The sequence below is a fragment of the Frankia sp. CcI49 genome (assembly GCF_001983215.1).
GTDB classification, from domain to species: domain Bacteria; phylum Actinomycetota; class Actinomycetes; order Frankiales; family Frankiaceae; genus Parafrankia; species Parafrankia irregularis.
Window position 1 is genome coordinate 113,054 of record NZ_MOWP01000032.1, and the last position, 57,671, is coordinate 170,724.

Below are 57,671 nucleotides of genomic sequence, written 5' to 3' on the forward strand. Positions count from 1 at the left end.
GCAACTGATCACCAATCCCGTCGCGGGTCGGACCAGTTCAGACGGGCCGGCAGGCGGACCGTGCCAACGCTCGCGAGACCGGGAGCCGGGCAGACGGTCCGGCACAGTGAACGGCCGCCCCCGCCCGTCCACCATGACCTCGAACGAGAGCACCGGCATCGCGTCGGGCCGGAAGCCGGCCGCCGCCATGGCGCCAGACCTCATCGGGATATCAGATCTTGATCCGTGGGGCGCGACCGCCAAATTCGAGGAGGCCGACTTCCGCCCCGTCGAGGTAAGCGACCAGCCGTGCCACGTCACCGCGACCGGTGGGGAGCCTCGGGAGGGATCCGCACGGCGCCGATGTCGGCCAGGGCAGGGCGGCGTGAGAAGTCCGGGCAACGACTCACCCTTGGCCATCAAGATCACGGGTGGGCGATCACTTAGTCAGGTCAGCAGCGCACTGATTGACCAATGCCAGACACTACGCTCGGTAATGGACACACATGGGCGCGCTTGGGGATCGAACCAAACGATCAATGCCCCGACCTGGACATCTTCCATTCGATCAACCATCGGATCTCATAGAAAATACCTATTTACCCAGGTCAGGGCATTGTTACGCATCGTGGTGGACCTGACGCACCACAATAAGAACCGCCTGATCTTGGTACATGGTCCGGAGATCGCGATCCGACCGGTCTCCACGAGGCTCCTGGCCAGGGATGATGCCCAGTGAGCACCCGGCCAGCAACTTCGCCCGCCACATCGAACACACGTTCCGTAGACCTGGCGGGTCCGAACGGCACCGCCCGCTTGGTGACTGTGATCGCGGGAACCGTGGTCGGGCTGACCTTCCTCTTCGGGCTCGGCAACGTCGCCACACTCGGTATCCGCCTGGGCGTCCCGACCTACGTCGCGATCCTCGTGGCACCCGCCGTCGACCTCTCCGTCGTCGGACTCCTCATCGGCACACGCCACCTCACCCTGCACGGCGGCCCCACCGACGTCATCCGCACGGCACGACGCCTACTGATCTTCGCCAGCGCCGTGACCCTCGCTCTGAACATCGCCGAACCCCTCATCTCCGGCCGCTACGGCAGGGCAGCCTTCGATGCTGTGGGCCCACTCCTCCTTATCGGGTGGGCGGAGGTCGGCCCCGGCCTCCTTCAAGCCATCCAGAGCACTTCCCGGTTCCCGGCGTTTCACCCAGGGAGCAGGGTAGAAGGGTCCGACCAGCCGCAGATGGCGGCGGCCCCGGACCGAAGCACCACCCAAGGCCGGCGGAAGGCGACAGACGCTGCATCGCGTCAGACAAAACGGGAGGCCCGCCAGCAGGATCTTCTCCACAGAGCCCGCGCTGAGGACGTCCTCCACTGGCAACACCACCAGCGCCCCATTTCTGCAGAGACGCTACGCAAGCGACTTCACATAGGCGCAGAAACCGCCCGCGGCCTTGTCGCTGAACTTCGTAGTAACACCCGGGTCGCGCTCGATAGCCAAGGCGAGGCCGCGCCCACATAGAGGCTGCCCGCGGCGGCAGTCCCGAAGGAGACCTCGGTTTACGGTCAACCAATCGGCGGCGATGAGATTCGCCTCGAAAAGGGCGGTGCATGTCGGATTCGCTCCACGTAGCACGACACGAGTCAGCTCGACACCAGCCAGTCGGGTATTGGCGAGATTCGCCTGGGCCGGTCAAACGTCGCAATCTCCAGAGAACCGGCGCCCCTGTGGGGGCGAGCCGGGGCCACATCATTACAGAGCCAGCGTTGCAGCTGACCGTGTGCGTCAAGAGGACGTTCGCTGAATGCTGAGGCGCCACGGGCGTCCGGGCGCGGCGGTTTCGTCGGCGATCAGTGTGGAGCCGGATCTACCGATCCGGGCGGCGAACGCATAACGCGTCGACAGCGGAGGCAGCCTCGTGCCGGTCAGCCGGCAAGGCCCGAGGCGATGGAACCGTCCGGGTTGAGACCCAACCGCCATAGCCGTTCCGCCTCGGACCTGCGTCCTTGCTTGTCAAGCAGCTTGATGAGCTGGCCGTGGGCGTACAGATCGCCGGCGTTGACGAGGCCTCGCACGATCTGTTCGGCTTCCGTGAGCCTTCCGTGCTCAGTAAGCAGGTTGGCCAGCCGGAACTCGGCAATGTCGTCGCCGGTGTCGGCGAGGACCCGCAGGAGGTGTTCGGCTTCCGGCAATTGGCCGCGCTCGGCGAGGATGCTGGCCAGCTGACGGGCCGCTGCTCCGTCGCCGGTGTCGGCGCGGGCCCGAAGGCCATCGACGTCCCCAAGCTCGGCAAGATAGTGCGCCAGCTGCTCGGCAGCATCCCGGTCACCCGCGTCGGCAGGGCCCCGCAGCTTGTTCACCATATTCTGCGCTAACGCCTTGCCCGCCCAGTAGATCAGCGTGTCGGTGTCGGCCATCTCTCCTTCGGCCCGCAATTCGTCCTGCCAGAAGGCGGCTTCTACGTCGCCGGGGTGGGCGCGGAACCGCAGACCGTCAACGTTTTCACGTTCGGCCAGCAGACGGGCCAGCGCGCCTTTTGCTGACCAGCTTGCTGACCAGGCGTTGGCGCCGGCGAGCGCCCGGAGCCCGTCCACGTCCCCGCGCCAGGTAAGCAGCCTGATCAGGTTGTTCACGGCAGGTCTGTACAGGTCGATCAGCAGCAGCAAGTCCAGATCGGACTGGTCTCCAGGATCAGCGGCTAGCTGGAGTAGGGGCTCCGCGGCTCGCCGGAAGAAGAGGACCGCATGTCGGTAGAGGAATCGCCTCTCGGCGCTCGCCGCGAACCTGGCCGCGTCGTTCGGCGTGGCGTGCGCAGCCAGGGCATCCCAGAGGGTGGCGGCGGCCGGAAGGGTCCGACGCAAGCCGCGGGCGTGTTGTTCGAGGTAGTCGACGAGCCGGTAACAGGGCTGTGCTGGAACCGGCTGCCCGGAGCGAGGGCGGATCGGGGTCAGTGGGCCCCGGGCACCATGGCAGGGCACGGCGGTGTAGCCGAGGGCCTGGTCGAACCAGTCGTTGTCAAGGGCATCCCTCTGCTGGTCGGTGAGGTAGCCGGGTGCGGCGTTCTCGAGCAGGGCGCGGGGCAGGTCCGGGCCATGGCCGAGGCGGCGGGCGTCCATCGCTGCCTCGATCACCGCCCGCGCTGCCGGTGGGGCGGTGTCGTAACGGGCAAGCAGCTCGGGTGCGCTGGCAAGATACTGGGTGATCTGGCCGTCAGCCGCGTGGACTTGCGCGTCGGCCAACCGCGGGTCGCTGCCGGCCGTAGCCTGCAAGGCAGCGATTTCCTGCGCGGTGAACCTGGTCGGCACGGTGAGATGCTTGCCGGCAAGAAAATTTCGGGCCTGAGCATGCGGGTCCGCCTGGCCCGGCCGTGGAGGATGAGTCAAGGCCGCCCAGTATTCGGGCCAGATCGTGCCCAGGACCAGTACCGGGCCGCGGTCCGGATCGCCCAGCAGCTCGCGGAGCCCGGCGGCGACCTGCTCGCCAAGCTCTTCCGGGCCGGCACGCAAGTAGTGCTGGGTCTCGTCCAGCCAGACCACAGTGCGCGCTCCGATGAGCGTCAACCTGTCTCTGGCCATCTCGGGGCTGATCGGGTGCCACAGCCGCCATCCCTCGGGCAGAGTTTGCACGGCCTCCCAGCAGGCCCTCGTCTTGCCCGTTGACGACTCGCCCACCAGCACCGCTATGACGCTGGCCCCACCGGCCGCGCGGGCAACGAGCTTCCGAAGTTCTGCATCGTGCTTCCGGACAATGTAAGCGGGCAGCGGAGGCAGACCCGCGGCGGCCGCCCCGGCGTCGATCGCTGGGTGCACCCCCAGCGCGAAGGGGTCGGCCAGTCCGCGGACCGGCCAGCCACGGCCCTCCCCGCCGGGCCGACGTCGTGCGGGATCATCGGTGGCGCCGGTCGCCGCGAAGACCTCGTTTGCCGGGTAGGCTGCGGCAGCCTCGGCCAGTAGTCGCCGTCGGCCGTCGGGCACGGCGCCGGAGCCCAGCAGCCGGGACACCTCGCCCCAGAAAATCCGGGCTGTTTCCCAGCCCGGATGGTCCGCCCGGTCGAGCCCGGCGGATTCGAGCAGGTGCCGTGCCGCCACCGGCTCAAAAAACGCCCCGGCCAGCGCGTCAATCTCGTCGTCGGACAGGCCTTCGGCCACCGATCACCCCCGGCACGAGCCCACGTGAACGGCCCGGTCCGCCACGCTCCGGGCATCCTCCCAGTTTCGCGGACTGGACGTGGAGACCCGTCACGGGGTGTAAGGCCCGCATTCGCGACAACATGCCGAAATCGAGCAGGCCGCCACGGACCTGAGGACTCGGACGGCCCTACGTCGGCAACCTGGCCGCAGAGTATGCCTGCCAAGCCCCGAAGCCGCACGGCTTCATCAAGATCGCCCAGTACAATCCAGCGAAGATTCCTACGTGCATCGGCATTGGACTCGAGCCCGCCGGCTAAAGATCGACCGCGCCTTCGTGACCAGCGGCCTGCGGGTTGGGGATGCTTGGAGTACCTCGGAGGCGCCGGCGTGACGGTGGCCGCCCGATTCCCCCTGTCGATCGGGTGAGTTCAGGAACTCCTGTGCGCAGCGGTGCGTACTGTTCGGCGTACGTCGTTGCTCAGGATTGCTTCGACCTCGGGGTGTGGGTTGTTCCGCAGCGCCTGCGCCAACGAAAGCCGGACGGAGCCGTTCTTGTCTTTTGCGAATCTAGCGCCGACCGCTGGGTCGCGGTGGTCGCTTCGTGCCCACTTGATCGCGGCGATCGCCCGAATGCCGGCCGATGGGTGGCCTGTGCCAGGTCCTGGTCCGATGTGGAACTGTTCGAACGGGATCTGGGCGAGGGCTTTGCCGATGGTGTCGGCCGAGCTGTCATCGACGCCAGCAAGCAAAGTGTCCGCCAGCTGCTGAACTGTCTCGTAGTCAGCGTCGCTTGTCGCGAGTGCCGCGGCGGCCCACAGGGCAGCAGGGGCGATCAGCGAGCTGTCGCCGAGTTTGATCCGTATCCGCGCTAGTAGGTCGTCCTTGCCGTGCGGGTTCCAGTCGGAGGTGCTGGGGTCGTACCGGCCGGCTGCTAGCGCTGCGACGGTGTGGAACGCCGAGGTTCGCGCCTCGTCCGGGAGGCTGCGGGCGATGGTCATCACTGCCTGCAGTGCGGTTTCCCGGTCTGTCGCGGACTGCTGTGGGTCGCGGGCCAGGGTGAGCATCGCCGCGGCGAATGCCTCCGTCTCGGCCTCGCCAAGTGTCGTGACGAGGAGGGCTACCCCTTGAGGATCCAGTTCGGTGCCGCCAGCTACGCCTCCCGAGTGAACCGCCTTGTGATACATCGTCCAGGCCAGGTCGGCGGCAGGGGTTGTGTCGGCATCAGCGACTACCAGGGCAAGCGCTGCCTGAACGTTGCCGGCGCGCGCTTGGTCTGACAGATGTCGTTCCACGTCGCGGACTCGGCTTCGCAGGAGCGGTCCGCCGTGGCTCAGGAACCTGTGGCCCAGCTGGGCATTGAGGACGAGGCCCGCGCAGAGTTGCTCGAATGCCTCGTCGCCAGTTTCTCCGCTCCGGCGGGCCAGCGTGAGGAGCAGGTCGACCTGGTCCTCGTCGGTGCGGCGGTAGGCCCCTGGCTCTCTTGGGATAAGTACCTTCGTGTGATCAAGGATCTGGTGCGTCTGAGTCTCGTCTGCCAACCCCGCGAGGTTGGCGGTGGCCCGGAAGGCCGCAAGGTACCGGTCCCGTGCGAGTACTGACGTCTTGGGGAGGAGCGGGTCCTTGAGCTCTGTCAATGCCAGTGCGAGCCATTCCTTCCCGTTGTCGTCGGTGATCCTGTCGGCGAGCCGGGCGACGAGGTTGTAAGCTTCCTCTGCCTCCCAGGGCGCGCCATCGAGCAGGATGGTGGGCAGCACGATCGCGGCTTCTTTGAACCTGCTCCTGATCTTTTTGAGTTCCTTACGCGAGTTGCTCTTCAAATAGTGCTCGGAGGCCAGAAGCGGATCGCCGGCTTCCTCGAACAGTCGCCCAAAGTTCTCGTGGGCAGTAAGCTCGCCGTTCCAGTCGCCGATCACAGTCGAGTGCCAGAGCAACTGGTGAAGGGCCTCGAAAGCATCGTGCCATTTGCCGCTGACCATTCGGTCGAGAACCCGCTCGCGCATCGGGAATGGCCGTCGCAGCACCGACCGATCGCCCCGCACTCGTGCCGCCTGGGCGACGCGGTGGTACTCGTTCGGGTCACCATTGCTCCCGAAGGATCGGCCATAGAGCGCGAGCACGGTGCGGGCGGCATACAGCCAGTCAGCCGCGTCACTGTTGAGCTTCTTCTTCGCGGCCAGACTGGCCGCTTCCTCCCAGCGCTCGACGGCGTGGTCTGGCTGCTCCGACAGGGCCAAGTAGCGGGCATGCCTTGCCAGCACCCAGGCCCGAATCGGCTTCGCGTACTCGCGTTTGGCCTTTCTCGCCAATTTCGGCCATTCTCCCGAAGCATCAGCGAGGCACATCAGTAGGCGAACGACGGCCTCCGCCGTGTTTCCGGAATCTGGCGCATCCTCGGCGAGTCGCCGAAGGCGGCCGGCGCGAGCCCGGACGATGTCCAGCCGTCGCCAGGCCACGGCGCGTTCGGCGAGCAGAAGCGCGGCCTCGAACTCGCCTTGATCACCGGAGTGCAGATCGTCGAAGGCCATCGCCACAGCATCGAGAGTCGTATCGCGCTCGCGGCCGAACTCAACTGCCTTAGCCAGCGCGATCGCGGATCTTCTTATCGGCTCGTCAAGTTGACTCTCGATCTTTGCTAGGTCTGCCGCCTCCGACATGGTGCCCCACTGGTCACACCGTTGGAGGAGCCGCCAACCGAGCGCGATCCTCACCACGGCCGCGTCGTTGGAGCGGCCTGCAGCTTGCAGCGTCGATGCCTGGCGGCTTCGGAATCCGTCCGCGTGTAGGTGAAATGAGGAAAGATCCAGTTGCGCGGCAATCGAGGCGAATAGTTCTGCGGCCCGCTCGGGATCACTCGCCATCAGCTTCGTCGCCTCGGCCACCTTTTCAGTAAGTCCGTGCGCGACAAGCGTGTCCTTCAGTATCGCGTCCGCGACGAAGTTTCTTCCGCCGAGAGGAATCGCTTCGTGCCTGCTTTCGCCCGAGAGATAGGTGTCAGCGAGTCGTCCAACGGTCGGATCTCCGGGAAACTCATCGCGCATCTTTGCGATGAGTTTCCGATGTGGATCGACGATAATTCCGAACTCAAGTTTGGCGAGCATCTGGTTCCACCAGATTATGGAGGTCGCCGACTCCCAGGATGGGCGGCGCCCGGCAGGCACATCAAGCGCGTCGAGAAACCAATTCGCGCCGACGGGCTCGCCGTACCGCTCAGCACACAGATTTAGGATCGCGTCGCGGTCTTTCTTGGAAATCACGGCGCCGGCCGGTGGGCCGATTCGGTCGCGCTGTTCCGGTACCTGACTCCCATCGCTCATCCGGCGCCCCGTGCCCGGGGAGGTAGCAGTAGAGGGCTGCGGAGGCCGTACGAGGTGATGGTAAACGTGTCGCGGACTCGGGCAGCGGCTACAAAGAGGAGGGAGCAGGATTTGCGGAGTTCGTGGATGTAGCGGGTGGGGTCGTCGGTGGCGTGGCGGTGGATTGCGGCTCTGGGGATGATGCCGTCGCTGACGGCGATGATGGCGAGGTTCTGGCAATCGAGGGCCTTGAAACGGCGCTCGGTACCGACGTAGATCTCACCGCCCCTTTGAGGGCCGTCCTTGGTGAGCTCGGCGCAGGTGTGGCCGTGGGCGGTCAGGTGGTCGATGGCGTGGGCGACGAGGTCGGCGACGCATACCGCGATGCCGCCGGTCGGGTCGGTGGGGGTTCCGTCCGTCGACGTGGACAGGTCAGTGCGCCAGCCCTTCGGGGCTGCGCCGCGCCGGATCACGCCCGCAGGACCGTGATCGTGCGGCCGGTGGGGGTGAGCGCGGTGCCGAACTGGGTGTGTTCGCCGTGGTCGGGAACGTCTGGCAATCGTGACACCGCTGGGACCATGTAATCGAGCTGGCGCAGGCACGGCCCGGCCGTCTGGAAGCGGCGAACCATCGATCGTCACACTCCTCGGCCAGACGACACCGATCACGACGCCTCAACCCTACGCATTTATCACCTATCACCACGGCCAACAGGCGATCTCATCCGGTTGCGCTGCGGGGGTGTCGAGGCTGTGCGCGCGAGCGCCAGATCTCTCCTGTCCCGCGCGTTAGGTCGGCGAACGAGGCCCACGGGCACGAATCGGCTGGCCTCGGCGAGGCAGCTCTACGCATCCGCGATCATCGCCGCCGCAGCCGCTTGCTCCGGCGCTCACGATCTTTTTTCCGAGGGGTCACGTCACCCACCGCCATCACTCGGGGTACCCATTCCGCCGGACCCCAGGCCCGCGTGTCGGGCCGGAACCACCGTTCGCGCAACAGGCTCGCACCCGAGACCGCAATTTCGCTATTCCTGGCTACCTAGAGTGATATCGCTGGCTTCGTGATAGCCGAGGTCGATCAGTCGGATTCGTAGCCGGTGGAAGCCATCGTCGATCGGAAGGAGGGCGGAGGCCCGGAGGACCTCGATCGCTTTCTGCGCGGCGTGGTGACGTTCCCAGGGCTCGCCGCTGTCGAGGAGCCGTAGCAGGATCTCGCGGGTCGTCGGGCTTGGCCCGACAGTCGCCGCACGGTCGGCCACGGAGATCGCGTTGTCGATACGTCCGTTGGTGGTCGCGAGCGTGCGAGCGGTGAGGTGGGCCCATTGGTCGTCGTCAACGTTGGTCACAAAGGCCCACCGTCCGAGGCCGGGGAGCGCCTGCTCGGGAATGGTGGTCAGGCCAGGGTCGAGGAGCCGGGTCCAGAATCGGACTGCACGGACGAGAAATGGCGAGTCCGATTCCGCATTCTGCACATTGAACGCGACGTCTTCCGCTGCGGAGGCCAAGACGGCCGGCACCTTCCGTAGTTGGTGAATGACTTCGTCCTGGTCGTAGCCGTCCATTTCATTTAGGGTTGCCACCACGATCTGCCTGACGGCGTTATTGATGCCTCTTAGAGCGGCGTCGAAGAGCTCTGCATTGAACCTCCGGTACAGCCAAGGCGTGGGGCGCGCCCACCGGATGGTGAGGTCGAACGTCTCACGGGCTAGATCCCCGTCGCGGAACAGCGCGGAAGCGCTTGCTTCTAGCCACGATCCGGCGATGTTCTCGAGGAGAGGGCGGTGTGCGGCGAGAACAGCCCGGAACTCCAGCCCGATAGCGCCGGGTACCCGAATGACGGCGCCGAGTTCACATTCGAACTCGGGTCGGACCGCGCCCCGGTGGCGAAATTCCCACGCGGCCAGGGGCAGCATGGCCATTAGAGCATGCCCCCAGGGGCGGTTCATCGCGCTGGCAAGTGGGTCGTACCCTTCGAGCAACAGCTCGCCGCTTGAGTCCGGTGTGTCCCGCAGGAGGACTGTCGTCCATTTCCACAGATCGTCTAGATTAGCGGAAATTTCTGCGTCTGCATTGGCCAGAGCCGCTGCGAGATCGAGGATCGCTTCGTGGACCCCGACCAGGTTCGAAGCGCTGTGAGATGGCCTCTCGTCGATCGGGATTCGGCCGTCGAGGAGTGTTCGCGCGTAGCCAGCCGCCCCGAGCACTATGGAAGCCTGCGGAATAATATCGGCCGCCGTGTCCACCAGCGCGCGAAAATAATGCTCTATGTAAATTGGCTCGCGAAGTCTCGTCACGACCGCCACGGGATCGACGCACCAATTCGCCGGATCTCCCTTAACGGCGACCTGGAGGGCTCGAGCCAGCTCGAGGGGGCCAGGAGAGAAAAAGCGGTCGTTAGCGTCTGGCTGCCAGGCAGCGACGAGTTCCGCGACCTCAAGCGTCGGCAAAGCCGCCAACTGATCGGGTGTGTAGGGAGATCGTCCGAAAGTCCACGCTGCCCCTGCAGTCCGGGCACGGCTAAAATCGGCCGTGTTTAGCTTTCCGTGGCGGCGGGTCACGTAGCCGATGGGCTCCTGCCAGCCCGCCAGTACGTGGTCGGGAAGAATGGCCGCCCAGCGCCAAGCGCGGAACCAGTCCTCGGGGATCGTATCCTCACCGTCGGCTGGAGACGTGGAGGGGGTACCGAGCACGCTGATCCAACTGGCGAGGTCGTCTGGGTCCGGATTACGTGACTGGATGTCTGCCACCAGCGCGAGGTCGTCGCCGGTGGCCGTCGGCGACTTCAGCCGACGGGCGATGTGGGCGATCTTCTTCGCCACGCCGACATCGTCCGCTCCCGCTAGGACCTGGCAGTGGATGCGTTCGCCGAGCTCTCCCGTCATATTCCCCAGCCACCCCTGCTGCACCGAGGTCTGCACATCGAAGCTGCGAGCCTTCGACAGAACCCGCACCAGGTGGTGCGCCAGCAGCACAAGAGGTTCGGGATGGTCCCCGGGATAGGCGGTCAGCGACTCGATACCGATCACGACGTACTTGGACTCAGGATCACGGCTGCGGCGTCGAGTCTTCCCCGCCAGCATCCGCGCCCGCGCCTCCACGTTCCCCGCCGTGATCCCAGCCTGCAGGTGGTCGAGCAGCGTCGTGGCGTAATAGTTGTCGCCGTCCCGGAATCGTTCGATGTCGTTCAGCACGCTGTCGGCCACACGCTCGACGATCCGGTCGGCAGGATCAGCCTTTCCCGCGACATCCACGCTGAGCGCGCGTACACCCGCCAGGTCGCCGTGCTGCCGGACCACCGTTACCACCACGTCGTGCCCGGCGGACCCGAGTTGAACGGCTACCCGCAACACCTCGAACCGCGCACCCGCCCGTTCGTCGACTGGCAGCCTCGTCGTGTCTGTGAGCACGTGACCCAAGAACTCGGCTACCTTCTGCGGCCACGTCCGGCCCAGTCCTTCGAGAAGCGCTGCGACTGGCCACGGCGTCGGACGGGACTGCAACGGTGCCCCGTCGGCAAGACGGAGGGGCTCAAGCCATGCGGGATCAGCAAGCTCGCTGAAAAACAGCCGGAGATGGTGGTCGTTAGTGGCCAGGCGTTCCAACGCCGCGATCTGGTCTTGTCCTCGCCACGGCTCCGCGGCCAGTGAGCGGATCGCGTTGACCACCTCGTCGGGTGGGGTGAACACGCGGATGAACCAGGCGACCGTCCGGGCGAGCAGAACTTCGGCTTCGGCGAGCGCCACCTGTGTGTGTACGGCGCCATTCGCCTTTTTGCGTAGCTCGCCGTACTCCTGCAAAGGATCACCGCGACGAGACGCCGGGCTGACACCGGCCCGGTCGCGCAGGTAGCTCAGTAGTTTCCGGGTGTGGTAGGAGGCACGAGACTCGTCGGCTTCAGCCCTGGCCAGTACCTCCTCCAGCGCTTCACGCGCCGCGGTCGTGTCCGCGTCGGGTTGAGCCGTCTCTACTTTGAACCGTCGCCACGCATCCATGACCGCCGGGAGTCCGCCATCAGCAGCGTCCTCGCGGTCCTCCACTACCGCGTTCAGTGCCTCTCGAACGTTGTATGCCGCACTCTCGGCCAATCGGAGACTGCCGTCGTCGGCCATCGCTTGCCCGATCAGTATCTCGGCCGTGCGCAGACAACGGACGATCTTCTCGGCAGGCTCACCCAGCTCCGAGCGAAGACGTTCAGCAACATTCCCCGGGAGTCCCGGAACAGGTTCGTCATCGGGCGTGCCGCTCACGTCTCGACAGTACGCGCCGACCGGGAGTCCGCCTCTGGGGGCTCTCGTCTGTGCGTAGCCACCGGCATGACCACGCCCGGCGAAATGGCACACGGATGGTGACTCCGTGTAAGTTGGGCTGGGTTATGTCGTGAGGCCTTGTAGCCCCGGCAGCGCGACGCGGATCGCATCGAGTGCCTGACCTGGCCCTTGGGTAAACGATCGGATCCACGGCCGTTGGAAGCCTATTCGTCATGGTCTCTGTGTTCAGGCCGAGCACCATGCAGCTTTTCACAGCCACCGCGACCGGCCGGCCTGGTACGCGCCGGCTTCCGCCGATCCCGGCCGACAAGGCTCGAGACTATCGATGTCGCCCAGGTGTGAACCGGCTCACCGCTTCTTGGCCCTTGGCTGTCGGAGCGGTAGGCAGGAGGGCGGGCACGGGCCAACGGTCACGAAGGGCGCGAGCGCGGGCGGCGAGCACGCCCAGGCGGCTGTCACGTGCCGCGTCGCTGTCTGTCGACCGTAGCGCCTCTGTCATGCGACCGGCCAGGGTGAGGATTCGTCGGATTGGCCGGTGGGCGGTGTGTGGGAGCACCGCGGCCGTCGCTTCCAGACCTGCGGTGGTCATGACGAGATGCTCGGCGAGGACGTGGTGACCGACGCCGGCTTCCGAGTGGAGGGCCCCGCGCATCTCGTCGAACGCCACGACGAGGTCGTTGACGGCGAACCAGGCCGCCGCCCTGGCAGCATCCTGCGGTGTCCCGGAGGCGCACCGGGCGGCGGCGAGCAGGGGCAGGAAGGTACTGGGCGTCTGACCGACGCTCAGGTCGTTCGTGGATTTCCGAGCCGTCCACGCCGCGTCGAGTACCGACCGGTCGACGTCGAAGACGGGTGCTTGACGGCCGTCCCTGACGGTGACCGTGACGCGCACCGCGTCGGCCAKGTACTGGGACGCCCTAAGTATCGCCTCGCAGCAGTCGGCGACCTGGTCGGCTGGCAGCACGGCGAGGTCCACCACGAACTCGCCGTGCTCGTAGCGGTAGCCCATCACGTGCAGGCCGAACCCGCCAAAAGCAGCCACAGCACGGTGCTCGTCGAGGATGCGGGTTCTGGTCTCGGGACCCGGCGAGTCCAGCAGACCGCCGAGTTCGGGTGAGGCCGCTCGTGCGCATGCCCACCCGGACTCGGCACCGCTCATGAACGAGTATGCCTGGTCGGTCGCCGCCCTCAACTCCTCACGGGTCACCGTACTGTCGCCGATCGTGAGTCGCTGGTTGGCGTCATCCCACGCGTAGTCCTCGTGCGCGGCCGCGTTCCGGGCGATGCTCAGGATCGGTGCCGCGGCGCTGGCCAGAAGAGGATGGCCGTCGCTGACCTCAGCCAGGAGCAGGTCATTGTAGCCGCTGGACCCGGGCTCGATCACGCTCATCCCGGGACCGAGCCCGGTCTGTTCGATCATCCGAGCCCCTGCAGGGTGATACCGGAGCCGAGAGCACTGATGTCCGGCTTCGCCTCAACCAGGTCGACCGAGACTCCCCCTTCGGCCAGCAGGATCGCCGCAGTTGTACCGGCTAGGCCGGCGCCCACGACAAGCACGGATTGGACGGCTGGCATACACACCGAGAGACGGTGGTTGTGGTGACGCTCCACCACTCTCGACACCAGCCGACCATAAAGGAACAGCTTTTTTGCTATGCAGCATATTTGCGATACTTATGCCCGCGAGTCGTCACGGGCAGGCCGCCACACCCTCGGCCCGTGCCGCAGAGGGAGGGGCGCGCCAGATCGAAGCCAGACGAGCCTCTGCCAGCGGAAAGTCAGCGACGCTCACTGGACTTCGCGGCCGCCGCCGAGCATGAGTGTCGCGCCGGTCAGATACCGCATATCGTCACCTACCAGCGAGACGACAGCTCGCCCGATGTCGGCCTCAGGATCCCCAAACCGGCCCAGAGGAATCTCCCGCATCACGGCCGCGAAGCGTTCCGGGTGGGCTTCGCGGAACTCTTCCGACGCCGGTGTCGTGGCAGTCGGGCAGATCACGTTCACCCGGATTCCGTAGCGTCCCCACTCACGCGCCGCGACGCGCGAGAGACCCCGGATCGCTTCTTTGGCCATCGCGTAGGAACCGAAGGCGACATCACCGTTGATCGCCGTCGACGAGCCGAAGTTGACGATACTTCCACCACGCGCCTTCATATGCGGAAGGCATGCCTGCATGCAGTGGAGGGTTCCCAGCGCCCCACTGCGCCAGGCCGTGTCGACATCGGCGTCCGTCGTGCGCTCCAGGCGCGCCTGGACCGAGGTCTGGGCATTGTTCACCAGGATGTCCACCGAGCCGAACTCCGCGACCGCCGCTGCCACCATGCGCTCGGAGTCGGCCCGCACACCGACATCGCCAGGCACCGCGAACGCACGGGCCCCCATTTCCGCGAGCTCTTCCACCACCATGTTCAGCGGTTCTGGGCGCCGGCCTGACACGACCACGGCCGCACCCTCGCGCGCCATCGACCGCGCGACGGCCCTCCCGATCCCCTGACCGGCGCCGGTCACCAGCGCGACCCGCCCAGCCAACCGCCCAGTGCTCATCATCAGACCTCCGAGATCGCCGATTCGTCACTCTCGCGGTACGCGGCGGTTCCCGACCTCTGGAAGGCTTTCGCCCCAGGCCATCCAGAGGTCCGGGTGACGGCTCTCCCCCGCCCGCCGCATCAGGCCCTCCTGTTGCGGATTCGGAATCGGACCGAGGTTCATCCGGCCCTTGCGGTCAGGGCTGAGCTGCCAGGCGGCGCCGTCCATCACGACGGAGATCCCGTCATGCCAGTAGCCCCCCGCCGCCCGGGCCACGCCGACGTCCATCGTCGTCGCCGTGCGGACGTTCCCGGCGTCGTCCGCCACCAGCCCGACATGGAAATCGTCGCCGCCGAAGAGGAAATGCCCGATCTCGGTGCGCCCGTCATTCCAGCGAGTGGCCCAGCTGTACCAGGTGAGGTAGCCGACGTCGTGCAGCGGATCCTTCTCGACGTACAGTCGCCCGCCCGGGAGCATGTAGGCTTCTTCGACGAACAGAAAGCCGCTGACCTCGCGGCCCAGAACCATGCCGGAGACCAACCAGGTCTGGGTCGGATAGTAAAGCGCCGCCGCCCGGCCTGGCAGGTACCAGTGCAGCGGGCTGCACACCAGCTCCCCCGACAGGTCGAGAACTCCGTCCTCGACGTAGGAGATGGCCCTGCCGATCTCCGCGCGCATCCCGGCTCGCTCCCCCGCGGCGGCGCTGAGTACCGCGCTTCCGCCAGCGAGGTCACGTGTGACATCGCGGCTGCTCGCGGCTCCCTTGGCCTCGCGGCGGACGCGCAGCTCGTCAGCGCCGTCGAAGGTCGCGAGCACAACCAGTCGATCACCCAGCGAGATCTCCGTGTCGCCCGGCTGCGTTGATCCCGCGGTCGACCCGGCTGGCGTGTTCTGTGTCGGCGGGACGCGGCGCATGAACGAGCAGAGCTCACCGTCGCTGTCGCGGACGGTGCCCCAGAGGTAGGTCCCCTCCTTGGTCAGGCCGAAAGGCTTCCGATCAGTCACCAGGTCCGCCGCCTCGAAGGCCCGCTTTCCGGCGAGTGCGCGGCCGGCGAAGTCCAGCGTTGTCGATGCCATCGGGTTGCCTCTCAGTTCGCCGAGGGCGGGCCGGCGGGCAGCGTGCCGTAAAGCTTCGGCAGCGCGTCGACGAGTTCTTCGGCACGCACCGCGCCCCCGCTGGCAGCACGGTACTCGGCGCTCGGAGTCCAGCCCTGCAACCGCTGGACCCGGTCGCCGTCGATGCGGAAGATCTGACCAGTCAGCCACCCAGCCTCGTCGGAGGCAAGGTAGACGACGACACCGGACGCGTTCGCCGGATCCCGGGGGTCAAACCCGTCACCCGTGCCCGCCTGGCCGAGCGGGATCGCCGCGGTCATCCGGGTCGCCGCCAGGGGCGAGATCGCGTTGACCGTGACGCCGTAGCGACGCAACTCCATCGCCGCGATCGTGGTGAGGGACACGATGCCGGCCTTGGCAGCACCGTAGTTCGCCTGGCCGGGAGTACCGAACAGGCCGGTACCGGAGGTGGTGTTGATGATCCTTCCGGTGACCTTCTCGCCCCGTTTGGCCGCCGCGCGCCAGTGGGCCGCGGCGTGCCGGGTCAGCGCGAAGGTTCCCTTGAGATGTACCGCGATGACTGCGTCGAAGTCCTGTTCGCTCATCGCGGCGATCGTCCTGTCCCGGATGATGCCGGCGTTGTTCACGACGACGTCCAGCCGCCCGAACTGTTCGACCGTCCGCTCGACGAGTTGCTCGGTCGCGGTGAAATCGGACACCGAGCAGTGATCGGCGATCGCGGTGCCACCGGCCTTGACGATCTCGGCGGCCACCTCCTCCGCAGGGGAGTCCCCGGTCGCCTCCCCGTGAAGTCCGGAGCCGAGATCGTTGACGACGACGGTCGCGCCGGCGCCGGCCAACGCCAGGCAGTGCGCCCGGCCGAGCCCGCGGCCACCTCCGGTGACGATCGCCACCTTGCCATCCAGTAGTCCCACGCGCCACCTCTCAGATACAGCTAAATTAATATGCTTGAAGGACGATATCCTGGCCCGAGGTACCCGCGCATCCCGATCCGGACGACGCGTCGCGAGACGAACTGGAACAGCGACGAAGGGAAACGATGAAGATCGACGCTTCTCTCCCCAAGGACATCGACGTCACCCAGATCGACGCGCGCGCGATCGAGGCCGCCGGTTACGACGGCCTCTGGGTCGAGGAGACCCGGCACGATCCGTTCCTGCAGGTGCTGGAGGCTTTGCAGGCGACCGAGAGCGTCACGGTGGGCACCTCCATCGCGGTCGCCTTCGCCCGCACCCCGATGACGATGGCCGGCGTCGCCTACGACCTGGCTCGGCACGCCCGTGGCCGGTTCGTGCTCGGGCTCGGCTCCCAGGTGCGCCCGCACGTGGAGAAGCGGTTCTCCATGCCCTGGTCGAGCCCGGCGGCGAGGATGCGGGAGTTCATCCTCGCGCTCCGGGCGATCTGGACCGCCTGGCAGGAGGAGAGCAGGCTCGACTTCCACGGCAACTTCTACGCCCACACGCTCATGACACCCTTCTTCTCGCCGCCGCCTCACCCGGCCGGGCCGCCGCCCGTCTACCTGGCGGGCGTCGGGGTGCGGATGACGGAGGTGGCCGGGGAGGTCGCCGACGGCTTCTTCGTTCACCCGCTCACCACCCGCCGGTACCTCGACGAGGTGACACTGCCCGCCCTGGCCCGGGGCCGGGCCCGGGCGGGCCTGACAATGGACGGCTTCGCGGTCGTCGGCCCATCGTTCGTGGCCGTCGGCCGGGACGAGCGGGAGCTCGAGGCCGCGGTCACCGCGACGAGGAGGCAGATCGCCTTCTACGCGTCAACCCCGGTCTACCGGCCCGTGCTGGAGCTGCACGGGTGGGGTGGTCTCCAGTCCGAGCTGACCCGACTATCGAAGGAGGGACGCTGGGAGGAGATGGGCGGCCTTGTCGACGACGACATGCTCAACACCGTCGCGCTCGTCGGCGAGCCGGCGAAGGTGGGAGCGGAACTCGTCGCCAAGCTCGGCGACGTCCAGACCAGGACCACCTTCTACCCGGCCTACGACGCCGATCCGGCCCTGATCTCCGAGCTCCTCGCGCACACACGCGAACGCTGACCGGGGTCCTGCGCCTTCACCGTCCGCTGCGCCTCCCCGCGGGATCACCGGTCACCGAAACGGGCATCTCCCGGTGACCGGTGGCGCTCAGCGGCCGTGACCCCGCACGGGGATCAGTCGCGGCCGCGGATCAGCCGGACGGGGTTGTAGGTCAGGACGATCTCGTCACGCTGGTTGCGCACCGTGTTACGAGTGGTCACCACACCCCGGTTGCCACGGCTTGCCGGTCGTGACTGCGTCACCTCGACCACGACGGTGATCGTGTCCCCGACGTAGACCGGGGCGCTGATCGACAGGTCCGACTGCATGAACGCCATGCCGGTGCCGTGCAGGACGTTCGTCTGCAGGACCAAGCCCTCGGCGTAAGAGAAGACCATCATGCCCGGGACGAGGCGGCCGGTGTAGCCCGCGGTAGCGGCGTGCTCCGCGTCCATGAACAGCGGCTCGATGACGCCGACCAGCTGACGGAACATCACCAGGTCCGTCTCGCTGATGGTGCGCGCCGGCGTGCGGAACACCGAGCCGACCACCATCTCCTCGTAGGTCTGCCCAACGACGAGGGGCGGGATCGGCGCGACTGTCACGTTCTCCATGTCTGCTCCATCTCAGGTTGGGTAACTGGCGATCGTCGACGCCCCACCGCGCACGGTGGGCGCCGGACAGGCCGGAGGACGCCTCCGGCGGGCGGCCAGGCACGGCTCGAGCCGACCCGCCACCACCCCGCCCGGCAGGCGGAGCAGGCGAGGCACCAGCCGCTCATGCTGTCCCCGCGCGCGGACGACGAGCTATGATGGGCCATCATCTAAATTTATACGCTATATAGAAGGTCGACGGGGCCACCCCTCACCGTCCCGCACGGTGGGCGAGCAGGTGGATCAAGACGCGGGGCCACCCCGCCCGCAACCTGCGGCCCGCACGGCCTGATCGCCTGGACGAAGCCATCAAGGCGCTTCATTCCAGGCGTGCCAGGCCCGGCGAACAACGAAACAGACAACGAAACAGACAACGAAACGGCATCCAGTGGCGCGGATCGAGTCGCGTGGTGCGCCACCAGTAACGAAGGGATCTGCCCTGATGGGTGCGTTGGACGGACGGGTCGCGATCATCACCGGAGCCGGCAGGGGGATAGGCCGGGAGCATGCCCTGCTGTTCGCCAGCGAGGGTGCCGAGGTCGTGGTCAACGACCTCGGCGGGGCATCCGACGGCGCGGGGGCCGACGCCACACCCGCCCAGCAGGTGGTGGACGAGATCCGAGCCGCCGGCGGGACCGCGATCGCCAACGGCGACGACGTGACGGACAGCGAGGGCGCACAGCACCTCGTGCAGGCGGCGCTGGACGCTTTCGGCGAGCTGCACGTCCTGGTCAACAACGCGGGCATCCTGCGGGATCGGACGCTGGTCAACATGTCCGACGAGGAGTGGGACAGTGTGACCCGGGTGCATCTGCGGGGGCATTTCATGCCACTACGAGCCGCCGGCCGCTATTGGCGGGAGGCGCACAAGGCCGGTCGGTCCCTACGGCCGTCGGTCATCAACACCGCCTCCACCTCGGGGCTGTTCGGCAATGTCGGCCAGGGGAACTACGGCGCAGCCAAATCCGGCATCGCCTCCCTCACCACCATCGCCCAGCTTGAGATGGAGCGGTTCGGCGTGCGTCTCAACGCCATCTGCCCCGCGGCGCGGACCCGTCTCACCGAGAACCTTCTGGCAGACACCACGACGGCCGAGTTCGACGTCGAGGACCCGGCGAACATCTCGCCGTTCGTCGCCTATCTTGCCACCGAGGACTGCCCACTCGCAGGCAGGACGTTCTACGTACACGGCGGCTCGGTCTCCCTGTTTCACCCCTGGGCGATCGTCGACACCATCGAAGCCGGTCGCCGGTGGACGATCGAGGAGCTGGCCAAGGAGGCCCCCCGGCTCGGCGAGGTTCCCTTCAAGCTCGGCATCCCGTGGGAGTGAACCACCCCGTCCGGCTCGCCGGAGATACCAGCGCGCGTTTCGCGCCGCCGTTCCGCCCGGCGAACTCCCCCACTCCAGCACGCCTCGCGCCCACAAAGGAAAATGAATGTCGACCACCAGACCGTACACGGCCAGCGATCGGCTGATCATCGAGCGCCGGGATGACATCGCGGTGCTGACTTTGAACCGGCCCACACACCTCAATTCGTTCGACCCTGCGCTGCACGATGACTTCCCCCGGATCATCGCCGAGATCGACGATGATCCGGGCGTCCGCGCCCTCGTGCTCACCGGGGCCGGAAAGGCCTTCTGCGCCGGCGGTAACACCGATGATTTCATCCGCCACGCAAACGACTTCCAGTCACGGCGCCGCGCCATGCGCGATGCTCGGCGTCTCGTCGATGCGATGCTGGGGATCAGCGTGCCGGTCATCGCCGCCGTGAACGGTCCGGCCGTGGGTCTCGGGTGCACGCTCGCGACCCTGTGCGACATGGTCTTCATCGCCGACCACACGTATCTCGCGGACCCGCACGTGACAGTAGGACTCGTCGCCGGCGACGGGAGTGCGATCACCTGGCCTCTGTTCACGAGCCTTCTTCGGGCCAAGGAATATCTGCTCACCGGGGAGCGGATTCACGCGGCCAGGGCGGTCGAGTTCGGGCTGGCCAACCACGCGGTCCCGTCCGGAGATCTTCTGGACCGGGCGATCGACTTCGCCCGGAAGATAGCCGCCCTGCCACCGCAGGCGGTCCAGGACACGAAGAACGTCCTGAACCAGCACCTGCGCGCGGCGGCCGTCACCAGCCTGGGAATGGGTCTGGCCGCCGAGAGCCAGTCCCACGACACCACGGAGTACAGGGCCATCGCGGACAGGTTCTCACGGGGCTGAGGGCTCCGCGGGCGTACAGGGACCGGCCGCGTCGCGTGGCCCCAGGTGGTCCGCGTCCCCGAGAAGCCTCCTACTCAGATACGAATAGCGTTCCACGAGATCGTCCACGGCGATCTCCCCATCCTCCCGGTACCATTCCACGACCGAGCCGCAGGCAGCCTCGATGACACGACGCGCGTCATCGGGATAAGGAGTCGTAAATATGCCCGAGGCGACCCCTCGCCTCACGACCTCGGCGAACATCGAACTTGCCCGCTTCACCGTCAGGCGTCGGCCGATGGTGAGGAAATCCTCCCCTACGAGGGGAATCTGCTGCCTGAGAAGCAGGACACGATCCCGGTGCGAGATGTGGAACTCTATGGTCGAGCGGATGAGCGCGGCCAACTGGGCCTCCGGGCCGCGCGACCGGGCCACTGCATCCTCACAGACAGCGAAGTACCACTCGGTCGTCTCCCCCAGAATATCGTTCAGTAATCCTGACATATCAGGATAATGTTCACGGAGACTACCCTCAGAGATACCTGCGGCAGCAGCGATCTCCGACATATGAATATTTGCGAAACCTTTCCGCAGGAACATCGCGCAGCCTAAGTCTCGCGCGAGCCTTAGGCCCGGCGAGCGAGGGTCCAGGCCGATCCCTTCCATGTGGAATGAGGCTACTCCGGCCCATCATCTCGCTCAATTCGATCGGTGTAGCGCGTCCCGGCCCTCGTGTCAGCCCAGCAGGTCCAGGAGATCCCGCGCGCCGGGCCCGGTGCGGAAATGGTCACCCTGCTCTTCGAGATGCTGACGCCAGAGATACTGCGCGCCCTCCGGATCCCGTCCTTCGAGATAGTCGATCAGCTTGGCGTGGGCCCGCTGCCCCTTCAGCGCTGCCCGCCGCTGCGCGGGAAGCGACGCCTCCGCCGCCACATAGGTCTTGTTGGCCAGGTCCACAACGTGGCGGAGCATGCCCGCCAGCACCGTCATGGTCTGGTTCCCCGTCAGTTCGACGACCCCTAGGTGGAACTTGGCCTGCGCTTCGACCAGTGCCATCGGGTCGTTCTTGACCTCCTCGGCAGCCTCGTGCAGATCTCGCAATCTGGCGATGTCCGCATCGGTACGCTTCCGCGCCAGCAACGCGGCGCACGGGGGCTCGATGAGCGCGCTCGCCGTGTAGACGTCACCGACGGTAGTACCGTGGTATTCCAGCACCAGGCCGGCGTAGCGGGCGGCGATGGCGTTGTCGGGAGCATGTACGCGCGCACCGCCGTGGGAGCCACGACGGATGCTGATCAGGGATTCCGCCTCGAGGACCCGGAAGGCCTCCCGCAGCGTCGGCCGCGAGACCCCGAACTGTGTCATCAGAGCGGACTCGGGGGGAAGCGACTCACCCTCCTGGAGCTCACCCTTGATGATCTGGCGTCGGAGACGGGCTGCGATCAGGTCCGCGGTCTTGGGAACGCGCACCTGATGGCTCACGAGGCCGTCGTCCACGTTCGGAGGCGCCGAACCGTTCCGGACCGTCACACGAACCTCCATCAACAAAATAGTATAGCTATCATACTTAATGATCTGGTTTGGCGGACGATCGCATCGCGCGACGCAAGATACTTTTCTGGCCAGTGGCCCCAGCCGGACAGCAGCGACGACCGGGCCACCCCTGCCCCCCGGTCATCGACCGATCGCGCAGTCGGTCTCCAGGCAGTGAACGACCTCGCGAGCCATCAGGAACCCGCCTTGGCCGATCCGCCGCGAGCCCGCTCCGGGCCTAGCTCGCCCCTACCCGGCGGACCCGAACCGATCCCAGAGCTCTCAAACAATCAGTCGTCATATTTAGATGATATTGACCAGGAGGTGCCGGTCCGTGGATCGGGACGGTCGCCGCCGGCGCCACCGTCCCGATCCACGGACCGGCCCACGAGCCCCCGCCGCAGACGATCAGCTCTCGGTGCCAGCCTGACCGGAGGGCGCCAGCATGAGCCCCGCCGCGGCATCGATGATCTCTTCGATCAGCGCCGAGGTACCCAGGCGCTCACCGTCGGGGTGACGCTCGTGTTCACCCAGGGTGGCGATCGCCATGCGCATCACGAGCCGGAACCTAAGACGGAACCGTTCGGGTGGGAGCTGGGGCAGGGCCGCGGCGAGTAGCGTCTGCGCCCGGCGGAAACTCGTGTCGACTTCCCCGCCGGCGTTGATGGACCGGCGGTCGCGGGCGTACTCGGCCTGCAGGCGAGCGAGGAAGCTGACGTAGTGGGTGTGACCCACCATCTCCGCCAGGGGAACCACGAGCGCCACGAGGAGGGCGTACACATCGGGGCACTCCCCCGCGGCCTCCAGAAGCTGCCTCCGCCGACGGTTCAGCGCTTGCGACCGGAATTCGAGGACCGCCCGCAGGAGCTCGGCCTTACTGCCGAAGTAGTACTGCGCGGCTCCGCTGTTACGCGACCCGGCCTCCACGGCGATCTCCCGTAGCGAGACCGCGTCGAGGCCATGCTCGGCGAACAGACGTTCGGCGGCGACCATCAATGACTCGCGGGTGTCCCGGCCGGCGCGGTACTCACCACGCCGTTTCCGGCCCTGAGTCTCGGACGTCGCCATGGTGCCAGTCTGCCCGTCCGGTCGGACCCGCGCTACGGCGCCCGTTGACAGCAATTCGCACACATGCTTTAAATTGGCTAGCCGCCGCGCCCCACCCCAGGCCGCGCCCGCGCTCATGCCCGCCCCTCCCGACGTGGCCCGGCTACGCGCGCCTCCCCTGCGACGTGAACACCCGTCGCCTTCGGGGGTTGGACGGTCCCTTCCACCAGATCGCCGAGGAGTCCCATGAACCCGCCCAGGATCATTTCCGTCGACGACCACATCCTCGAACCCGGCGACCTGTGGGCGGCCAGGTTGCCCGACCGGTTCAGGGACCGCGCGCCGCGGCTCGTCCGTCGGCGGGGCGCCTTCAAGGAGGGACCGCGCGGACCGTGGCAGGAGACCCCCGACGGCGAGTGGGCCGACATCTGGGAATACGAGGGATACCGGATGCCGATCATCCCCGGGTTCGCCGCGGCGGGGAAGGACCTGGATCAATTCGGCGAGCACTGGGACGCGATGCGCTACGAGGACATGCGGCCGGGCTGCCACGAGCAGGCAGCCCGGCTCGTGGACATGGATGCGAACCGGATGGAGGCGAGCCTCAGCTTTCCGACGTTCCCACGATTCTGCGGGCAGACCTTTCTGGAACGCGGGGAGCGTGAGCTATCGCTCGCCTGCCTCCGGGCCTACAACGACTGGATGATCGACGAGTGGTGCGGTGGCGCCGGGCGCGGCCGGCTGATCCCCCTGACCCTCATCCCGCTCTGGGACCCACACCTCGCGGCCGACGAGGTCCGCCGCTGCGCGGCCAAGGGCTCCTTCGCGGTCTGCTTCTCGGAGAACCCGACGAAGCTGGGCCTGCCGAGCATCCACACCACGCACTGGGACCCGTTCCTCGCCGCCTGCGCGGAAACCGGCACCGTGGTCAACCTCCACATAGGGTCGTCCTCGACCTTCCCGGTGACCTCAACGGACGCGCCCCGCGCGGTCTCACTCACCCTGACGTATCAGGGAGCGGCGCACGCGTTCGCGGACTGGCTGACCTCCGGAGTCCTCGAACGGTTCCCGACACTGAGAGTCGCGCTGAGCGAGGGCCAGGTCGGCTGGATGCCGTTCCTGCTCGAACGCCTCGACAGCATCTGGAACGAACGTCCCGCGTACGGCGACCTGACCGGCCGGCTGACGAAGCCGCCGAGCCACTACATCTCGGGCCGGGTCTACGGCTGCGTCTTCGACGACGTCGTCGGGCTCAGGCTCCGTGACCGGGTAGGTATGGAGCAGATCATGTTCGAGGTCGACTACCCGCACGGCGACTCGACCTGGCCCCGGACCGGCGAGGTCTTTGACAAGATCGTCTCCGAGGCGGGGCTGGACGACCGCGAGTCCTATCTGCTGGCCCGGGGAAACGCGATCGCCTGTTACGGGCTCGAACGCTTCGGCATCAACTCCTGAACCTCCTGGGCAGGTGACGAGTGCCTGTCGACGGATCGCGGGTACCGCCGCCAACGCGGCTACGGCCGACCTCCACCCACATACATCTAATTAATATGCTTATATGCGGCGAGGTGACGGATGCCGCCCGCGGTCCACGGGGACGAACCGTGGTCCGGGCAGGAAGGGACACGCGTGAGGATTGACACGACGCTGACCAAGGACATCGACGCCACCGAGACCGCGGCTCGCGGCCTCGAGCAGGCCGGGTACGACGGCCTGTGGGTGGGCGAGACCAGGCACGACCCCTTCCTGCAGGTCATGCAGGCTCTCCAGGCGACCGAGAGCATGACCGTCGGCACCGCCATCGCGATCGCGTTCGCGCGCACCCCGATGACCGTCGCCGGCGTGGCCTACGACCTCGCCCGGCATGCCCGGGGCCGATTCGTCCTCGGGCTCGGCTCGCAGGTCCGTCCGCACATCGAGAAACGCTTCTCGATGCCCTGGTCCCACCCGGCGCCCCGGATGCGGGAGTTCGTCCTGGCGCTGAGGGCCATCTGGGCATCGTGGCAGGACGGTTCGAAGCTCGACTTCCGCGGCGACTTCTACACACACACGCTGATGACTCCGTTCTTCGCCCCGCCTACTCACCCAGCCGGGCCTCCGCCCGTCTATCTGGCCGGGGTGGGGGTCGGCATGACGGAGGTCGCGGGCGAGGTCGCCGACGGCTTCTTCATCCATCCCTTCACCACCCGCCGCTACCTCGACGAGGTCACGCTGCCCGCGCTGCTGCGGGGCCGGGCGAGGAACGGCCAGACGTTGGAGGGCTTCGCCGTCGCCGGCCCGTCCTTCGTCGCCGTGGGCCGCGACGAAGCCGAGCTGGCCGAGGCGATCGCCGGCACGAAGAAGCAGATCGCCTTCTACGCGTCGACCCCCGCCTACCGGCCCGTGCTCGAGCTGCACGGATGGGGCGACGCCCAGCCCGAACTGACCCGCCTGTCCAAGCAGGGGCGGTGGGACGAGATGAGCGCCCTGATCGACGACGAGATGCTGCACACCTTCGCCGTCGTCGGTGAACCGGAGCGGGTCGGCACCGAGCTCACCGCCAAACTCGGCGGCATCGCCAGCCGGATCACCCTGTACGCGACGTACGAATCGGACCCGGCGCTGCTGCCCGCGCTGCTGCCGCACGTCCGCTGACCCTGCAGCGGAGCGGACACCACCGACGTGGCGGACGGGGTCCCGCCGCCCGGATCTCCCCACTCTCGTGCGGCCCGCGCAGACGAAGCAGGGGTGGGGTGTGGGCACTCAGCCTCCCGACACATGCAGATCACCTAATTATATGATTAATTAATCTGTATCAATCCGAGGTGGAGGACCCCATGGGCGCGGTTCTGATCAAAGGCGGAGTGCTCGTCGACGGCTCCGGCGCGCCGGAGCGGCCCGCGGATGTACGCGTCCGCGACGGCCTCATCGTCGAGGTCGGGCCGGATCTGCCCGCCGACGGCGAGCGCTTGGTGGACGCCTCCGGCGCGATCGTCGCACCCGGGTTCATCGACAACCACACGCATGTCGATCCGTCGCTGTGGTGGGACCCCTCCTGCGATCCGATGCCGCAGCACGGTGTGACAACGGTGCTGATGGGTAACTGCTCGCTGTCGCTCGCGCCGGTCCGGGCCGCCGACCGGCCGGAGGTGACCAGTCTCTTCTGCTACATCGAGGACCTGCCCGACGCCGCCTTCGACGCGGCCATCCCATGGACCTGGGAGTCCTGGCCCGACTACCGGCGAAGCGCGGGCGAGCGGCGGTTCGGGGTGAACACCACCGGCTTCGTCGGCCACACCCCGCTGCGGCTCTTCGTGATGGGCCGCAACGCCTGGGACCGCCCGGCCACGGAAGCCGAGCGCGCCGAGATGGCCCGAGTGCTCGACGAGAGCCTCGCCGCCGGGGCTCTCGGCCTGTCGACGTCCATGGGGTTCGACGAGGACCGTGACAAGCGTCCCGTCCCGAGCCGGCTCGCTGACGACGACGAGTATGGCGCGCTCTTCGACGTCCTCGCCGCCCATCGGCGGACCGTGCAGTTCATCCCCGACCAGAGCGGCGGACGCGGCATGCGGGCCGACGTGACTCGCATGGCCGGCCTGTGCCGGCCCCGCGGGCTGACCCACACCTGGATCGGTATCTTCCACGACACGAACCACCCGAACGCAGCGACGCGCAACCTCGACTTCGCGCTCGAGCTGCAGGAGCAGGGTGCGCGGACCCTCCCGCAGGTGTCCCCGCGCACCCTCGACATCCGCGTGAACTGGTCCGGCGGCATGTCGTGGTTCGCCCTGGCCGAGGGCTGGCACCGGGCTGTGCAGGCGCCGGCGGCCCAGATGCGGCAGCTGCTGGAGGACCCGACGTGGCGCGCGGTGGCCCGGGAGGAGTGGGACCGTGTCCCCCGGACGATGATCCCGCACCGGTACCCGGAACGGCTGCGGTTCGTCGAGGTCCGTCGGCCCGAGCTGGAGCGGTGGGTCGGCTCGACGCTGGCGGATCTAGTCGCCGCGCGGCCCGGCCACCCCTCGGACGTGCTCGCCGACTGGGTCCTCGAGAACGATCTCGATCCCGGGCTCGTCGGCGTCGGCGTCGCCAACTCCGACCCCGACGGCGTCGCCGCCACCCTCACCCATCCCGCGGCACTGATCGGCAACAGTGACGCCGGCGCGCACCTGCAGATGATGTGCGCCACCGGCGACAGCACCCTGCTGCTCACCCAGCATGTACGCGACCGCGCGGACCTCTCGCTTCCAGCGGCAGTGCACGCGCTCACCGGCCGGCAGGCCGATGCCTTCGGCCTGCCCGGCCGGGGTCGGATCGTGCCCGGCGCCGCAGGGGATCTGACCGTGTTCGCGCTCGACGAGCTTGCCTGGGAGCCCGACGTGTTCGTCGACGACCTGCCGGCGGGAGGGGCCCGGCTGCGGCGCCCACCCGGCGGATTCCGTCAGACGATCGTCGCCGGGGAGGTCGTGCAGGAAGCCGGTCAGCTCACCGACAACCTGCCGGGGCGCTTCATCGCCGCGGGTGCGCCGCCCGAACGGACCTGATCGCGCCACCACATGCCGCCAGCTGGTGGGTGCGCCGACTTCCGTCGCTCCTGTCAGCGCACCCGCCAGCTGGCCTTTTGCAGGTTCGGTCAGCCTGCCAAACAGGCCGACCGAAGACCACCGCGTCTTCCTGGAGGCAGTCATGGAACTAACGAGAGGCATCGGCGTGGCGGGGCGCACGCCCAGGGTGCGCCCGTGATGTCCGGGCCGGCCCAACGCTGGGGAGCGGTTCCGATTCACGAGGCAGTCGGAATGCACGTCAACGCCGCCGGGCCGGGCCGCGCGTCGGTCCGGCTGTCCGGCTCGCGGACCGTCGGAGACCCGGGCGGGCGGATGACGGCGGGTGCCCTCGGCATCGTCGCGGATGCCTGCTGCGGCATGGTGGGCGCGGCCGCGCTGCCGGTCTCCGACACCGTCGTCACAGTGCAGATGCGCCTGGAGTACGCCGGCCCGCGGCCGCTGCTGCCGGGCGCGGTGACCGGCCAGGCCTGGCTGGAGGCCGCTGCCGAGGACAGCGCCCTGCTGCGCGGGGCGCTGGTCGACGACGAGTCCCGCCTGGTGGCCGTGTGTTCGATGCGGATGCTCGGGGTGCCCAAACGGTCAGCCGTCCCGTCGGCTCGCAGCCCGTCGCCAGGCGAGTACGTGGCGGGTGTTCCGGCCCGGCCGGATCCCGCAGCGTCCTTCGCGTCGTCGGCTCCCCCGGTGCCAGCTCTCCGGTCGTCGTCTCCCCACGAGCTCGTGGGCGTCACGGACTGMCATGTCGGTGGCGGCGTCGCGACGTTCAGGCTATGCCCCGACCCACAGGTCGCCAACAGCTACCAGGCGCTTCATGGCGGGGCGGTTGCGCTGATCGCGCAGCTTACCGCCTCGGCCGTGCAGCTCGACACGGTCGGTGACCACGCGATCGTTGAGCCGTTCGACCTGGCCGTCAACTATCTGCGCGGCGTTCCGATCGACGGGACGCCGCTGGTCAGCACCGCCACGATGTCGCACAGCGGCCGACGGTTCGTGGTCGCCGAGGGCGAGCTTCGGCGCTCGGACGGACGGCCCGCGGCCCGGTTCTCCTGCGGCGCCCAAGTCCACACGGCTCGATGAGGGCCACAGCCGCCAGGAAGATCTAGATGAGAGGTCTCCCATGCCTTTACTCCGCCGCGACCTGACGATCGACGTCACGGCCGCAATGCCGAAGGACGTGTCGGATCAGGTCACCATGACGGCGACCCTGGTCTGCGACCCGGAGCGCCTCCCCGCTGATCCCACAGTCATTGTCGCGATCCCCGGCGGCACCTACCACCGGCGCTACTGGGACCTGCAGCCCTCAGGGCGCGCCGGCTACAGCAAGGCCGAGTGGTTCTCCCGCCGGGGCGCGGTGTTCGTCGCCTGCGATTACCTGGGCGGCGGTGACAGCACCCGCCCGGCCGACGGGGATTTCATGACTCTCGAGGTCTGCGCGGACGCGGCGCACGTCGTCCACGAGCATCTCCGCGCCGGCCTGGCCGAGGGCTCGCTCGTCGACGGGCTGCCGCCACTGCCCGCAGCGACGCACCTCGGCATCGGCCAGTCACTCGGGGGCTTCATCACGCTCATCCAACAGGGGAAGTACCGGGACTATCCCGCCATCGGTGTCTTCGGGGCGTCGCCGCTGACCATCAGCAACATTCCCGAGCACCGGGAGCTGAGTGGACTGTCGACCGAGGAACGCCGCCGGGCTCTTCTCGAGGACAACGCCAAGACCGCTGGAGTCGACGAGCTCCCGCCTTACCACACCGCCCCGCGGGAGCTCTACCGCGGTGTCTTCCATGTGCTGGACGTCCCGGCGGACGTCTTCCAGTACGACGTGGACGAGTGCATGTCCCTGATCTCGCGGATCTCCGGGATCGACGGCATGACCCCGGGCTACAGCCAGCCGTTCGCAGACGAGATCGACGTGCCGGTCTTCCTCGCGTTCGGGGACTCCGATGTCTCGCGGAACCCGCACACCGAGCCGACCGCCTATCCGAGATCCCGCGACGTCACGGTCGTGACGGTGCCCCGGATGGCCCACATGCACAACTTCGCCGACACCCGCGAGGAGCTGTGGCGGCGCTTCGCCGGCTGGCTCGCCGAAGTGACCGGGCGGCCCGAGCGGACCTGAACCGGCCCTCCCCCAGAACAGACGGGTCCGTGCGGCGAGAAACCTCCTCCTCGTCGCGCGGGCCCGTCGCCGGTTACCCAACAGGATCGCCCCGGCGAACCGGTGCCGAGCGCCGGGTGCAGAGATGGCACGGTGCGGCACGACGCCGACGCGCCGATCAGGCCGCCAGACCGCCGGGACGCCGCCGGAGCAGGCCCTCCTGCGCCAGCGTCGCCACCAGCACGCCGGATTGGTCGAACACCCTGCCCTGGGTCATCGCCCGGCCGGACCCCGTCCAGGGGCTCGTCTGCTCGTAGAACAGCCAGTCGTCGGCCTTGAACGGTTCGTGGAACCAGACCGCGTGACTCAGGGTCGTCCCGGTGATGCTGCCGCCGGCCAGCGCGAGCCCATGCGGCAGCAGCGCGGAGCTGAGCAGGAACAGATCCGACGCATAGGTCAACGCCGCCGCGTGCAGAAGCGGATCCTCGCCCAGTGGCTCACAGCAGCGCAGCCACACGCCCAGTCGGGGGGGCTGTGGCCCGCGACGGACGGCGAGCGGCGGTGGTTCGGAGAGAAACCGGATGTCGACCGGATGACTGCCGAGAAAGGCCCGCTTCCACTCGTCCAGTTCGGGGCCCGCAGACTCGAACCAGCTCTCCGCCGCTTCCAGTGCCTCCGGGCCGGGCACCTTCGGCATGGCCAGCTGATGCGTCAGCCCGCTCTCCCCGGTGTGGAAGGCCGCCTCCATGCTCAGCAGGACGATGCCGTTCTGCGTCGCCCGGCAGGTGCGCGAGCTGAAGCTGCGGCCGTCCCGCACCCGGTCGACCTCGTGCCCGATGGGAACCGCGGCCTGGCCCGGGCGCAGGAACGTCGCGTAGAGGCTGTTGGGCCGGCGGTCCGCGCCGACGGTGCGGCCCGAGGCCACGAGAGCCTGCGCCACCACCAGACCACCGAAGATCCGGGTTCCCACCTGGCCGGGGCCGCCAAGTCCCTCGAACCGGTCCCGGCCCAGCGGCTCCAGGCCCAGCAGCTCGCGCAGGCGGTCAGGCGACGTGGTGGCCAGAACGCACCTCACCGGTTACGCCAGAAATTAGCTTACTCATATTATTAATTATGCTCTCAAGGCCACCCGGGCACCACCGATGCGACCACCGCCGACGGCCCACGCGGCCCGCCCGGCCAGGGCTAGGCGACCTCAGGCGACCGGACGCGGAAACGGCTGCCGGGGCGCGCCCAGGACCTGCGCGGCGTCGAAGTCCACCGCCAGAGGCGGGAAGACCGGTGGCCGCCGCTCCCGGAAGCTGGCCACCCCCTCGGTCAGCTCCGGCCTGGCGTTCATGTGCGCCATCGCGGCGTAGGAACGCCGCAGGCCCTCGTTGAAGCCGACATCAAGATCCGCGTAGATCTGCTCGCGGATCACCGCCAGCGCCGCGGGCGCGCAGTTCGCCGCGATGTCACGCGCATACGTGAGCGCGTCGGCCAGCGACTCGCCGGGCTCGCTGAGCCGGCTGACCAGGCCGATCCGGTGCGCCTCCTCGGCCTCGAAGGTGCGGGCGGAGAGGAGGAGGTCGAGCGTGAGCTCGACCCCGACCAGCCGGGCCAGGACCCACGCCAGGTTGTACTCCGCGGACAGCCCGCGACGGGCGAACGCGGTGGAGAAACGGGCACCGCGCACGGCGAAGCGCACGTCGCACTGCAAGGCCTGCACCAGCCCGATGCCGGCGCACGCACCGTTGATCGCCGCGATCAGCGGCTTCGGGAACAAGCGGGGGGTGTACTGCGGCCGGCGGTCAGCGAGCCGCAGTCCACCTGTGGCGACCGCGCCGAGCCTCGACATCGCCAGCCCGGGGCAGAAGGAGCGCCCCGCACCCGTCAACACCGCAACCCGCACCCTCGGGTTCACCGCGGCGGTGTCAAGGACGGCGAAGTACGCATTCTCCATGTCCGGCGACCAGCCGTTGCGGTTCTCGGGGTCGTCGAGCGTGATTGTCGCCACACCGTGGTCGTCAACCTCGCACCTCACGAGCTCGGCACCGCCAGTCACGCGACCTCCCCAACAGAGATGGAAAAATTAGTAAAATCATTGTACCTTATGAAGTGGAGGCTCTCGATCCGGTCGGACGGGAGACACAAGGAGGCCAACCGTGGGACGCATCTTCGACTGCGACCAGCACATGTACGAGACTGCCGACGCGTTCACCCGCCACATTCCGGCCGAGTGGGCGGATCGGACGGTGAAGCCGGTGACCCTGCACAACGGCCGGGACGGCATCCTCATGGGAGAACGTCTACTGGTCGCCGTGGAGGCGGAGTTCCACAAGGCGTACAAGCCCGGCTCCCTCAAGGAGATGCTCAGGCAGATGAGCACCGGGGCGCCCGCGGAGACCTACATGTTCGAGGACATGCGGGCCGAGTACCAGAACCGCGACGCGCGACTGGCCGAGATGGACGCGCAGGGCCTGGACGCCACGATCATGTACCCGGGCAGTTGGGGCCTGATGGCCGAGGCGCACATGCCCAAGCCGGACATGCTGTTCGCCAACCTCCACTCGTTCAACCTCTATATGAACGAGGAGTGGGGCTTCGCGTACCGCGACCGGATCTTCGCCCCGGCGACCCTGTCGCTGCGCGACCTCAACCTCGCCGTGRCCGAGCTCGACTTCGTGCTCAACGAGGGTGCCCGCTTCATCCTGCTGCCGACCGGCCCGGCCTACGGCCGCAGCCCCGGTGACCCGTACTTCGACCCCTTCTGGGAGCGGGTCAACGAGGCGAAGGCGACCGTCTGCTTCCACATCACCGAGAACTACTACAACGCCGAGCTCGCGCCGGCCTGGGGCCACGACCCCGATCCCATCCACTTCCGGATGTCGGCCTGGCAGTGGCAGCACACCTACGGCGAGCGCCCGGTGATGGAGACGGTCTCCGCGCTCATCTTCGACAACCTCTTCGGCCGCTACCCGAACATCCAGCTCCTCGCCAGCGAGTTCGGCGCGTCCTGGGTGCCGCACTTCGTCTCGCACATGGACAAGAGCCGCGGGATGGGCCGCAACGGCCCGTGGCTCGGCGGCCAGCTCACCGAGCGGCCGAGCCAGGTCTTCCGCAACCATGTCCGCGTGGTGCCCTACCCGGAGGACGACCCGGTGGCGATCATCCGCCAGCTGGGCTTCCACGAGAGCATCGTCATGGGCTCCGACTGGCCGCACGCCGAGGGGCTCGCCGAGCCCGCGGACTTCCGCAAACTGCTCGACGGCCTGGCGGAGAACGTCAAGGACGACATCATGTACGACGTCGGAGCCTCGCTCGTGGCGCAGTGAACGGCCGGGGCCGCCGCGACGCCGCGACGGCCCCGGCCATCCGCTGGCGCTCCCGGACGCACGCCAGTGGTCCCCTCCGGATGTCATCCGGAGGGGACCACTGGCCGTCACTACCCTCCCCTGCGAACCGTCGTCACACCGCGGACCGACTCACACCGCGAACCGCTCAGGACCGATCGGCGGCTGGTCCTCGGGTAGTCCCTCGAAACGCGGAGCCCGTCGCTCCCGGAAGGACGCCACGCCCTCCCGGTAGTCCGGCAGCCCGCGCGCCTCGACGAGGAACTTGTCCGCTCTGGTCCGGGCCTGCTCCAGGTCCGCGGTGGCGTCGTACGCGAGCTGCTGCTTCACCATGGCCACCGCCCGCGGCGAGCAGCTACGCGCCACCTCGCCGGCCCAGGCCAACGCCGTGGGTAGCAGCTCCGCCGGCTCTACACACCGATTGACCAGACCCAGACGAGCCGCCTCGTCACCGCGCACCACCCTGCAGGACATCAGTAGGTCGGCCGCGTGCCCGGCCCCGACGAGCCGCGGCAGCAGCCAGCTCACCGCGTCCTCGGCCGGCAGACCCAACCGGGTGAACGACGGCGTCCACTTCGACCGCGCCGTGGTGAACCGGACGTCCGCCATCAGGGCCTGCACGAACCCGATGCCCGCGCATGCACCGTCCACGGCGGCCACGACCGGCTTGGGCACGGTCCGCACGTGCGTCTGGGGACGCCGCACCGGGCGCTGGTAGTTCGGGTCCGTCGAACCCTGCTTCAGCACCTGCATGTCCATGCCCGGGCAGAACGTGCCACCGGCGCCGGTCACCACGATCACTCGGACATCCGGATCCTGGGCCGCCTCGTCCAGCAGACCGAAGTAGCGCTCCTCCATGTCGTAGCCCCAGGCGTTGTGCCGGCCCGGCCGGTTCAGGGTCAGCAGCAGCACGCCGTCATCGCCCAGCTCCCGCAGGACGGTCTCCGGCGGTACGTCGCCCAGTTGCCCCGACGTCTGTGCGCTCACGATGACCGCCCGCCCTCAGCGAGAGAGGATCGTGACGGCCGACGCTCCCGGGGCTCCGTACAAATGGGTGTAGCCGACCCTCGGGTCACCACCCACCTGCCGATCGCCGGCGCGCCCCTGCAACTGCAGGACGATCTCGTAGATCTGCCGCAGGCCGGAGGCTCCGATCGGCTCGCCGTTGGCGATCAGGCCGCCGTCGGTGTTGACCGGCAGCCGACCGGTCAGCTCCGTGGCGCCCTCGGCGACCCACTTCTCCTGCTCGCCGTCCGCGCAGAAGCCGTTCTCGGCCATGTGGATCACCTCGGAGCCGGCGTCGGTGTCCTGAAGCTGGGCGACGTCGACATCCTCCGGGCCGATCCCCGCGATCTCGTACGCCGCCCGCGACGCCTGCACGGTCGGGCTCGGAGCCGACCGCAGCGGCAGCGAAGGGCTCTGTACCTCGAAGGCACCGGCCAGCCGGCTGCGCAGCTCGGCGGCGCGGACGAAGACCGGGGTACTCGTGAAACGGTGCGCCAGATCCGCACGGCACAGCAGAACAGCGGCGCCGCCCTCGTCCGGCCCGCAGTACATGTAGCGGGTGAGTGGGTAGTTGACCACCTCGGAGGCGAGCACGTCCGCAGGCGAGATCCGCTTACGCCGCCAGGCCTGCGGGTTGAGCGCACCGTTCGCGAAGTTCTTCGCCGCAACCCGGGCGAGGGTTTCCCGGGTGACCCCGTGGTCGTGCATGTAACGGTTGATCTTGGTGCCGAAGAAGTGCGTAGTGAGGAACATGCCCGTCCGGCCGTACCACTCCGGCAGGCCGACCGTCGCCGGGTCGCCGGCGAACGCACCGCGGGGATGCTTGTCCATCCCGATCGCCATGGCCACGTCCGCCTCGCCGTGCCGGATGGCCTGGGCGGCCATCTGCAGCGACGTCCCGCCGGTGGCGCAGCCGTTGAACACCGCCCGCACGGGGATACCGGTGAGGCCGAGCAGACCGACCACCGCGTCCGGGTTGGAGACCTCGTAGCTGCCGACGAAGGCCGCCTGCACGTCCGACCACTGGGCACCGGCGTCCGCCAGCGCCGAGCGGGCGGCGTCCGCGCCCATCTCCAGGCACATCTTTCCGTCGTACCGGCCGAACGGGAACAGACCCACTCCGGCGATCGCGACGTCCGTGCCACTCATTCCGCACTCTCCCCTGTGCCACCGGACGCCGCAGCGCCCGCCGGTCCCTGCGCGCCGGCCACCGGCGCGAACGCGAACGTGAGGATCTCGGTGCCGTCCGGCCTCGTGGTGTAGGGGACGACCATCAGTTCCATCTCCTGGCCGATCCGCAGCCGCTCCGGATCGGCCTCGGTCAGTCGGGCCTGCACCAGGAGCTCGCCGGGTAGCTCCACATAGCCAATCGCGTACGACCGGAACGACTCAGCCGTGTCGTCGCCGTCGTACGGCGGGGACGGGGGCCGGAACTGCTGGGTGGTGAAGCTCCACAGCGTTCCGGTGCGGCCGAGTAGACGCTGAGTCTCGCCCGGCCGGGGAGGAAACGAGATCACCCCCTCATGCTCGGAGCCGATCAACTGGGGTGCGTCGGACGGCCAGGTGAACAAACCCTCCGCCACAGGAAGTCGCTGCGCCACCCCTGAATCATAACAAATAGTTAGCTAAATAAAAGCCTCGGATCCCTGGACGGCAGCAGGGCTCTCGGCTCACTTTCGAGCCAGGAGCCCTGGTGGTGGCCCCGGATTCAGCCGGTGGGATGGCGTTCCACGGGCGGGACGGCGCCGTGCCGGTGGGAGGCGTCTGCCGGTGAGACAGTTCAGGCGCTTGGCTCGGAGCCGACCACACTCACGAACGAGACGCACTCACCCGGCCGTCCCCCGAGGTTGTGGGTCAGCGCGAGCGTGCGGCCCTGGCCCACCGAGGCGATCCGGCGCTCCGGCGGCGCTTCGCCCCGCAGCTGCAGCCAGCACTCGAACATCATCCGCAGGCCACTCGCCCCGATCGGGTGCCCAAACGCCTTCAGTCCGCCGTCCGGGTTAACCGGCAGTTCCCCGCCCAGCTCGTAGGTTCCCGCGAGAACCTCCTTCCAACCGAAGCCGCGCTCGGCGAAGCCCAGGTCCTCCATCAGGACCAGCTCGGTCGGTGTGAAGCAGTCGTGCACCTCCGCCATCGCCAGCTCCCGGCGGGGGTCGACCACCCCGGCCTGCCGGTAGGCGTCCTGCGCGCTCGCGACCACCTCGGGGAAGGTGGTGTAGTCGTACGACGGGTCGCTGGTGCCGGTCGCCGGACCAGCGACGAACGACAGGCCCTTCACGTAGATCGGCCGGTCGGTGTAGCGGTGGGCGTCCTCCGCCCGCACGACGATCGCGGCCGCGCTGCCGTCGGAGACCCCACTGCAGTCGAAGACCCCCAGCGCCCCGGCGATGAGCGGTGCGTCGCAGACGGTCTGGCGGCTCACCTCCTTGCGGAACTGCGCCCGCGGGTTRCGCGCCCCGTTGAAATGGTTCTTCGCCGCGATCCGGGCCAGGACGTCCTTCAGCTCGGCGGCGTCGACGCCGTACCGCCGGGCGTAGGCGGGCGCGAGCAGGCTGAACGCCGCCGGGGCGGTCAGCTCACTGCCGGTCCCGTCACCGGGCACCGGGGTGGCTACCAGACCCGAGAAGCCCGAGTCCTTCAGCTTCTCCACACCGATCGCCATCGCCATGTCGTACGCCCCGGAGGCCACCGCGTAGCAGGCGTTGCGCAGCGCCTCCGAACCGGTGGCGCAGTAGTTCTCCAGCCGCGTCACCGGCTTGTTGTCGAGCCGCAGAGCCCGGGACAGCGTCAGCCCGCTGGTACCGGAGCCCATCGTGCCGAGCCAGTAGGCGTCGATGTCGTCCCTGGTGACCCCGGCAGACTTCATCGCCGCCTGCGAGGACTCCACCAGCAGGTCGGAGACCCCCTTGTCCCAGTGCTCACCGAACGCCGTACAGCCCATCCCGACGATCGCGACGCGATCACGAATCCCTGTGGACGCCATTGCTCAACGCTCCTTCGCACTACGGACCGGGCGGGCCTTCCAGAAATAGTTGTGGATCCCGTTGCCGGCAGTGAAGATCCGCCGGAAGGTCATCTCCACCCGCTGGCCGATCGCCACCTCACCGGTGCTGTCGGTCAGCTCGCAGTCGGTGCGGCCACCGCCGTCGAAGTCGATGACGAGGCCGACCAGCGGCGGGCTCGGCGTGTAGGCCAGGCGGTCCACCGTGAACGTGGCGACGGTGGCGGGGACGTCCGCCAGCGCCACCGGAGTGGACTCGTCCAGCGCGCCGCACTTCTTGCAGACCCTGGCAGGGGGGAGCTGGACGTCCCCGCACACCTTGCACTTCGCCGCGGTGAAGCCGAACTTCCACGCCGAGGAACGCGCCGAGGGCGGCGCTGCGGGAGCGGCGGGGTCCGGGCGGCGCGGCGGCTCCCGGTCGAGGAAACCCTTCCAGCTCAGGAAGGTCGGGTATGACAGCGAGCTGTTGCCCGCGGCCACCTGGTCTGCGACGCTCAGCGCCGGCCGGCCGGCAGCGAGCGCCGCGGTCGCCCGCCAGATCGTCACGGTCGCGCCATCCGCGAGCACGACCAGCGCGATCGTCTGGCCGGGCTCGGCCCGGTCGAGGACGTCGGCCAGCACGACACCGGGCTGCGCGGTGCCCGGGTTTCCGATCAGGTCGCCGAGGTCGGGAGTGAGGACGCCGGCACGGGCACCGCACCGCGCGCCGAACGCGCGCACCGCCCGGGCGTGCGTGCCCACGACAATCACGTGATCAAGCTGGTCGGGGGTGAGGTCGGCGTCCTTGACCGCCGCGGCGAACGCCTCCTGAGCGAGCGGTACGTACTCCTGCTCGCCGAATCGCTCCTCCCAGACCCGCGACGCCGGCGCCCCGGGCACCCGCCAGCGATCGAGGAACTCGGCGGTGGCACCCGCCTGCGCGACGAGCTCGGCGAGCACCGGGGCGGTCGGCGAGTCCGCGCCAACGAGAAGGGCGGCGGCGGCGTCCCCGCCGACCGACTCGTCAGCCCCCCCGGGGAGCCCGGTGCGGGTGTCCGAGAGGACCACCAGCCCGCGCGCGCCGCCCGCGGCGGCTGCGGTCGCCGTGAGAAGTGCCCCCACGCCGCTGCGGACCGCCCCGCCGAAGTCCACGGCGAGCACGTCGGCACCGAGCCCGAGCGCAGCGTGCACGGCTGTCGCGTTGGTCTTGTCGACGTACGCGGGCGCCGTCGTACTGAAGTAGACGGCCGAGGGTGCGACCGCACGCCCGCGAAGCGCCGCACGGGCCGCCTCGACGCCGAGCGTCGTCGTGTCCTCGTCACAGGAGGCGACAGCCCTGGCCCCCCTGCCGCCACCCGAGCCCAGCGCCCCAGCGATCGCGGAGCGCTCCAGCCGCCAGTACGGCACGTACGCCCCGTAGCCGATGATCCCTACCGACCGCGCCACGCGACCTCCTCAAAGACGTCCCAACATCGTGTAATAATACAGCTAATTAAAACGAATCTGGATGGCGACACAGGAGGAGTCAGACATGCGAGACGTCCGTGATCAGAACCTCGCCGTGGGCTTCCCCACGCACCGGCACGACTGAGGCCGGCGATGGACTTCTCCTTCACCGAGGAACAGGACGAACTACGCAGGACCGTGGTCGACGTGCTGACCGACCTGTCGACCGAGGCCGACGTCCGGCGCCTCATGGCGACCAGGGACGGCTACGACCGAAAGCTCTGGAGCCAGTTCGCCGAGATCGGCCTGCTCGGCCTCACCACACCCGAGCGGTTCGGCGGGGCCGGCTACAGCCTGCTGGAGGTCGGGGTCGTGCTGGAGGAGGCCGGACGGGTGTTGCTGTGCGCCCCGTACCTGTCCACCGTCGTCCTGGCGGGCACGGCCCTGCTCACCGCCGGGGACGAGGCCGCCGCCCAGGAACATCTGCCCGCCATGGCCGCGGGCGAACGGATCGCCACTGTGGCCCTCACTGAGGACTCCGCACGCTGGGACCGCGACGGTGTCACGGCCACTGCCGAGCACGGGCCCGACGGGTGGCGCCTCACCGGCACCAAGACCTTCGTCCCCGACGGGCACATCGCCGACCTGCTGATCGTCGTCGCCCGCTGCGGCGCCGAGACCGGCCTGTTCCTCGTCGCCGGGGACGCGCCCCGCCTCACCCGGACGCTGCTGCCTACTCTCGACCAGACCCGCAAGTGGGCCCGGCTCGAGCTGGACGGCACACCCGCGCAGCGTCTCGGCGCGGGCGAGGCCTGGCCGGTGATCGAGAAGGTGCTCGCCGTCGCGGCCGCCGCACTCGCGGTCGAACAGGTCGGCGGGGCCGCCCGCACTATGGAGATGGCTGTCGGGTACGCGAAGGTCCGCGAGCAGTTCGGCCGGCCGATCGGCTCGTTCCAGGCGGTCAAGCACACCTGCGCCAACATGCTCCTGCAGGTCGAGTCCGCCCGCGCCGCCGCCTACTACGCGCTGTGGACCGCCGCCACCGACTCCCCCGAGCTGCCGCTCTCGGCGTCGGTCGCCAAGGCGTACTGCTCGGAGGCGTATTACCACTGCGCCGCCGGGAACCTTCAGATCCACGGCGGCATCGGGTACACGTGGGAGCATCCGGCGCATCTGTACCTCAAGCGCGCGAAGGCCAGCCAGTTCCTGTTCGGCTCGGCCGACCACCACCGGGAGCTGGTCTCGCGGGGCGTCGGGATCTGAGCCGCCCGGCCCGCAACGCACTCGCGCCGCCGCCGGGACAGTGGTCACTGTCCCGGCGGCGGCGCGAAGTCGAGCACTGCCGGCGCCTGCTAGGCCGAAGCGGACTCGGCGGGGGCCGCGGACGCAATCGACGTGGCGGGACCGAGCGTGGCGGCCGCGTAGCCACTCACGACCTCGACACCGGCACCGTTGGTCGTGACGACGTCGAGTTCGACGATTCGCGCGCCGCCTTCCTCCGTGACGCTCGAGACCGTGAGCCGGGTGGTCAGTCTGTCACCGGGCCACACCTGGCTACGGAAACGCACACCGTAACGCAGCAGGCAGGCGTCGCCGATCAGCTCCGTCACGGCCCGGCCCGTCATGCCCATGGTGAGCATGCCGTGGGCGAACACCCCGGGGTAACCGGCCGCCTCGCGGGCGTACAGGTCATCGGTGTGCAGCGGGTTGTAGTCGCCGGAGCTGCCGGCGTACATCACCAGCTGGGTGCGGGTGAGATCCTCGGTGAGGACCGTCTCGAACACGTCGCCGACGGCGGCCGTGCCGGGCAGGGAACCACTCATCGCGACACCGCCGTCTCCGCTGGCGCGAGCGCGGGCGCGTCGGCGCTCTCGTTGGCCACCACATGTTCGGGCACCACGCTCACGCTGCGGGCGGTGACCACCGGCGCGCCCGTGGCGTCCCGGTACTCCGTGATCGTCTCGACGAACCGGAGCAGGCCGCCCCGGCGCCCGGACTTCTCCCAGGTCTTGCCCTCCGTCCGCGAGACGGTCAGCACCTCGCCGACCTGCAGCAGCCGGTGGTACTCGAAGTGCTGCTCGGCGTGCAGCCCCCCGCCGCCCGCCATCGGCTCAACACCGCTCGCGGTCCGGCCGGAACCGAGCCAGGGCTCTCCCGCCCTCGGACGCAACGGGAACTCGGGGTCGTACTGGGCGCTGGCCTGCAGGAACGTCGGGGGCGCGACCACGCTCCCATCCGCGGCCGGGGCACAGCCCGAGTCGGGGTAACCCAGCGCACGCGCGAAAAGCAGGATATGCCCCGCCTCCACAGGAAACTGGAAGTCGGTCACCACACCTCCAAGAGTCAGGCCGTACCCCGCGCATGACGATCAGCGGGTCCGGCGAATTCACGCACAGGGCACGGGACGGGCGCGGCACACCCGCGCCGAGGTCCCCGCGTTCAGCTGGACCGCAGGCCCATGCTGCGGGCGATGGCGTTGCGCTGGATCTGGCTCGTGCCACCCGAGATCGTGGCGACGATCGACTCCCGCCAGCGGAAGCTCATCACGCTCTCGGTGGAGAAGCCGTGGCCCGCCAGGATCTGCATTCCCCACCGCGCCGCCGCCACATAGGTCTCGGAGCCCTTGAGCTTGGCCATGGCACCCTCCCGGGTGCACGCCCGGCCGGCGGCGAGCAGCCACGCCGCCCGGTAGGACAGCAGCCGGGCCGCGTCGATCTCGGTCTGCAGATCAGCCAGGGCGTGCGCGAGCGACTGAAACGAGCCGATCGGGCGTCCGAACGCCTCCCGCTCGCGCGCGTAGGCCAGCGCCTCGTCGAGGGTCGCCTGCGCGGTCCCGGTGTAGGCCGCGCTCATGAGGATCTTCTCGATGTCCAGGCCCGAGAGCATGACCTCCCAGCCCCCGTTGAGCGGGCCGACGAGGTTCTCCTTCGGCACCCGGACATCGGTGAGGAAGACCTCGTTCGTCCCCAGGATGTGCCGGGCCAGCGTCGGGGTCCGCCGGACCTCCACCCCGGGCGAGTTGGGGTCGATCAGGAGCAGCGACAGCCCGCGGCGGCGTGGGGCGTCGGGGTCGGTGCGGACGTACATCGCGATAATCGACCCGGGCAGACCGGCACCCGTGCACCACGCCTTCTGCCCGTTCACGACGAAATGGTCACCCGCGTCCACCGCGCTGGTGCGCAACGCCGCGACATCCGAGCCGGCGTCCGGCTCGCTCATCGCCACCACCAGGCGGGCGCGCCCCGCCATCATCTCGCCGAGATAACGCTCGTGCTGCTCGGGAGTTCCCCAGCGCAGCAGCGTCAGACCCGGGATGAAGGTGCCGGCGTAACACATCGCAACGTCGAGGCTGGCCCGGCCAAGTTCCTCGGCGAGGATGCACAGTTCGGTGATCCCGCCCTCGGCTCCCCCGATCGACTCGGGGAACGGCAGGGACAGCCAGCCCAGATCCGCCATCGCAGTGAACAGCTCCACCGGATAGGTATCCGACTCGTCCCACTCCTTGGCACGCTCCGGCGGGCACGTCCTCGTCACGAACTCGCGCGCCGTCTTCTGCAGGAGGCTCTGCTCGTCAGTCAGTCCGAAGTCCATGTCCTCGTCCAGGTCCAGGTCCAGGGGCCACACACACGGCGCGGCCGGCAGGACGGGGAAGACAGCGGGTAGCTGGGTCCGGCCGCCCGCTTAGCCGCTGCCCGTCCACCGGACGAGCAGACCCGGCCCGCTCACGCCACGGGAGGCACGGCAGCGACAACCACCCCTGTATCAGTTAGATTTTTGCACGATATAGGAGAGGCGACAAGCGCGTCCCCACCCGGAACAAGCGCGGCAGGCCGCGTCCCCCGAGGAGAAACGTTGACGGCACAGGACACACCAGGTGGCACGGCGATAGGCACGACACAGGACACGCTCGACTCCACGGCGGCCGATGTCGCGGCCCTCCAGTCGGCCCCGGGGCCCGCCGAAGGCGGCGGCATCTCGCTGTGCGCGGGATGCTCCCGCCTGGGCCGCTGCCACCTCGGCCTCACCAGGGAGACCCTCGCCGCGGACGGCGCCGTGGTCACCGAGCTCGTCTGCGGCTCCGAGTACGAGGGCGGCCCCGAAGTGGCCCACGGCGGCTGGACGGCCGCGGCCTTCGACGAGCTACTCGGCCACGTCCTCCTGCTGCGCCAGCAGCTCGCCGTCACCGGCCAGCTCTCGGTGACGTTCACGAAACCCGTCCCGATCAACCGGCCCCTGCGCGGACGGGCGTGGATCGAACGCAGCGAGGGCCGCCGCCGGTACGTCACAGCGGAGCTGCGCCTCTACCCCAGCGGGGAGCTGCTCGCCACCGCGTCCGCCGTCATGGTCACCCGAGACTGGGCCCACTTCGAGCGCCACCGGGCCTGGCTGGCCGACGTCGACGCCCGGACGGTCAACGCGGGTACGAAGACGGGGGACACCACGACCGCCTAGCACGCAGCCCGGGACACTCCAGCCCGAATCATGCGATCAGTCAGATCGGAGATCAGTTACGTCAGAATGCTGCGACTCGGCACTGGCGGTGGCCGGCTTGGGCGCGGCCCCGAGCCGGCATCGCCACCAGAGCCAGGCCAGGGCGACGCACAAAGGGCTCATGGCGGTCGCGGGAACACAAGGTGGACGCAAACACTAGATGTCGCCGGCCGGCGGGCGGCGGGCCCGTTCCGCGTCGCGCAGCACGTTCTTGCGGATCTTCATCATCGCGGTGCGGGGAAGCGAGGGGACGATCCGCACCTCGCGTGGGACCTTGTAGTGCGCGACCCGCTCCCGCAGCCACCCCACGAGCTCGGTCTCCAGACCCTCAGTGGAGTCGGCGGTCCCGGGGACGACGTAGGCGACCCCCACCTCCCCCAGCCGCACGTCGGGGACGCCGACCACCGCGGCGGCGACGACGGCGGAATGCCCGGAGAGCACCAGCTCGACCTCGGCCGGGTAGACGTTGAAGCCCCCGGAGACGTACATGTCGGTGAGCCGGTCCACGATCCGCACGTAGCCGCGCTCGTCCCGGATCGCAACATCGCCGGTGTGCAGCCACCCGTCGGCGTCCGCGACGGGTGGGAGCGCCGCCGGCGCGTCCGGCGAGGCGTCGACCCATCTGCCCGGCGAGACGACGTACCCGCGCACGAGCAGCTCCCCCGCCTCGCCAGGAGGCACCTGGCCGCCGTCCGGGCCGACCAGGCTGATCTCCACTCCCGGGACCGGCCGGCCAACCGTGCCGGCGACGTCCTCGGCGGCGTCGCCGGGCAGGCAGCTGGTGACGAGCGCCGTGGCCTCGGTCAGCCCGTAGCCGCTGAGGACCGTCTCGAAGCCGAGATCCCGATGCAGCCGGTGGATCAGCTCAGCCGGGACCTTCGCCGCAGACGGGATGGTGGCGCGCAGGCTGGACAGGTCGAACGCGGAGCGCGCCGCCGCGGCGAACAGGTCGACGAACAGGGTGGGCGGACCGGACAGCACCGTGATCCGCTCCCGTTCCACGGCATGCAGCACCTCGTCCGCGTCGTACCGCTCGACCGGCAGCATCGTCGCGCCGTGCACCAGACAGGCCATCCAGCCGGCCTTGTAACCGAAGGAGTGGAAGAACGGCGGGATGACCAGATAGCGCTCGCCCGGGGCCAGGCCCAGCAGCATCCCGAGGTAGCCGTGTGCGCGCAGCGACTGACCGTGCCGGGACACGACGCCGCGGGAGCGCCCGGTCGTCCCGGAGGTGAACATGATGTCGCTGATGTCGTCCGGACCCACCCGGGCGATCCGGCCGCGGGCCACCGCGCGCCCGCCAGTGGGGACACCGGCGAGCAGGTCATTCCAGCTCACGTGGCCGGGCCGGGTCGCACCGCCGAGCACCACTACCGCCTCGACGCAGGGCGGTAGCGGGCCGGCGCCGGCGAGGTCGGCCAGCAGGTCGCGCCCGGCCACCTCCGGGGTGACCAGGAGCAGGCGCGGGGCGGCCCGCCGCAGGATGTCGAGCACCTCGTACCCGGTGTACCTGGTGTTCAGCGGAAGGAGCGCCGCCCCCGCGCCCTGCGCCCCAAGCGCGGCGAGGACCCACCCGGCGGTGTTCGGGCCCCACACCGCCACCCGGTCGCCTGCACGCACCCCGAGCGCCGACATTGCCGACACCGCGTCCAGCGCGTCGTCGGCGAGCTGACGATAGGTGCGCCGGGCGGTGGCGTCCACAGTCGCCTCCACGTCAGGGAAGCGCTCCGCCGTCCGCAGCAGCGCGGCGGGAATCGTCCCGCACAGCAGGTCGAAACGCGGATCCGCCGGCCAGGGCGGCGGTACCGGCCGACCCTCGGCCGGCGGATTCTCGGGCATCGTGCTCAACTCCATGTCGGCCGGCCCCGGCGAACTATCCGGCGTCGCGCAGGAGCTGGCGAGCGATGACGATCTGCTGGATCTGGCTGGTGCCCTCGTAGATCCGGAACAGTCGGGCGTCGCGATAGAACCGCTCCACCGGGACGCCGCGCATGTATCCGCTACCGCCGTGGATCTGCACCGCCCGGTCGGCGATGCGGCCCACTGCCTCCGAGGCGAAGTACTTCGCGCAGGATGGCCCGAGCCGGGTGTCGCTGCCGTCGTCGAAGGCGGCCGCGACGTCCTTCACCAGTGCCCGCGCTGCGAACAGGTCCGTCGCCGAGTCCGCGAGCAGGCCCTGGATGAGCTGGTGGGAGCCGATGACGCCGCCGCCCTGCTGGCGGGTCGCCGCGTACGCCACCGACTCGTCGACCAGGCGCTGCGACAGCCCGACGCACAGCGCGGCGATGTGAATGCGCCCGTGCGCCAGGCAGCGCATCGCCGTCGCGTAGCCGCGGCCGACCCCGTCGGCCCCGCCGATCAGCGTGTGCCCGTCGACCCGGACGCCGTCGAAGTACACGTCCGCGGTCAAGGCACCGGCCTGGCCCATCTTGGCGTCCTTGGGGCCGACGGTCAGGCCCGGAGTGTTCCGCTCGACCATGAACGCACTGATGCCCCGGCTGCCCGTAGCGTCGGGGTCCGTCCGCGCGAAGACCATGAACACGTCGGCGTCGGGCGCGTTGGTGATGTAGCGCTTCGCCCCGTCGATCACCCAGCTCTCGCCGTCCCGGCGCGCGGAGGTGACCAGCCCGGCGGGATCGGACCCGGCGCCCTCCTCGGTCAGCGCGAAGGACGCCACCCACTGCCCGGAGGCGATGTTCGGCAGGTACGCCTTCTTCTGCTCCTCGGTCGCGCCCTCGAGCAACACGTGCCCGGCTATGCCGTTGTTCGTCCCGAACATCGAACGGAAGGACGGCGTGGTGTAGCCCAGCTCGAAGACGAGGCGCGCCTCCTCACTCATCGACAGGCCGAGCCCCCCGTACAGCTCCGGGATCGCGAACCCGAACAGGCCCATCTCGGCCGCCTCCGACCTCAGGCCGGCGGGGATGACATCGGTCTGTTCGATCTCGGCCTCGGCGGGCACCACCCGCTCCCGCACGAACCGACGGACCGAGGCCACCACCTCACGGAAATCACTGTCCTGCACTGTCACCCACCCATCTGCGTTCGTCCGTCCCCGTCTTCCGTTCCCGTGATTCCGGCGCGCTGCGGATCGTGCTCAGTCGATCCGCTCGAAGATCGCGGCGATCCCCTGCCCGCCGCCGATACAGAGGGTCTCCAGGGCGTACCGCGCACCGCGCCGGTGCATCTCGCGCAGCATCGTGGCCAGGATCCGGCCGCCGGTCGCCGCCACCGGATGCCCGAGCGAGATGCCCGACCCGTTGACGTTCACCCGGTCCCAGTCCGTCTGGCCGAAGCCCCATTCCCGGCCGCAGGCGAGGACCTGGGCCGCGAACGCCTCGTTGACCTCGATCAGGTCCATGTCCGACAGCTTCAGCCCGGCCCGGTCCAGCGCCCGTGCGGTTGCCGGCACCGGGCCGATGCCCATGGTCCGCGGCGGGACACCCGCCACCGCCCAGCTCACCAGCCGGGCCAGTGGACGCAGCCCCAGCCGTCCCGCCGCCTCACGATGGGTCACGACGCAGGCCGACGCCCCGTCGTTCTGGCCGCTGGCGTTGCCGGCCGTGACTGTCGCCCCCGCGTCGGTCCGACCCATGATCGGTCGCAGCCGGGCCAGCGTCTCCAGGGTCGTGTCAGGCCGGGGATGCTCATCGGTGTCGACGACGACGTCGCCCCCGCGGCCCGGGACTGTCACCGGGATGATCTCGTCGGCGAAGCGTCCGGCCCACTGCGCCTCGACCGCGCGGCGGTGCGAGCGTACGGCCAGCTCGTCCTGTTCGGCACGGGTGATCCCGTACGCCTCGCGCAGGTTCTCCGCCGTCTCGATCATTCCGCCGGGCACCGGGAAACGCGCACCGCCGGCGGTGGTGCGTCCGCGAACGAGCGAGTCGTGCAGGGTCACGTCGCCGCGGGTGCCCCAGCGCATCGCAGTGGAGTAGAACACCGCGTTGCTCATGCTCTCCGCGCCGCCGGCGATGACCGTCTCCGACACCCCGGTCTGGACCTGCATGGCCGCTGTGACGACGCACTGCACGCCCGACCCGCAGCGGCGGTCGATCTGGAGCCCGGGGACCTCCATCCCAAGCCCCGCGTCCAGCGCCACGACCCGCCCCAGTGCCGGGGCCTCCATCGTGGGGTAGCACGAGCCGAACAGGACATCGTCGATGTCGCCGGAACCCAGCCCGGTCCGGTCCAGCAGGCCGCGGACCACGGCCGCGCCCAGCTGGTGGGCGGTCAGGGGCCGCAGCGCACCGCCGTACCCGCCGACCGCGCTGCGGACCGGCTCGCAGATGACTGCATCTCGCATAGCTCGTCACTCCCATGGCCGGTAGCCGTTGTCGGTGGTCAGCCGCGATAACCGGAACTGATCACCGCACAGCTTGACTGCATGTGAAACGCACATCGACGTCCGGCAACTGACGCTTCGCTGGCGCACGGAGCGCCGCGGGCCCGCCGGGACCTGCGGCGCTCAACGCCCCGAGAACACCGCTCTGCCAGGGCCGTGTTCCAGGAAGGACTCCATACCAGTGACCCGGTCCTCGGTGCCGAACAGGCCGATGTAGTGCGACCGCTCGACCGCGAGGCCCGCCTCCAACGGCACGCCCAGGCCCTCGTCTACGGCGAGCTTGAGCGCACGCAGCGCCAGCGCGGGCGCCGCCGCGAACGCGGCGGCACGGGCGAGTGCCGCCGCATACACCGCGCCGGGCGGGTGCACCGCGTCGACCAGGCCCGCCGACAGTGCCTCCGGTGCGAGCACCTGCCGGCCGGTGTAGAGCATGTCCTTGGCGACCGCGGGGCCGATCAGGCGGGCCAGCCGCTGGGTACCGCCGCCGCACGGCATGACGCCCAGGAGCACCTCGGGCAGGCCCAGCCGGACGTTCTCGGCCGCGACCCGGAAGTCGCAGGCCAGCGCGATCTCCAGACCGCCGCCGAGCGCGTACCCGGTGAGGGCGGCGATCGTCGGTTTCCCAATGCCCGCCACCGAGCCCAGCGTCGCCTGCAACGTGCMCACCCCGGCGACCATGCCTGGCAGGTCGGTGTCCGCGAGTTCGCGCACGTCCGCCCCTGCGGCGAAGTTCCGCTCCCCGCCGTAGACGACCACCGCGCGCACGTCGTCGCGCCGGGCGGCCTCGTCCGCCACCGCGGCCAGCTGGGCGCGCATGGCGCTGTCGAGGGCGTTGACCGGCGGGCGGTCCAGCCTGATCGTGCCGACGCCGTCGGCAACCTCGAGACGGACGGACGCCGCTCGCGGCACGGTTGTCCCTTTGAAGGTCACGCCGGCCGGTCCAGGTCCAGGGAACGCCCGACGATCTCCTTCATGACCTCGTTGCTCCCCGCGTAGATCCGCTGGACCCGGCTGTCACGCCACAGCCGCGCGATCTCGTACTCGTTCATGTAGCCGTAGCCGCCGAAGAGCTGCAGGCAGCGGTCGACCACCTGGTTCTGGGTGTCGGTCGTCCACTGCTTGAGCCCGGCCGCGTCCTCGGGCGTGAGGTCGCCGCGCAGGTGCTCGACGACTGCCTTGTCCACGTACGCCTGCGCGACCTCGCACAGCGTCTTGATCGCGGCGAGCTCGAACCGGGTGTTCTGGAAGGCGCCGAGCACCTGTCCGAACGCGCGGCGTCCGCGCACGTAGTCGACCGTCAGCTCCAGCGCCCTCCACATGACCCCGGTCGCGGCCACCCCGGCGCCCAGCCGCTCCTGCGGCAGGTTGCGCATCATGTAGCCGAAGCCCCTGCCCTCCTCGCCAACCAGGTTCGCCACCGGCACCCGCACGTCCCGGAAGAACAGCTCGGCGGTGTCCTGCGACCGCTGGCCGATCTTGTCCAGGTGGCGACCCCGCTCGAAGCCGGCCATGCCCTCCTCGACCACGATGAGGCTGACACCCTTGTGTCGCTGGCTGGGGTCGGTCTTGACCGCGACCACCACCTTGTCCAGCAGCAGGCCGTTGGTGATGAAGGTCTTCGTCCCGTTCACGACGTAGGTGTCGCCGTCGCGGATCGCGGTGGCCCGGATCGACCCGACGTCGCTGCCCGCGCCCGGCTCGCTGATCGCCAGGCCCCAGATCGTGTCGCCGGTGACGGATCCGGGCAGCCAGCGCGCCTTCTGCTCGTCCGTGGTCAGATCGATCAGGTACGGCGGCATCACGTCGCTCTGCAGGCCGAAGCCCAGGCCCGCGCTGCCGGTCCCGTACAGTTCCTCGGCCAGCACCTGGGAGTAGCGGTAGTCTCGAACGCCTTGGCCTCCGTACGCTTCCGGGGCCTCCCAGAGCAGCATCCCCGCGGCGCCGGCCCGCCGCCAGACGTCGCGGTCGACCTGCCCCGCCTTCTCCCACGCCTCGACGTGCGGCGCGCACTCCTTCAGAAAGAACGACCTGCACAGGTCCCGGAACGCAACATGTTCCGCATCGAAGTGCCTTCGTTGCACGGCGGCTGCCTCCCAGCGACGACGGCATAAGGCCTGGTGGGACGTCCGCGCGACGCCGTCAGCACGCGGAGGAACGGATGCACGGCGCACCTTCCACCGACCACCCACCAGACGTCACCTTACACAATTATCTACCTGATTATGTGTAGAATTCCGGGGCGGCCACCAGTCCGGTGGCGATCCCGGTGCCCCGTCGACCTGCGGTGACAGAGCACAGGCCGCGACAGGCGCACGACAGTTGCAGGCGACCGGAAGTGACAGAGGAGCACCCAGTGAGCTTCACGTTCAGCGAGGAACATGAGGATCTCCGCCGGATGGTCCGCGACCTCCTGGACGACACGTCACCGGAGGCCGAGGTCCGCAGGCTGATGGAGACCCCGCAGGGCTTCGACCCCGCGGTCTGGAAGCAGATAGGCGACCTCGGGCTTCTCGGGCTCGCTGTTCCCGAGCGGTTCGGCGGCGCCGGCTACGGCTTCCTCGAGGTCGGGATCGTCCTGGAGGAGGCCGGCCGCTCGCTGCTGTGCGCGCCCTACCTGTCGAGCGTCGTGCTGGCCACCAGCACACTGCTGCACTGCGGCGACGAGGCCGCGGCCGAGCGCTACCTGCCCGACCTGGTCAGCGGTGCGATACGGGGCACGCTGGCGCTCACCGAGGAGTCCGGCCGGTGGGACGAGGGCGGCGTCGCCACCGTCGCGCGGCCACGCGACGGAGCCTGGTCGGTCAGCGGCACCAAGACCTACGTCCTCGACGGGCACACCGCGGACCTGCTGATCGTCGCGGCGGTTACCGGCGCGGGGGTCGGGCTGTTCGCCGTCGAGGCCGACGCCCCCGGCCTGACCCGCGACCCGCTCCCAACGATGGACATGACCCGGCGGCAGGCCCGGCTGCGCTTCGACGAGACACCCGCCCGCCTCCTCGGCGAGGAGGGCCGGGGTTGGCCCGTACTGTCACGGGTCCTGGACCTGGCGGTGGTCGGGCTGGCGGCCGAACAGGTTGGTGGAGCGGCGAAGACCCTCGAGATGGCCGTCGAGTACGCCAAGGTCCGCCAGCAGTTCGGGAAGGCGATCGGTTCGTTCCAGGCCGTGAAGCACCGCTGCGCGGACATGCTCGTCGAGGTCGAGTCAGCGCGCTCGGCCGCCTACTACGGCCTGTGGGCAGCGAACGGTCTGACCGCCGAGCTTCCGGCGGTGGCGAGCCTGGCGAAGGCGTACTGCTCAACGGCCTACTTCACCTGTGCGGCCGAGAGCATCCAGATCCATGGTGGCATCGGCTTCACCTGGGAGCACCCCGCGCACCTCTACTTCAAGCGTGCCAGGAGCTCCCGGCAGCTGTTCGGCGACCCCGAGCACCACCGGGAGCTCGTCGCCCAGCGCATCGGCCTCTAGAGAGCCCGGAAAGGGAGCATCACATGTCCGACCTGTACGCCGACTTCCCCAGCCTCCGGCTCGAACGCCCGGAACCCGGCATCCTGGAGATCGTCTTCGACGGGCCCGGTCTGAACTCCGTGAGCCCGCGCATGCACCGGGACATCGCCGAGGTGTGGCGGGTCATCGACCGCGACCCGGACACCGACGTCGTGATCGTCCGCGGGGAGGGGCGCGGGTTCTCCTCCGGAGGGAACTTCAACCTGCTCTCGGAGATGATCGACGACTACGCCTCACGCACCCGGGTGATGCGCGAGGCCCGCGACCTCGTCTACAACCTCATCAACTGCTCGAAGCCGGTCGTCTCCGCCATCCACGGCCCGGCGGTCGGCGCAGGACTCGTCGTCGGCGTCCTCGCCGACGTGTCGATCGCCGCGACGACCGCGAAGATCCTCGACGGCCACACCCGCCTGGGCGTGGCCGCGGGCGACCACGCCGTGATCAGCTGGCCGCTGAACGTCGGCATGGCCAAGGCCAAGTACTACCTGCTGACCAACGACACGCTGACCGGAGCCGAGGCCGAGCGCATCGGCCTGGTGTCACTGGCCGTGGAGGAGGCGGACCTCCACAAGACCGCCCTCGGTGTCGCCCGGAAGCTGATGGCCGTCTCGCCCAGCGCGGTGCGCTGGACGAAGTACGCCCTGAACAACTGGTTCCGCGCCATGGGCCCATCCTTCGACGCGTCCCTCGCTCTGGAGTTCTATGGCTTCGGCGGACCCGATCCGGCCGAAGGCATGAGCGCCATCCGAGAGAAGCGCGCGGCGCGGTTCTCCGGCCCGACAGGCGACGAACCCACCGCGCCGGCCTAGAGGTTTCACGCGTGCCACGCGTCCGCGTGGGCCGACCGTTCACGGCCCACGCGGACGCGTGAGGAGCGGGCGAGAAGCACCGACGCGCCTGGCGACCCCGCGTATCCTTGGGGCCGCACCATCCGCAGATCACCAAACGATCAACGTGCGCCGCCGACAAGGAGCCCGTCCCACCGTGACCACGGCCGACCACGTCCGCGTTCCCAAAGCCGGCGAATTGGTCGCGGGCCAGCTCCGGCGCCAGATCATACGCGGCGAGCTGGCGGAGGGCACGATGCTGCCGTCCGAATCCGTTCTGATGGAGCGCTTCGGCGTCTCGCGGCCGACCCTGCGCGAGGGGTTCCGCATGCTGGAGGCGGAGGGCCTGATCACCGTGCTGCGGGGAGCCCGCGGCGGCGCCCGAGTGCAGGTGCCCGAGCCGGCCTCCCTGGCCCGCCAGGCCGGGGCCATCCTCCAGCACCGCGGGGCCAGCCTCAAGGACGTCTACGAGATCCGGACCCTGCTGGAGACGCAGGCCGCTCGGATGCTGGCGACGAGCCTCACCCCGGCGAAGATCGCCCGTCTCGAGGAGCTCGTCGCCGCGGAGGAGGTCGCCATGAAGAGCGGCTCCCAGGCGGACTTCCTCGCCGCCGACGAGGCCCTGCACCTCGGTGTGGTGGAGCTGGCCGGCAGCAAGACCCTGGATCTTCTGGTGCGGGTCCTGTACGCGGTCATCGAGTCGGCGATCGCGTCCTCCTCGGCCACCCCGGCGGCGAACCGGATCCCGACCATGCACCGGCGCACCCACCGCAGCCACGAGAAGCTGGTGGAGCTGGTCCGCGAGGGCAACGCGGCCGACATCGCACAGTACTGGCACCAGCACCTCGAGGCGGTGGGGGAGTTCCTGCTCCAGGACCTCCCCGCCGAGTACGTCGTGGATCTGATGAGCTGAGTCCAGCCGGTGAGCCGAGTCGACCCGGCGGGCTGAGCCCCGCTCAGCGCACGAGCTCGCCGACGCCGCCCGCCAGGCCCCAGGACCGCGCCACCAGTGTCCCGTGCTCGCCGAGCAGTGGCGGCCGCAGGTGCTCGGCGGGCGCAGCCGACCGCCACCGGAACGGCGAGCCCATCAGCGTGAGCGTGCCGAGCCGGGGATGGTCGACCTCGCGGAGGGCCGCTCTGGCCCGCAGCTGCGGATCGGCGGCGATGTCACTCGCCGCGGCGGACAGACCGGCGGGCACACCTACCGCAGTCAGCACCTCGATCATCTCGTGCGCCTCGCGGCCGGCCGCGAAATCGCGCACGAGATGGTCGACCTCGGCGCGGCTGCGCAGCCTGCCTTCCAGGTCGCGCAGCCGCGGATCCGCCGCCGCCGGCCCGAGCAACGCGGCCAGTCCGTCCCACTCCGCCCGGGTCCGCACCCCCACGGCGACCCACCGCCCGTCTCCGCACCGGTAGCAGTCGTAGGGCACCGCGCGGTCGAGAGTGTTCCCCGCCCGGACCGGCCGGCCACCGCGGGAGGCCTGCAGCACGAGATGGCCCTGGAGCACCACCAGGGCGTCGCGGGCCGCCGCGTCGACGGTGATCCCGCCGCCACCGCCGAGCACGTGGAACAGTCCGGCGAGGACACCGAGGCAACCGTTGGTGCCGGCCCGTAGATCGTTCGTGTCCCGGACGTCGGACGGCGGCGCGTCGGGATAACCCGTCATCATACCCAGCCCGCCCTCGGCGTTGAACACCGACGCATAGCCCGGACGGTTCGCGTCGAGCGCGTTCGTCCCGAACCCCGAAAGTGCCAGGACCACGAGGCGTGGATTGCGCTCGAGCAGGGTGTCGTCGCCGAGGCCGAGCCGCGCCCGCACCCCGGGTCGGTAGTTCTCCACCAGCACGTCCGCCCGCTCGACCATGCCGAGCACCAGCTCGACGCCCTCGGGGGTCTTCAGGTCCGCCACCACGGACTTCTTCGCCTGGTTGAGATCCATGAAGCGGATCGAGGAGTCGAGATCCGCCCCGCTGTCGGACATGTCCCGGCGGAACAGGTCCGGGGTGCGCGGCGACTCGACGCGGACCACCTCGGCACCGAGGAAGGCGAGCAGCTCGGTCGCGTACGGACCGGCGGCCACCCAGGTCAGATCCACCACCCGCAGGCCGGCCAGCGGCAGGCCTTCCCGCCCGGTCTCGGGGACCGACCTCGCCGGGGCCGGGGGGRCGGCCGTGACCGCCGCACCGACTCCTCTCCCGCTGACCAGGAACGACCGCACGGGTGCCAAGCCGCCGCCGGGGACCGGCCCCAGCAGCTGTCGCGAGGCGATCGCCGGGTCGTTCGCGAGCTCGGAGGGCTCGAGGAAGGGACCGCCAGGGCAGCCCGCTTCCAGCAACGACGCCCGCGCCTGCGCGCGGGTCCGCGAGGAGGTCCAGCCCTCCAACTCTACGGTCAGGTCCTCGGCGTTGGCATAGCGGCGGCCCCGGTCGGAGAAACGAGGGTCCGTCGCGAGGTCGGGCCGACCGATCACCTCGCAGAACGACATCCAGTGCTTTTCCTCGACCGGGCGGATGGCGATCCATCCGTCCTGACAGCGCAGCGCGCCAGCGTAGTCATAGCCACGGTAGGCACGATCGAAGTCGCGGCGCTCGAACCACGCCCGGGAAAGCGTCGTGCGGTTCAGCCCGCACTCGACCTCCGTCCCGGCGACCTCGACGAAGCCGCCACGCTGTCCGCGGCGCGCGCCTACCAGTGCCCCGAGCACCGCGACCGCGGCGGTCAGGCCCGTGTCGTGGTCCGCCAGGAACCGCCCCGGCCTCACCGGCGGGCGATGCGGGAACAGCCGGTGAGCGTTGTCACTGGGCAGCATCGCACCCTCACCCCCAGCGTGGTAGACGGTGAGTTCGCAGGCTGGCCGGTCGGCGTGCGGACCATCCAGGCCATGCGCCGTCACCGACACGACCACCAGCTGCGGGTGCCCGCGCGCGAGGTCGTCGAGATCCAGGCCGAGAGCCGTCAGTTCGGCCGGGGTGTGGTCGTCGACCAGCACCCGGGCCGCCGCGAGCTCCTGACGCACCATCGCGAGGTAGACGTCCGCGTCCTCGGCGCGGCGGACCGTCTTGCCCCGGTTCGCGTCGTCGTACAGGCAGCGGGCGTCGGAGGCGGCGCCAGCGGCCAGCGCGAGCAGTGGGTCACCGCCCGCCGGCTCGATCCGGACGACGTCGGCCCCGAGCCAAGACAGCACCTGGGCGCACCAGGGTGCGGCGACCCAGCGCCCGAGGTCGACAACGCGCACACCGGCCAGCGGGTGGAACTCCTCTACCGACAGCCTTGCCACAGCGCCTCCAACGGGCCTGCGGGCACCGGAGTCCGATGCCCGCCGAGCCCTGTCTCAGATCCTGGAGCACCGCCCGGGCGACATCACCAGGAGCAACATCCAGGTAGCAGTAAGAAATTGATCTCCGGGGCCGAGAAAGCTGAACCAACACTGGCGCGGCGCGCGAAGTAGTCAGATAATTTTGCTCTATACGGCATCATCTGTCGACCCCCGGCCGCCCGGCCAGGCCCCTCGGCAGCATGAATCAGCACAGGTCAGCCGACGCGGAAGGATGCGGGATGAGGTTCCGAGTCACCAGCGACACACCACCGCCGGTACTGATCGAGGCCGCGACCGCCTACTCGACCCGCTGTTGCAGCGGGATCCTGGACCTGTGGCGCGACGCGACCGGCTACTGGCAGGCGACACTCACCCACGACCTGGACTGCTGGGAATCCGGCGCGCCGTTGGCCGAGCAGGTGGGCCGCGTCTCCCGTCCGGACGTCTCCGCTCCGGACTATGAGGACCTTCTGACACCCCTGCGAGCCGTGCGCTGCGCCGCCTGCGCGGCCAGCCCGTGGCGCGCGACGCGTCCCGCGCGGGCCTACCGGCGGCGCAGCGGCTGACCGGCATACGGCGGGCCCCGCCCCTCGTACGCCGCGACGGTGCCGCCGCACACTCTGGACGCGGCGGCTAACCGCACGGTGCCGTGCCCGGCTATCGGGGAAGACCCAGGACTCGCTCGCCCAGGATCGTGCGCTGGATCTCGTTCGCGCCGCCGTAGATCGTCTCCGCGCGGCTATTCAGGAAGCTCGTCTGGAACAGGTCCAGTCCGTAGTCCTCGCCGACAATCTCGCTCGCCGGACCCAGCAGCGTCATCTCCAGCTCGCCGAGCCGGCGGTGCCAGTTCGCCCACTGCAGCTTGGAGATCGACGACTCCGGGCCGAGGTCGCCGGTCCTTGTGAGGGAGGCGATCATCCGCAGGTTGGTGTAGCGGACCACTTCCAGCCCGATCCAGGCGTCGGCGACCCGCTGGCGGACCAGTGGATCCGCGGTCCGGCCCCGGTCGCGCAAGACCTTGATGAGGTCCGACAGCTCCCGCTCGAACATGTACTGGTAGGGCAGCGTGGTCAGCAGGCGCTCGGCCCCGACCGTGCCCATCGCGACCCGCCACCCCCCATGTATCGGGCCGACGACCAGGTCGGCCCGGGTGCGCGCCTCGCTGAGGAAGACCTCGCAGAACTCCCGGCCGCCCGCGATGGTGCGGATCGGGCGGACGTCCACGCCAGGCTGGTCGACGGGAACCAGCAGCAGCGAGATCCCCCTGTGCGCGGGCGCCTCGGGGTCCGTGCGGCACAGGACGTACAGCCAGTCGGCGTGCGCGCCGAAGGTGGTCCAGATCTTCTGGCCGTCGATCACCCACTCGTCGCCGTCCAGGCGGGCCCGGGTCCGCAGACTCGCCAGGTCCGAGCCCGCTCCCGGCTCGGAGAAGCCCTGCCCCCAGAACTCCTCCGCCGCGGTGATCCGGGGCAGGAAGCGCGCCTTCTGCTCTTTGGAGCCGTGGCGCAGCAGCGTCGGGCCGAACAGGTCCCGGCCCTGCACGCCGACCCAGTACGGGGCGGCGGCCGCGGCGTGTTCCTGGAGGAACACGATCTCCTCGGCCAGCGAGCCGCCGCGCCCCCCGTACTCTCGCGGCCAGGTGATGTTGAGCAGTCGGGCGGCCGCGAGCTCACGCTCCCACGCCAGCCGGACCTCCCAGTGGGCGTCGTCGGCGGGACCGCCCACCCCCCGGTGCGCCGCGAACTCGCCTACCAGGTGCTCGGCGAGCCAGTCCCGCACCTGCGCCCGGAACTCCGCCTCGGCGGCGGTGTCCTGCGTCTCCATGTCGACCCCCAGGTGATCCGCACGGGTCGGATGGCACCGGCCCCCGCGACGACGCGCGTCGCGACGGATACCAACTTTCAACCCGAGAGCCATCCAGAGCAATCATCTTAACAAGTTAGATAGTTCAATGCGTCACCTGGCCCGCGGCCGTCGACTCAGAAGAGGTCACCGCCGGTGGCGAGGGCCGTCGTCCCGTCCCGCTCGAACGCCTTGAGCACGTTGCGCCCGATCCGCCACTGGTGGACCTCGTCCGGGCCGTCGACGAGACGCTGCTGGCGGGCCTCGGTGTACCAGTGGGCCAACGGAGTGTCGAGGGTGTAGCCGAGGGAGCCGTGGATCTGGATGGCGGTGTCGATCACGTTGTGCAGCATGTGCGCCACGTAGTTCTTCGCGATCGAGTTCTCCTGCCGCATGTCCAGGCCGCGCTCCATCTTGTACGCGATGTGCAGGATCATCAGGCGGCTCACGTAGAGCTGCTCGGCGCAGTCGGCAATCATGAACTGGACGCCCTGGCGGTCCGCCAGGGGCTTGCCGAACGTCTCCCGCTCCAGCGCCCGCTTCGCGGCCATGTCCAGCGCCGCCTGGGCCTTGGCCAGGCTCCACATGCCGTGGCGCAGCCGGCCGTAGCCGAGCCGGTGCTGCCCCATCGAGAACCCCTCGCCCACCCCGCCGAGGATGTTCTCGTGCGGCACCACCAGGTTCTCGATCAGCACCTCGGCGTGGCCCATGGTCGACTCGCCCTCGAACGCGGGCTCGAAAGGCTCGTTCATGACGGGGATGTCGCGCACGATCCGGTACCCGTCCGCGGGCAGCTCCACCAGGAACGTCGTGAAGCGCTTGTGCCGAGGGCCGTCCTCGGCGGTCTTCGCCATCACCAGCGCCACGTCGGAGTGGCTGGCCCCGCTGCTGAACCACTTCTCACCGTTGAGGACCCAGGTGTCCCCGTCGCGCACCGCGGTCGTCCGGATCCCGGTCGCGTCCGCCCCCGCGGCCCGCTCGGTCATCGAGAAGCACAGCCGCAGCTCGCCCTCGACCACGGGACGCAGGTACTTCTCCTTCTGGACCTCGTTGCCGTGGCTGATCAGCGTCAGCATCGTCGCGTCCTGCGGCCCCATGCAGTTCAGCGCCCAGGCCCCGAGGAAGGTGAACGACCTCGCCACCTCGATCTGCACGATCGCGTTCGCGAGATGCCCAAGGCCCATCCCGCCGTACTCCTTCGGTACGA

46 protein-coding genes and 1 pseudogene (1 of these 47 cut by a window edge) are annotated in these 57,671 nt (G+C 69.2%); 16 read left to right on the forward strand and 31 right to left on the reverse strand.

Annotated features, from left to right (window positions below):
- Window positions 1-714 precede the first annotated feature (714 nt).
- On the forward strand, window positions 715-1,503 hold the full coding sequence (locus tag CcI49_RS28960) for a hypothetical protein (RefSeq protein WP_076831480.1): 789 nt from the start codon (window positions 715-717) through the stop codon (window positions 1,501-1,503).
- 404 nt (window positions 1,504-1,907) lie between these two features.
- Here the strand turns inward: CcI49_RS28960 and CcI49_RS28965 are convergent, their stop codons facing one another.
- The 9 genes and pseudogenes from CcI49_RS28965 to CcI49_RS29005 all read right to left on the reverse strand — a co-directional run bounded on the left by CcI49_RS28965 (window position 1,908) and on the right by CcI49_RS29005 (window position 16,192).
- Window positions 1,908-4,130 carry an effector-associated domain EAD1-containing protein gene (locus CcI49_RS28965; RefSeq protein WP_076831483.1) on the reverse strand — a complete coding sequence of 741 codons (2,223 nt, stop codon included), beginning with the start codon at window positions 4,128-4,130 and terminating at the stop codon, window positions 1,908-1,910.
- Window positions 4,131-4,540: 410 nt separating this feature from the next.
- A complete protein-coding gene (locus CcI49_RS28970) occupies window positions 4,541-7,426 on the reverse strand; it encodes an effector-associated domain EAD1-containing protein (protein ID WP_131831236.1) in 2,886 nt (961 codons plus the stop codon).
- Entirely contained in the window at window positions 7,423-7,878 is a 456-nt protein-coding gene (locus CcI49_RS28975) for a hypothetical protein (protein WP_076831490.1), read from the reverse strand. The genes CcI49_RS28970 and CcI49_RS28975 overlap by 4 nt, the downstream gene beginning before the upstream one ends.
- Window positions 7,879-8,429: 551 nt before the next feature.
- Complete coding sequence (locus CcI49_RS28980) at window positions 8,430-11,651, reverse strand: hypothetical protein (RefSeq protein WP_076831494.1); 3,222 nt, start codon at window positions 11,649-11,651, stop codon at window positions 8,430-8,432.
- Window positions 11,652-11,991: 340 nt separating this feature from the next.
- Complete coding sequence (locus CcI49_RS28985) at window positions 11,992-13,092, reverse strand: hypothetical protein (protein WP_076831497.1); 1,101 nt, start codon at window positions 13,090-13,092, stop codon at window positions 11,992-11,994.
- A 5-nt stretch (window positions 13,093-13,097) separates the two neighbouring features.
- A pseudogene (locus CcI49_RS44550) lies at window positions 13,098-13,247 on the reverse strand (NAD(P)-binding protein); the annotation flags it as partial.
- A 213-nt stretch (window positions 13,248-13,460) separates the two neighbouring features.
- Complete coding sequence (locus CcI49_RS28995; protein ID WP_076831838.1) at window positions 13,461-14,219, reverse strand: SDR family oxidoreductase; 759 nt, start codon at window positions 14,217-14,219, stop codon at window positions 13,461-13,463.
- Between the two features lie 27 nt (window positions 14,220-14,246).
- Window positions 14,247-15,278, reverse strand: a complete 1,032-nt coding sequence (locus tag CcI49_RS29000; RefSeq protein WP_076831501.1) for a hypothetical protein — start codon at window positions 15,276-15,278, stop codon at window positions 14,247-14,249.
- 11 nt (window positions 15,279-15,289) lie between these two features.
- Window positions 15,290-16,192: an SDR family NAD(P)-dependent oxidoreductase gene (locus CcI49_RS29005; RefSeq protein WP_083749783.1), complete on the reverse strand. Its 903-nt coding sequence runs from the start codon at window positions 16,190-16,192 to the stop codon at window positions 15,290-15,292.
- A 125-nt stretch (window positions 16,193-16,317) separates the two neighbouring features.
- Between CcI49_RS29005 and CcI49_RS29010 the strand changes: the two genes are divergently transcribed.
- Complete coding sequence (locus tag CcI49_RS29010) at window positions 16,318-17,328, forward strand: TIGR03617 family F420-dependent LLM class oxidoreductase (RefSeq protein ID WP_076831504.1); 1,011 nt, start codon at window positions 16,318-16,320, stop codon at window positions 17,326-17,328.
- Between the two features lie 113 nt (window positions 17,329-17,441).
- Here the strand turns inward: CcI49_RS29010 and CcI49_RS29015 are convergent, their stop codons facing one another.
- A complete protein-coding gene (locus CcI49_RS29015; protein WP_076831507.1) occupies window positions 17,442-17,921 on the reverse strand; it encodes a MaoC/PaaZ C-terminal domain-containing protein in 480 nt (159 codons plus the stop codon).
- A gap of 481 nt (window positions 17,922-18,402) precedes the next feature.
- Between CcI49_RS29015 and CcI49_RS29020 the strand changes: the two genes are divergently transcribed.
- Both CcI49_RS29020 and CcI49_RS29025 read left to right on the forward strand, forming a co-directional pair.
- Window positions 18,403-19,290 carry an SDR family oxidoreductase gene (locus CcI49_RS29020; RefSeq protein ID WP_076831510.1) on the forward strand — a complete coding sequence of 296 codons (888 nt, stop codon included), beginning with the start codon at window positions 18,403-18,405 and terminating at the stop codon, window positions 19,288-19,290.
- A gap of 106 nt (window positions 19,291-19,396) precedes the next feature.
- Window positions 19,397-20,179 carry an enoyl-CoA hydratase/isomerase family protein gene (locus tag CcI49_RS29025; protein ID WP_076831513.1) on the forward strand — a complete coding sequence of 261 codons (783 nt, stop codon included), beginning with the start codon at window positions 19,397-19,399 and terminating at the stop codon, window positions 20,177-20,179.
- Here the strand turns inward: CcI49_RS29025 and CcI49_RS29030 are convergent.
- From CcI49_RS29030 to CcI49_RS29040, 3 genes are all read right to left on the reverse strand, one after another.
- Window positions 20,168-20,824, reverse strand: coding sequence for a TetR family transcriptional regulator (locus CcI49_RS29030; RefSeq protein ID WP_076831516.1), 657 nt, complete (start codon window positions 20,822-20,824; stop codon window positions 20,168-20,170). The genes CcI49_RS29025 and CcI49_RS29030 overlap by 12 nt on opposite strands.
- 69 nt (window positions 20,825-20,893) lie before the next feature.
- On the reverse strand, window positions 20,894-21,688 hold the full coding sequence (locus CcI49_RS29035) for a FadR/GntR family transcriptional regulator (protein ID WP_241840289.1): 795 nt from the start codon (window positions 21,686-21,688) through the stop codon (window positions 20,894-20,896).
- Window positions 21,689-22,099: 411 nt separating this feature from the next.
- Window positions 22,100-22,759 (reverse strand): TetR/AcrR family transcriptional regulator, encoded by a 660-nt coding sequence (locus CcI49_RS29040; protein ID WP_076831519.1) that lies wholly within the window; start codon window positions 22,757-22,759, stop codon window positions 22,100-22,102.
- Between the two features lie 225 nt (window positions 22,760-22,984).
- Here CcI49_RS29040 and CcI49_RS29045 point away from each other — a divergent pair, with 225 nt between their 5' ends.
- The 5 genes from CcI49_RS29045 (at window position 22,985) to CcI49_RS29065 (ending at window position 29,395) form a co-directional block, all read left to right on the forward strand.
- A complete protein-coding gene (locus CcI49_RS29045; RefSeq protein WP_076831523.1) occupies window positions 22,985-24,193 on the forward strand; it encodes an amidohydrolase family protein in 1,209 nt (402 codons plus the stop codon).
- Between the two features lie 174 nt (window positions 24,194-24,367).
- Window positions 24,368-25,372, forward strand: coding sequence for a TIGR03617 family F420-dependent LLM class oxidoreductase (locus tag CcI49_RS29050; RefSeq protein WP_076831847.1), 1,005 nt, complete (start codon window positions 24,368-24,370; stop codon window positions 25,370-25,372).
- Between the two features lie 182 nt (window positions 25,373-25,554).
- Complete coding sequence (locus tag CcI49_RS29055; protein WP_076831851.1) at window positions 25,555-27,261, forward strand: amidohydrolase family protein; 1,707 nt, start codon at window positions 25,555-25,557, stop codon at window positions 27,259-27,261.
- A gap of 252 nt (window positions 27,262-27,513) precedes the next feature.
- Window positions 27,514-28,356: a PaaI family thioesterase gene (locus CcI49_RS29060; RefSeq protein ID WP_076831526.1), complete on the forward strand. Its 843-nt coding sequence runs from the start codon at window positions 27,514-27,516 to the stop codon at window positions 28,354-28,356.
- Window positions 28,357-28,396: 40 nt separating this feature from the next.
- Window positions 28,397-29,395 (forward strand): hypothetical protein, encoded by a 999-nt coding sequence (locus tag CcI49_RS29065; protein WP_076831530.1) that lies wholly within the window; start codon window positions 28,397-28,399, stop codon window positions 29,393-29,395.
- Between the two features lie 157 nt (window positions 29,396-29,552).
- Here the strand turns inward: CcI49_RS29065 and CcI49_RS29070 are convergent, their stop codons facing one another.
- A complete protein-coding gene (locus tag CcI49_RS29070; RefSeq protein ID WP_083749787.1) occupies window positions 29,553-30,449 on the reverse strand; it encodes an acyl-CoA thioesterase II in 897 nt (298 codons plus the stop codon).
- Between the two features lie 120 nt (window positions 30,450-30,569).
- Complete coding sequence (locus CcI49_RS29075) at window positions 30,570-31,370, reverse strand: enoyl-CoA hydratase-related protein (RefSeq protein WP_241840290.1); 801 nt, start codon at window positions 31,368-31,370, stop codon at window positions 30,570-30,572.
- A gap of 178 nt (window positions 31,371-31,548) precedes the next feature.
- Here CcI49_RS29075 and CcI49_RS29080 point away from each other — a divergent pair, with 178 nt between their 5' ends.
- On the forward strand, window positions 31,549-32,688 hold the full coding sequence (locus CcI49_RS29080; protein WP_076831858.1) for an amidohydrolase family protein: 1,140 nt from the start codon (window positions 31,549-31,551) through the stop codon (window positions 32,686-32,688).
- A gap of 150 nt (window positions 32,689-32,838) precedes the next feature.
- Here CcI49_RS29080 and CcI49_RS29085 read toward each other — a convergent pair whose 3' ends face one another.
- The 5 genes from CcI49_RS29085 to CcI49_RS29105 form a co-directional block, all read right to left on the reverse strand.
- Window positions 32,839-33,693, reverse strand: a complete 855-nt coding sequence (locus CcI49_RS29085; RefSeq protein ID WP_241840291.1) for an enoyl-CoA hydratase-related protein — start codon at window positions 33,691-33,693, stop codon at window positions 32,839-32,841.
- A 15-nt stretch (window positions 33,694-33,708) separates the two neighbouring features.
- Window positions 33,709-34,860 carry a thiolase family protein gene (locus CcI49_RS29090; RefSeq protein ID WP_076831536.1) on the reverse strand — a complete coding sequence of 384 codons (1,152 nt, stop codon included), beginning with the start codon at window positions 34,858-34,860 and terminating at the stop codon, window positions 33,709-33,711.
- Window positions 34,857-35,294, reverse strand: coding sequence for an OB-fold domain-containing protein (locus CcI49_RS29095; RefSeq protein ID WP_241840292.1), 438 nt, complete (start codon window positions 35,292-35,294; stop codon window positions 34,857-34,859). Before CcI49_RS29095 ends, CcI49_RS29090 begins: the two co-directional genes overlap by 4 nt.
- Window positions 35,295-35,491: 197 nt before the next feature.
- Entirely contained in the window at window positions 35,492-36,694 is a 1,203-nt protein-coding gene (locus CcI49_RS29100; RefSeq protein ID WP_076831542.1) for an acetyl-CoA acetyltransferase, read from the reverse strand.
- A gap of 3 nt (window positions 36,695-36,697) precedes the next feature.
- Complete coding sequence (locus CcI49_RS29105) at window positions 36,698-38,137, reverse strand: OB-fold domain-containing protein (protein ID WP_076831545.1); 1,440 nt, start codon at window positions 38,135-38,137, stop codon at window positions 36,698-36,700.
- A gap of 153 nt (window positions 38,138-38,290) precedes the next feature.
- On the opposite strand from CcI49_RS29105, the gene CcI49_RS29110 reads away from it, so the two are divergent.
- Window positions 38,291-39,400 carry an acyl-CoA dehydrogenase family protein gene (locus tag CcI49_RS29110; RefSeq protein ID WP_076831549.1) on the forward strand — a complete coding sequence of 370 codons (1,110 nt, stop codon included), beginning with the start codon at window positions 38,291-38,293 and terminating at the stop codon, window positions 39,398-39,400.
- A gap of 89 nt (window positions 39,401-39,489) precedes the next feature.
- Here the strand turns inward: CcI49_RS29110 and CcI49_RS29115 are convergent, their stop codons facing one another.
- The 3 genes from CcI49_RS29115 to CcI49_RS29125 all read right to left on the reverse strand — a co-directional run bounded on the left by CcI49_RS29115 (window position 39,490) and on the right by CcI49_RS29125 (window position 41,728).
- On the reverse strand, window positions 39,490-39,960 hold the full coding sequence (locus CcI49_RS29115) for a MaoC/PaaZ C-terminal domain-containing protein (protein WP_076831551.1): 471 nt from the start codon (window positions 39,958-39,960) through the stop codon (window positions 39,490-39,492).
- Window positions 39,957-40,466 (reverse strand): MaoC family dehydratase N-terminal domain-containing protein, encoded by a 510-nt coding sequence (locus tag CcI49_RS29120; RefSeq protein ID WP_076831864.1) that lies wholly within the window; start codon window positions 40,464-40,466, stop codon window positions 39,957-39,959. The genes CcI49_RS29115 and CcI49_RS29120 overlap by 4 nt, the downstream gene beginning before the upstream one ends.
- Before the next feature lie 110 nt (window positions 40,467-40,576).
- A complete protein-coding gene (locus tag CcI49_RS29125) occupies window positions 40,577-41,728 on the reverse strand; it encodes an acyl-CoA dehydrogenase family protein (RefSeq protein ID WP_076831867.1) in 1,152 nt (383 codons plus the stop codon).
- 261 nt (window positions 41,729-41,989) lie between these two features.
- On the opposite strand from CcI49_RS29125, the gene CcI49_RS43655 reads away from it, so the two are divergent.
- Window positions 41,990-42,589 (forward strand): PaaI family thioesterase, encoded by a 600-nt coding sequence (locus CcI49_RS43655; RefSeq protein WP_241840293.1) that lies wholly within the window; start codon window positions 41,990-41,992, stop codon window positions 42,587-42,589.
- Window positions 42,590-42,784: 195 nt separating this feature from the next.
- Here CcI49_RS43655 and CcI49_RS29135 read toward each other — a convergent pair whose 3' ends face one another.
- The 5 genes from CcI49_RS29135 to CcI49_RS29155 form a co-directional block, all read right to left on the reverse strand.
- Window positions 42,785-44,467: an AMP-binding protein gene (locus CcI49_RS29135; RefSeq protein WP_076831874.1), complete on the reverse strand. Its 1,683-nt coding sequence runs from the start codon at window positions 44,465-44,467 to the stop codon at window positions 42,785-42,787.
- Window positions 44,468-44,501: 34 nt separating this feature from the next.
- Window positions 44,502-45,653 (reverse strand): acyl-CoA dehydrogenase family protein, encoded by a 1,152-nt coding sequence (locus CcI49_RS29140; RefSeq protein ID WP_076831554.1) that lies wholly within the window; start codon window positions 45,651-45,653, stop codon window positions 44,502-44,504.
- Window positions 45,654-45,725: 72 nt separating this feature from the next.
- Window positions 45,726-46,934, reverse strand: a complete 1,209-nt coding sequence (locus CcI49_RS29145) for an acetyl-CoA C-acetyltransferase (RefSeq protein WP_076831557.1) — start codon at window positions 46,932-46,934, stop codon at window positions 45,726-45,728.
- A 162-nt stretch (window positions 46,935-47,096) separates the two neighbouring features.
- Window positions 47,097-47,903: an enoyl-CoA hydratase/isomerase family protein gene (locus CcI49_RS29150; RefSeq protein ID WP_241840294.1), complete on the reverse strand. Its 807-nt coding sequence runs from the start codon at window positions 47,901-47,903 to the stop codon at window positions 47,097-47,099.
- Window positions 47,900-49,054, reverse strand: a complete 1,155-nt coding sequence (locus CcI49_RS29155) for an acyl-CoA dehydrogenase family protein (protein ID WP_076831560.1) — start codon at window positions 49,052-49,054, stop codon at window positions 47,900-47,902. The genes CcI49_RS29150 and CcI49_RS29155 overlap by 4 nt, the downstream gene beginning before the upstream one ends.
- 272 nt (window positions 49,055-49,326) lie before the next feature.
- On the opposite strand from CcI49_RS29155, the gene CcI49_RS29160 reads away from it, so the two are divergent.
- The 3 genes from CcI49_RS29160 to CcI49_RS29170 all read left to right on the forward strand — a co-directional run bounded on the left by CcI49_RS29160 (window position 49,327) and on the right by CcI49_RS29170 (window position 52,218).
- Entirely contained in the window at window positions 49,327-50,439 is a 1,113-nt protein-coding gene (locus CcI49_RS29160; protein WP_076831563.1) for an acyl-CoA dehydrogenase family protein, read from the forward strand.
- Between the two features lie 23 nt (window positions 50,440-50,462).
- The gene (locus tag CcI49_RS29165) at window positions 50,463-51,287 is read left to right on the forward strand and encodes an enoyl-CoA hydratase/isomerase family protein (RefSeq protein WP_076831567.1); all 825 of its coding nucleotides are present in this window, start codon (window positions 50,463-50,465) and stop codon (window positions 51,285-51,287) included.
- Between the two features lie 175 nt (window positions 51,288-51,462).
- Window positions 51,463-52,218, forward strand: a complete 756-nt coding sequence (locus CcI49_RS29170; RefSeq protein ID WP_241840295.1) for an FCD domain-containing protein — start codon at window positions 51,463-51,465, stop codon at window positions 52,216-52,218.
- A gap of 43 nt (window positions 52,219-52,261) precedes the next feature.
- Here the strand turns inward: CcI49_RS29170 and CcI49_RS29175 are convergent, their stop codons facing one another.
- Entirely contained in the window at window positions 52,262-54,583 is a 2,322-nt protein-coding gene (locus tag CcI49_RS29175; RefSeq protein WP_076831573.1) for a CoA transferase, read from the reverse strand.
- Between the two features lie 278 nt (window positions 54,584-54,861).
- Between CcI49_RS29175 and CcI49_RS29180 the strand changes: the two genes are divergently transcribed.
- A complete protein-coding gene (locus tag CcI49_RS29180) occupies window positions 54,862-55,188 on the forward strand; it encodes a hypothetical protein (RefSeq protein WP_076831577.1) in 327 nt (108 codons plus the stop codon).
- A 91-nt stretch (window positions 55,189-55,279) separates the two neighbouring features.
- Here CcI49_RS29180 and CcI49_RS29185 read toward each other — a convergent pair whose 3' ends face one another.
- Both CcI49_RS29185 and CcI49_RS29190 read right to left on the reverse strand, forming a co-directional pair.
- The gene (locus CcI49_RS29185) at window positions 55,280-56,446 is read right to left on the reverse strand and encodes an acyl-CoA dehydrogenase family protein (RefSeq protein WP_076831582.1); all 1,167 of its coding nucleotides are present in this window, start codon (window positions 56,444-56,446) and stop codon (window positions 55,280-55,282) included.
- Window positions 56,447-56,601: 155 nt separating this feature from the next.
- Window positions 56,602-57,671: the 3' portion of an acyl-CoA dehydrogenase family protein gene (locus CcI49_RS29190; protein WP_076831586.1), read on the reverse strand. The gene runs 169 nt beyond the window's last position; only the last 1,070 of its 1,239 coding nucleotides appear in the window; its start codon lies off the right edge, out of view — the gene reads right to left on this strand; its stop codon occupies window positions 56,602-56,604.

Bases quoted from the DNA above. Each gene is read 5' to 3' on its own strand.
- CcI49_RS28970 (WP_131831236.1), bottom strand. From the start codon at position 7,426: ATGAGCGATGGGAGTCAGGTACCGGAACAGCGCGACCGAATCGGCCCA.
- CcI49_RS28995 (WP_076831838.1), bottom strand. From the start codon at position 14,219: ATGAGCACTGGGCGGTTGGCTGGGCGGGTCGCGCTGGTGACCGGCGCC.
- CcI49_RS29000 (WP_076831501.1), bottom strand. From the start codon at position 15,278: ATGGCATCGACAACGCTGGACTTCGCCGGCCGCGCACTCGCCGGAAAG.
- CcI49_RS29010 (WP_076831504.1), top strand. From the start codon at position 16,318: ATGAAGATCGACGCTTCTCTCCCCAAGGACATCGACGTCACCCAGATC.
- CcI49_RS29015 (WP_076831507.1), bottom strand. From the start codon at position 17,921: ATGGAGAACGTGACAGTCGCGCCGATCCCGCCCCTCGTCGTTGGGCAG.
- CcI49_RS29020 (WP_076831510.1), top strand. From the start codon at position 18,403: ATGGGTGCGTTGGACGGACGGGTCGCGATCATCACCGGAGCCGGCAGG.
- CcI49_RS29025 (WP_076831513.1), top strand. From the start codon at position 19,397: ATGTCGACCACCAGACCGTACACGGCCAGCGATCGGCTGATCATCGAG.
- CcI49_RS29030 (WP_076831516.1), bottom strand. From the start codon at position 20,824: ATGGAAGGGATCGGCCTGGACCCTCGCTCGCCGGGCCTAAGGCTCGCG.
- CcI49_RS29040 (WP_076831519.1), bottom strand. From the start codon at position 22,759: ATGGCGACGTCCGAGACTCAGGGCCGGAAACGGCGTGGTGAGTACCGC.
- CcI49_RS29045 (WP_076831523.1), top strand. From the start codon at position 22,985: ATGAACCCGCCCAGGATCATTTCCGTCGACGACCACATCCTCGAACCC.
- CcI49_RS29055 (WP_076831851.1), top strand. From the start codon at position 25,555: ATGGGCGCGGTTCTGATCAAAGGCGGAGTGCTCGTCGACGGCTCCGGC.
- CcI49_RS29065 (WP_076831530.1), top strand. From the start codon at position 28,397: ATGCCTTTACTCCGCCGCGACCTGACGATCGACGTCACGGCCGCAATG.
- CcI49_RS29090 (WP_076831536.1), bottom strand. From the start codon at position 34,860: ATGAGTGGCACGGACGTCGCGATCGCCGGAGTGGGTCTGTTCCCGTTC.
- CcI49_RS29110 (WP_076831549.1), top strand. From the start codon at position 38,291: ATGGACTTCTCCTTCACCGAGGAACAGGACGAACTACGCAGGACCGTG.
- CcI49_RS29115 (WP_076831551.1), bottom strand. From the start codon at position 39,960: ATGAGTGGTTCCCTGCCCGGCACGGCCGCCGTCGGCGACGTGTTCGAG.
- CcI49_RS29125 (WP_076831867.1), bottom strand. From the start codon at position 41,728: ATGGACTTCGGACTGACTGACGAGCAGAGCCTCCTGCAGAAGACGGCG.
- CcI49_RS29135 (WP_076831874.1), bottom strand. From the start codon at position 44,467: ATGCCCGAGAATCCGCCGGCCGAGGGTCGGCCGGTACCGCCGCCCTGG.
- CcI49_RS29145 (WP_076831557.1), bottom strand. From the start codon at position 46,934: ATGCGAGATGCAGTCATCTGCGAGCCGGTCCGCAGCGCGGTCGGCGGG.
- CcI49_RS29165 (WP_076831567.1), top strand. From the start codon at position 50,463: ATGTCCGACCTGTACGCCGACTTCCCCAGCCTCCGGCTCGAACGCCCG.
- CcI49_RS29180 (WP_076831577.1), top strand. From the start codon at position 54,862: ATGAGGTTCCGAGTCACCAGCGACACACCACCGCCGGTACTGATCGAG.
- CcI49_RS29185 (WP_076831582.1), bottom strand. From the start codon at position 56,446: ATGGAGACGCAGGACACCGCCGCCGAGGCGGAGTTCCGGGCGCAGGTG.